Origin of the sequence: Massilia sp. CCM 8734 (assembly GCF_011682155.1) — a bacterium.
Lineage (GTDB): Bacteria > Pseudomonadota > Gammaproteobacteria > Burkholderiales > Burkholderiaceae_D > Telluria_A > Telluria_A rubra.
Genome location: NZ_WHJI01000017.1, coordinates 1 through 57,671, shown reverse-complemented (window position 1 = coordinate 57,671; position 57,671 = coordinate 1). Strand labels below are relative to the sequence as shown.

At 63.0% G+C, this 57,671-nt stretch carries 50 protein-coding genes, 3 tRNA genes, 1 pseudogene and 1 riboswitch (1 of these 55 running past the window's edge); of the genes and pseudogenes, 36 read left to right on the top strand and 18 right to left on the bottom strand.

Features of this window, described 5'->3' with window-relative positions:
* Positions 1-114, bottom strand: partial view of a lysophospholipid acyltransferase family protein gene (locus F2P46_RS17105; RefSeq protein ID WP_166891971.1) — the start only. 738 nt of this gene lie to the left of the window's left edge; the window shows 114 of its 852 coding nt (coding positions 1-114); it begins with the start codon at positions 112-114; its stop codon lies beyond the left edge, outside the window.
* Positions 115-302: 188 nt separating this feature from the next.
* On the opposite strand from F2P46_RS17105, the gene metK reads away from it, so the two are divergent.
* The 4 genes from metK (at position 303) to metF (ending at position 4,580) form a co-directional block, all read left to right on the top strand.
* Positions 303-1,469, top strand: a complete 1,167-nt coding sequence (gene metK, locus F2P46_RS17100; protein ID WP_166891968.1) for a methionine adenosyltransferase — start codon at positions 303-305, stop codon at positions 1,467-1,469.
* 320 nt (positions 1,470-1,789) lie between these two features.
* Positions 1,790-1,864, top strand: a riboswitch (S-adenosyl-L-homocysteine riboswitch).
* A gap of 26 nt (positions 1,865-1,890) precedes the next feature.
* Positions 1,891-3,315, top strand: a complete 1,425-nt coding sequence (gene ahcY, locus F2P46_RS17095; RefSeq protein WP_166891966.1) for an adenosylhomocysteinase — start codon at positions 1,891-1,893, stop codon at positions 3,313-3,315.
* A 91-nt stretch (positions 3,316-3,406) separates the two neighbouring features.
* Positions 3,407-3,760, top strand: coding sequence for a phage holin family protein (locus F2P46_RS17090; protein WP_166891962.1), 354 nt, complete (start codon positions 3,407-3,409; stop codon positions 3,758-3,760).
* Positions 3,747-4,580, top strand: a complete 834-nt coding sequence (gene metF / locus F2P46_RS17085; protein ID WP_166891959.1) for a methylenetetrahydrofolate reductase [NAD(P)H] — start codon at positions 3,747-3,749, stop codon at positions 4,578-4,580. The genes F2P46_RS17090 and metF overlap by 14 nt, the downstream gene beginning before the upstream one ends.
* 196 nt (positions 4,581-4,776) lie before the next feature.
* Here the strand turns inward: metF and F2P46_RS17080 are convergent, their stop codons facing one another.
* Positions 4,777-5,298: a 5-formyltetrahydrofolate cyclo-ligase gene (locus F2P46_RS17080; RefSeq protein ID WP_229509328.1), complete on the bottom strand. Its 522-nt coding sequence runs from the start codon at positions 5,296-5,298 to the stop codon at positions 4,777-4,779.
* A 114-nt stretch (positions 5,299-5,412) separates the two neighbouring features.
* Between F2P46_RS17080 and F2P46_RS17075 the strand changes: the two genes are divergently transcribed.
* The 6 genes from F2P46_RS17075 to F2P46_RS17050 all read left to right on the top strand — a co-directional run bounded on the left by F2P46_RS17075 (position 5,413) and on the right by F2P46_RS17050 (position 12,986).
* Positions 5,413-7,377 carry a lytic transglycosylase domain-containing protein gene (locus tag F2P46_RS17075; protein WP_229509327.1) on the top strand — a complete coding sequence of 655 codons (1,965 nt, stop codon included), beginning with the start codon at positions 5,413-5,415 and terminating at the stop codon, positions 7,375-7,377.
* 32 nt (positions 7,378-7,409) lie between these two features.
* Complete coding sequence (locus F2P46_RS17070; RefSeq protein WP_166891953.1) at positions 7,410-8,372, top strand: complex I NDUFA9 subunit family protein; 963 nt, start codon at positions 7,410-7,412, stop codon at positions 8,370-8,372.
* Between the two features lie 29 nt (positions 8,373-8,401).
* The gene (locus tag F2P46_RS17065; RefSeq protein ID WP_166891950.1) at positions 8,402-9,124 is read left to right on the top strand and encodes a glutathione S-transferase family protein; all 723 of its coding nucleotides are present in this window, start codon (positions 8,402-8,404) and stop codon (positions 9,122-9,124) included.
* A 28-nt stretch (positions 9,125-9,152) separates the two neighbouring features.
* The gene (locus tag F2P46_RS17060; protein ID WP_166891948.1) at positions 9,153-10,436 is read left to right on the top strand and encodes a multifunctional CCA addition/repair protein; all 1,284 of its coding nucleotides are present in this window, start codon (positions 9,153-9,155) and stop codon (positions 10,434-10,436) included.
* Between the two features lie 145 nt (positions 10,437-10,581).
* Positions 10,582-11,451 (top strand): cytochrome-c peroxidase, encoded by an 870-nt coding sequence (locus F2P46_RS17055; protein ID WP_368737924.1) that lies wholly within the window; start codon positions 10,582-10,584, stop codon positions 11,449-11,451.
* The gene (locus F2P46_RS17050) at positions 11,448-12,986 is read left to right on the top strand and encodes a DAHL domain-containing protein (RefSeq protein ID WP_368737923.1); all 1,539 of its coding nucleotides are present in this window, start codon (positions 11,448-11,450) and stop codon (positions 12,984-12,986) included. The genes F2P46_RS17055 and F2P46_RS17050 overlap by 4 nt, the downstream gene beginning before the upstream one ends.
* 42 nt (positions 12,987-13,028) lie before the next feature.
* Here F2P46_RS17050 and F2P46_RS17045 read toward each other — a convergent pair whose 3' ends face one another.
* Positions 13,029-13,529: a hypothetical protein gene (locus F2P46_RS17045; RefSeq protein ID WP_166891942.1), complete on the bottom strand. Its 501-nt coding sequence runs from the start codon at positions 13,527-13,529 to the stop codon at positions 13,029-13,031.
* Positions 13,530-13,775: 246 nt separating this feature from the next.
* On the opposite strand from F2P46_RS17045, the gene F2P46_RS17040 reads away from it, so the two are divergent.
* Positions 13,776-14,438 carry a GNAT family N-acetyltransferase gene (locus F2P46_RS17040; RefSeq protein WP_166891940.1) on the top strand — a complete coding sequence of 221 codons (663 nt, stop codon included), beginning with the start codon at positions 13,776-13,778 and terminating at the stop codon, positions 14,436-14,438.
* An 18-nt stretch (positions 14,439-14,456) separates the two neighbouring features.
* Here the strand turns inward: F2P46_RS17040 and F2P46_RS17035 are convergent, their stop codons facing one another.
* Positions 14,457-14,966, bottom strand: coding sequence for an Lrp/AsnC family transcriptional regulator (locus F2P46_RS17035; RefSeq protein ID WP_099873715.1), 510 nt, complete (start codon positions 14,964-14,966; stop codon positions 14,457-14,459).
* 125 nt (positions 14,967-15,091) lie between these two features.
* Between F2P46_RS17035 and hppD the strand changes: the two genes are divergently transcribed.
* The 3 genes from hppD to F2P46_RS17020 all read left to right on the top strand — a co-directional run bounded on the left by hppD (position 15,092) and on the right by F2P46_RS17020 (position 20,367).
* Entirely contained in the window at positions 15,092-16,213 is a 1,122-nt protein-coding gene (hppD, locus tag F2P46_RS17030) for a 4-hydroxyphenylpyruvate dioxygenase (protein WP_166891937.1), read from the top strand.
* A 68-nt stretch (positions 16,214-16,281) separates the two neighbouring features.
* Positions 16,282-19,854, top strand: coding sequence for an indolepyruvate ferredoxin oxidoreductase family protein (locus F2P46_RS17025; protein WP_166891934.1), 3,573 nt, complete (start codon positions 16,282-16,284; stop codon positions 19,852-19,854).
* 111 nt (positions 19,855-19,965) lie between these two features.
* Positions 19,966-20,367 carry a DUF3224 domain-containing protein gene (locus F2P46_RS17020; protein WP_166891932.1) on the top strand — a complete coding sequence of 134 codons (402 nt, stop codon included), beginning with the start codon at positions 19,966-19,968 and terminating at the stop codon, positions 20,365-20,367.
* Between the two features lie 176 nt (positions 20,368-20,543).
* On the opposite strand, the gene F2P46_RS17015 is transcribed toward F2P46_RS17020, so the two are convergent.
* Positions 20,544-20,939, bottom strand: coding sequence for an MAPEG family protein (locus F2P46_RS17015; RefSeq protein WP_166891930.1), 396 nt, complete (start codon positions 20,937-20,939; stop codon positions 20,544-20,546).
* A gap of 151 nt (positions 20,940-21,090) precedes the next feature.
* On the opposite strand from F2P46_RS17015, the gene F2P46_RS17010 reads away from it, so the two are divergent.
* Both F2P46_RS17010 and F2P46_RS17005 read left to right on the top strand, forming a co-directional pair.
* On the top strand, positions 21,091-24,951 hold the full coding sequence (locus tag F2P46_RS17010) for a M48 family metallopeptidase (protein WP_166891928.1): 3,861 nt from the start codon (positions 21,091-21,093) through the stop codon (positions 24,949-24,951).
* Between the two features lie 101 nt (positions 24,952-25,052).
* Positions 25,053-26,813: a M14 family metallopeptidase gene (locus F2P46_RS17005; protein WP_166891926.1), complete on the top strand. Its 1,761-nt coding sequence runs from the start codon at positions 25,053-25,055 to the stop codon at positions 26,811-26,813.
* Between the two features lie 113 nt (positions 26,814-26,926).
* On the opposite strand, the gene yjjJ is transcribed toward F2P46_RS17005, so the two are convergent.
* From yjjJ to F2P46_RS16960, 9 genes are all read right to left on the bottom strand, one after another.
* Positions 26,927-28,354 carry a type II toxin-antitoxin system HipA family toxin YjjJ gene (yjjJ, locus tag F2P46_RS17000; protein ID WP_166891924.1) on the bottom strand — a complete coding sequence of 476 codons (1,428 nt, stop codon included), beginning with the start codon at positions 28,352-28,354 and terminating at the stop codon, positions 26,927-26,929.
* A gap of 66 nt (positions 28,355-28,420) precedes the next feature.
* Positions 28,421-29,332, bottom strand: coding sequence for a tRNA 2-thiocytidine(32) synthetase TtcA (ttcA, locus tag F2P46_RS16995; RefSeq protein WP_166891922.1), 912 nt, complete (start codon positions 29,330-29,332; stop codon positions 28,421-28,423).
* Entirely contained in the window at positions 29,329-29,727 is a 399-nt protein-coding gene (locus F2P46_RS16990; protein WP_166891920.1) for a dihydroneopterin aldolase, read from the bottom strand. The genes ttcA and F2P46_RS16990 overlap by 4 nt, the downstream gene beginning before the upstream one ends.
* A 20-nt stretch (positions 29,728-29,747) precedes the next feature.
* The gene (locus tag F2P46_RS16985) at positions 29,748-30,527 is read right to left on the bottom strand and encodes an SDR family oxidoreductase (RefSeq protein ID WP_166891918.1); all 780 of its coding nucleotides are present in this window, start codon (positions 30,525-30,527) and stop codon (positions 29,748-29,750) included.
* A gap of 117 nt (positions 30,528-30,644) precedes the next feature.
* Positions 30,645-31,775, bottom strand: coding sequence for an ABC transporter ATP-binding protein (locus F2P46_RS16980; protein WP_166891915.1), 1,131 nt, complete (start codon positions 31,773-31,775; stop codon positions 30,645-30,647).
* Positions 31,776-31,808: 33 nt separating this feature from the next.
* Positions 31,809-32,675: a carbohydrate ABC transporter permease gene (locus F2P46_RS16975; protein WP_166891912.1), complete on the bottom strand. Its 867-nt coding sequence runs from the start codon at positions 32,673-32,675 to the stop codon at positions 31,809-31,811.
* Complete coding sequence (locus tag F2P46_RS16970) at positions 32,665-33,519, bottom strand: carbohydrate ABC transporter permease (protein WP_229509331.1); 855 nt, start codon at positions 33,517-33,519, stop codon at positions 32,665-32,667. Before F2P46_RS16970 ends, F2P46_RS16975 begins: the two co-directional genes overlap by 11 nt.
* 209 nt (positions 33,520-33,728) lie before the next feature.
* The gene (locus F2P46_RS16965; protein WP_166891906.1) at positions 33,729-34,982 is read right to left on the bottom strand and encodes an ABC transporter substrate-binding protein; all 1,254 of its coding nucleotides are present in this window, start codon (positions 34,980-34,982) and stop codon (positions 33,729-33,731) included.
* Between the two features lie 101 nt (positions 34,983-35,083).
* Positions 35,084-36,367 (bottom strand): carbohydrate porin, encoded by a 1,284-nt coding sequence (locus tag F2P46_RS16960; protein ID WP_166891904.1) that lies wholly within the window; start codon positions 36,365-36,367, stop codon positions 35,084-35,086.
* 460 nt (positions 36,368-36,827) lie between these two features.
* Here F2P46_RS16960 and F2P46_RS16955 point away from each other — a divergent pair, with 460 nt between their 5' ends.
* The 9 genes from F2P46_RS16955 (at position 36,828) to F2P46_RS16915 (ending at position 44,637) form a co-directional block, all read left to right on the top strand.
* Positions 36,828-38,207 carry an ABC transporter substrate-binding protein gene (locus tag F2P46_RS16955; protein ID WP_368737922.1) on the top strand — a complete coding sequence of 460 codons (1,380 nt, stop codon included), beginning with the start codon at positions 36,828-36,830 and terminating at the stop codon, positions 38,205-38,207.
* Positions 38,208-38,217: 10 nt separating this feature from the next.
* Positions 38,218-38,928: a response regulator gene (locus tag F2P46_RS16950; RefSeq protein ID WP_166891901.1), complete on the top strand. Its 711-nt coding sequence runs from the start codon at positions 38,218-38,220 to the stop codon at positions 38,926-38,928.
* Complete coding sequence (locus F2P46_RS16945; protein WP_166891898.1) at positions 38,921-40,393, top strand: ATP-binding protein; 1,473 nt, start codon at positions 38,921-38,923, stop codon at positions 40,391-40,393. The genes F2P46_RS16950 and F2P46_RS16945 overlap by 8 nt, the downstream gene beginning before the upstream one ends.
* Positions 40,394-40,433: 40 nt before the next feature.
* Positions 40,434-41,585, top strand: a complete 1,152-nt coding sequence (locus tag F2P46_RS16940; RefSeq protein WP_166891895.1) for an SAM-dependent methyltransferase — start codon at positions 40,434-40,436, stop codon at positions 41,583-41,585.
* A gap of 118 nt (positions 41,586-41,703) precedes the next feature.
* Entirely contained in the window at positions 41,704-42,687 is a 984-nt protein-coding gene (locus F2P46_RS16935; RefSeq protein WP_166891893.1) for a J domain-containing protein, read from the top strand.
* Positions 42,688-42,735: 48 nt separating this feature from the next.
* The gene (locus tag F2P46_RS16930; protein ID WP_166891890.1) at positions 42,736-43,128 is read left to right on the top strand and encodes a lysozyme inhibitor LprI family protein; all 393 of its coding nucleotides are present in this window, start codon (positions 42,736-42,738) and stop codon (positions 43,126-43,128) included.
* A 67-nt stretch (positions 43,129-43,195) separates the two neighbouring features.
* Positions 43,196-43,564 carry a hypothetical protein gene (locus F2P46_RS16925; protein WP_208296663.1) on the top strand — a complete coding sequence of 123 codons (369 nt, stop codon included), beginning with the start codon at positions 43,196-43,198 and terminating at the stop codon, positions 43,562-43,564.
* A gap of 58 nt (positions 43,565-43,622) precedes the next feature.
* Positions 43,623-44,075, top strand: coding sequence for a hypothetical protein (locus tag F2P46_RS16920; protein ID WP_166891887.1), 453 nt, complete (start codon positions 43,623-43,625; stop codon positions 44,073-44,075).
* A gap of 43 nt (positions 44,076-44,118) precedes the next feature.
* Positions 44,119-44,637: an HAD family hydrolase gene (locus tag F2P46_RS16915; RefSeq protein ID WP_166891884.1), complete on the top strand. Its 519-nt coding sequence runs from the start codon at positions 44,119-44,121 to the stop codon at positions 44,635-44,637.
* Here F2P46_RS16915 and F2P46_RS16910 read toward each other — a convergent pair.
* Positions 44,618-45,001: a lysozyme inhibitor LprI family protein gene (locus F2P46_RS16910; RefSeq protein WP_166891881.1), complete on the bottom strand. Its 384-nt coding sequence runs from the start codon at positions 44,999-45,001 to the stop codon at positions 44,618-44,620. The two genes, F2P46_RS16915 and F2P46_RS16910, sit on opposite strands and share 20 nt — an antisense overlap.
* Before the next feature lie 124 nt (positions 45,002-45,125).
* Here F2P46_RS16910 and F2P46_RS16905 point away from each other — a divergent pair, with 124 nt between their 5' ends.
* Both F2P46_RS16905 and F2P46_RS16900 read left to right on the top strand, forming a co-directional pair.
* Entirely contained in the window at positions 45,126-45,710 is a 585-nt protein-coding gene (locus F2P46_RS16905) for a hypothetical protein (protein WP_166891876.1), read from the top strand.
* Between the two features lie 20 nt (positions 45,711-45,730).
* A complete protein-coding gene (locus F2P46_RS16900; protein ID WP_166891874.1) occupies positions 45,731-46,315 on the top strand; it encodes a hypothetical protein in 585 nt (194 codons plus the stop codon).
* 19 nt (positions 46,316-46,334) lie between these two features.
* Here the strand turns inward: F2P46_RS16900 and F2P46_RS16895 are convergent.
* Positions 46,335-46,430, bottom strand: a pseudogene (locus F2P46_RS16895) (chemotaxis protein CheW); the annotation flags it as partial.
* Between the two features lie 312 nt (positions 46,431-46,742).
* Here F2P46_RS16895 and F2P46_RS16890 point away from each other — a divergent pair.
* Together F2P46_RS16890 and F2P46_RS16885 are read left to right on the top strand one after the other, a co-directional pair.
* Complete coding sequence (locus F2P46_RS16890; RefSeq protein ID WP_208296662.1) at positions 46,743-47,672, top strand: hypothetical protein; 930 nt, start codon at positions 46,743-46,745, stop codon at positions 47,670-47,672.
* Between the two features lie 19 nt (positions 47,673-47,691).
* Entirely contained in the window at positions 47,692-48,162 is a 471-nt protein-coding gene (locus F2P46_RS16885; protein ID WP_166891872.1) for a hypothetical protein, read from the top strand.
* A 1,927-nt stretch (positions 48,163-50,089) separates the two neighbouring features.
* Here the strand turns inward: F2P46_RS16885 and F2P46_RS38820 are convergent.
* Both F2P46_RS38820 and F2P46_RS16875 read right to left on the bottom strand, forming a co-directional pair.
* Entirely contained in the window at positions 50,090-50,833 is a 744-nt protein-coding gene (locus tag F2P46_RS38820; RefSeq protein WP_368737921.1) for an ATP-binding protein, read from the bottom strand.
* Positions 50,834-51,015: 182 nt separating this feature from the next.
* A complete protein-coding gene (locus tag F2P46_RS16875) occupies positions 51,016-51,522 on the bottom strand; it encodes a chemotaxis protein CheW (RefSeq protein WP_166891866.1) in 507 nt (168 codons plus the stop codon).
* Between the two features lie 280 nt (positions 51,523-51,802).
* Here F2P46_RS16875 and F2P46_RS16870 point away from each other — a divergent pair, with 280 nt between their 5' ends.
* From F2P46_RS16870 to F2P46_RS16840, 7 genes are all read left to right on the top strand, one after another.
* The gene (locus F2P46_RS16870) at positions 51,803-53,413 is read left to right on the top strand and encodes a DUF3369 domain-containing protein (protein WP_166891863.1); all 1,611 of its coding nucleotides are present in this window, start codon (positions 51,803-51,805) and stop codon (positions 53,411-53,413) included.
* Between the two features lie 163 nt (positions 53,414-53,576).
* Complete coding sequence (locus F2P46_RS16865; protein ID WP_166891860.1) at positions 53,577-55,217, top strand: response regulator; 1,641 nt, start codon at positions 53,577-53,579, stop codon at positions 55,215-55,217.
* 23 nt (positions 55,218-55,240) lie between these two features.
* Entirely contained in the window at positions 55,241-56,797 is a 1,557-nt protein-coding gene (locus tag F2P46_RS16860) for an HDOD domain-containing protein (RefSeq protein ID WP_166891857.1), read from the top strand.
* Positions 56,798-57,012: 215 nt separating this feature from the next.
* A tRNA-Tyr gene (locus F2P46_RS16855) sits at positions 57,013-57,097 on the top strand.
* 41 nt (positions 57,098-57,138) lie between these two features.
* A tRNA-Gly gene (locus F2P46_RS16850) sits at positions 57,139-57,212 on the top strand.
* A gap of 57 nt (positions 57,213-57,269) precedes the next feature.
* A tRNA-Thr gene (locus F2P46_RS16845) sits at positions 57,270-57,344 on the top strand.
* Positions 57,345-57,448: 104 nt separating this feature from the next.
* On the top strand, positions 57,449-57,671 hold a 223-nt coding region (locus F2P46_RS16840; RefSeq protein WP_229505690.1), incomplete at its 3' end, for a GTP-binding protein.

Below are 57,671 nucleotides of genomic sequence, written 5' to 3'. Positions count from 1 at the left end.
CAGCTTGCGGTAAGAAGGGGAGGCGAGATACACGAACCAGCCCAGCGCGGCGCCCATGACATGCAGGACCGGCAATGGCAACTTCGATAAGGTACGGAAAAGAGGAACTAACATGGTTTTTGACTGTGGTTCAACAAACGGCTAGTTGCTTAGCCAAAATTTCTCAAGGAGCGTAAAATACCACGTATGCAGGATCCGCCGAGTTAATAGACAACTTGCGAAGCGGAATATAAATGTCGCTAAAGCGTCGCAGGCAACCCGGTTACTGCGACTTTCATCTCACACAGTAACAGGAGCATTGCATGTCAAACGACTATCTCTTCACGTCCGAATCCGTGTCCGAAGGCCATCCAGACAAAGTTGCCGATCAGATTTCGGACGCCATCCTCGACGCCATCCTCGAGCAAGACCCGAAAGCGCGCGTTGCCGCCGAAACCCTATGCAACACCGGTTTGGTGGTGCTGGCCGGTGAAATCACCACCCACGCCAACGTCGATTATATTCAGGTCGCGCGCGAAACCATCAAGCGCATCGGCTACGACAACACCGACTACGGCATCGACTACCGCGGCTGCGCCGTGATGGTCTGCTACGACAAGCAGTCGCCCGACATCGCCCAGGGCGTCGACGAAGGCGCCGGGCTCGACCTGGACCAGGGCGCCGGCGACCAGGGCCTGATGTTCGGCTACGCCTGCGACGAAACGGCCGAGCTGATGCCGGCCGCCATTCATTACGCGCACCGCCTGGTCGAACGCCAGTCGCAGCTGCGCAAGGATGGCCGCCTGCCGTGGCTGCGTCCGGATGCCAAGTCGCAAGTGACCCTGCGCTACGTGGACGGGCGTCCGGTTGGCGTCGACACCGTGGTGCTGTCGACCCAGCACGCGCCGGAAGTCACGCACGCGCAGATCGAAGAAGCGGTGATTGAAGAAATCATCAAGAAAGTGTTGCCGGCCGAATGGCTGCACAACACGCGCTACCTGGTCAACCCGACCGGTCGCTTCGTCATTGGCGGCCCACAAGGCGATTGCGGCCTGACCGGTCGCAAGATCATCGTCGACACCTACGGTGGCGCGGCGCCGCACGGCGGCGGCGCGTTTTCGGGCAAGGACCCATCCAAAGTCGACCGTTCGGCGGCCTACGCGGCCCGTTACGTGGCCAAGAACGTGGTGGCGGCCGGGCTGGCGCGCCAGTGCCAGGTGCAGGTCAGCTACGCGATCGGCGTGGCCAAGCCGATCAATATTACTGTGTACACCGAAGGCACGGGCGTGATTTCCGACGAAAAAATTGCCGCCTTGGTGATGGAACACTTCGATTTGCGACCGAAAGGCATCGTCCAGATGCTCGACCTGCTGCGTCCGATTTACCAGAAGACAGCGGCCTACGGCCACTTCGGCCGCGAAGAGCCGGAATTCACGTGGGAGCGCACCGACAAAGTCGCCTTGCTGCGCGCCGAAGCCGGCCTGTCCTAAGCAACACTCTGCAAACCGCCAACAAACGCGGTTTGCCTCTAAACCGGGGTCAGAGCTTTAACTCGAAACATTTCTAGTTAAAGCTCTGACCCCGGTGTTCGTTTCGGGGCTGTTCTTGCTAAAAGCGCAAGAATCTGACGAAATGGGGGCCGCTATTTCGATTTACCCGAAATCCTGCGCCGGGGTCAGAGCTTTAACTAGAAATGTTTCGAGTTAAACCTCTGACCCCGGTTGTAGGTGCTCTGCACCCAGGCGTAGGCGCTTTTGCCGCACCCGAGAAATTTGGCTGGCGCAACTTGACGTTAGCGGCTACACTTCTTAGTTCCGAGGAGCGTTGCGACGAAATTGCTATTTCGCCAGGCTCGGAAATTCCACCGCAACTGCGCTCACGTTACTTTTTTCTAACTGAAAGGAGGGCGTGATGAACGCCGTACTCAAATCTTCGCAAGACTTCCATATCGCCGCCATTTCCCTGGCCGCCTGGGGCGACAAGGAAATCAAGATCGCTGAAACCGAAATGCCCGGCCTGATGGCTATCCGCGAGGAATTCGCCGCGGCCCAGCCACTCAAAGGCGCGCGCATCACCGGTTCGCTGCATATGACGATCCAAACCGCCGTGCTGATCCAGACCCTGGAAGCCCTCGGCGCCAAGGTCCGTTGGGCATCGTGCAATATCTATTCGACCCAGGACCACGCCGCCGCCGCCATCGCCGCCGCCGGCACCCCTGTGTTCGCCGTCAAGGGCGAAACCCTCGACGAATACTGGGAGTACACCCACCGCATCTTCGAATGGCCAAGCGACGCCGGCCAGCCGGTGTATTCGAACATGATCCTCGACGATGGCGGCGACGCCACCCTGCTGCTGCACCTGGGCACGCGCGCCGAAACCGATCCGTCGGTGCTGGCCAAGCCGGGGTCGGAAGAGGAAATCTGCCTGTTCAACTCGATCAAGACCCACCTGGCGAAAGATGCCACCTGGTACTCCAAGCGCCTGCCGCAAATCCTGGGCGTGACCGAGGAAACCACCACCGGCGTGCACCGCCTGTACCAGATGCACAAGGAAGGCAAGCTGGCCTTCCCGGCAATTAACGTCAACGATTCGGTCACCAAGTCGAAATTCGACAATCTGTACGGTTGCCGCGAGTCGCTGGTCGACGGCATCAAGCGCGCCACCGATGTGATGATCGCCGGCAAAGTAGCCGTCATCGCCGGCTACGGCGACGTCGGCAAGGGCTCGGCCCAGGCCATGCGCGCGCTGTCGGCGCAAGTGTGGGTCACCGAAATCGATCCGATCTGCGCCCTGCAGGCGGCGATGGAAGGCTACCGCGTCGTGACCATGGATTACGCCGCCGAACACGGCGACATCTTCGTTACCTGCACCGGCAACTATCACATCCTGACCGAACAGCACATGCTGGCCATGAAAGACCAGGCCATCGTCTGCAACATCGGTCACTTCGACAACGAGATCGATGTCGCTTCGCTGAAGAAATATGAGTGGGATAACATCAAGCCCCAGGTCGATCACGTGATCTTCCCGAGCGGCAAGCGCATCATCCTGCTGGCCGAAGGCCGCCTGGTCAACCTCGGTTGCGGTACCGGTCACCCGTCGTACGTGATGAGCTCCTCGTTCGCGAACCAGACCATCGCCCAGATCGAGCTGTTCGCCAATACCGACAAGTACCCGGTCGGCGTGTACGTGCTGCCGAAGCACCTGGACGAGAAAGTCGCGCGCCTGCAGCTCAAAAAGCTCAACGCGCAACTGACCGTGCTGACCGACGAGCAAGCCGCGTACATTACCGTCAGCAAAGAAGGCCCTTACAAGCCTGACCACTACCGTTATTAATCGGTAACGACGGCGCGCATCTGCAAAGAGCGCGCCGTTTTTTTGTTCTACACAATATCTTTTTCATATCAACCGGACTCCCGCTTCCCTTATGCGCTTACTTTTGACGTGGTTGATTAACGCAGTGGCGCTATGCGCGCTGCCATTCTTGATGAGTTCGGTTCAAGTCACGAACCTGGTGTCGGCCTTGATTGCCGCGCTGGTGCTCGGGCTGGTCAATACCCTGATTCGTCCGGTGCTGGTACTGCTGACCCTGCCCGTAACCCTGCTATCCATGGGGTTGTTTATCCTGGTGATCAACGCGCTGCTGTTTTGGGCAGTCGCCAACTTGATCGACGGATTCCAAGTGTCAGGTTTCTGGTCGGCCTTTATCGCCGCCATCCTGTACAGCATCATCTCGTGGGCGCTGTCTACCTTACTCCTCAAAAAAGATGGCAACTCCTGACTTCAGCATTGAATTCTATCCGCCCAAGACTCCCGACGGGGCGGATAAGCTGCGCGTGGCGCGCGCCAAACTGGCGCTGCTGCAACCTAAATATTTCTCGGTCACCTTCGGCGCCGGCGGCAGCACGCAGCAGGGCACGCTCGACACGGTCGTCGAGATCCTCGGCGAGGGCCACGACGCCGCTCCCCACTTGTCGTGCGTGGGCGCCACGCGCGAATCGATCCGTACGATCCTGAAACAGTTCCAGTCGCATGGGATCAAACGCGTGGTGGCCTTGCGCGGCGACTTGCCAAGCGGCTACGGCGGCGCGGGCGAGTTGCGCTATGCCAGCGATTTGATCGAGTTCATCCGCGCCGAGACGGGCGACTGGTTTCACATCGAAGTGGCGGCCTATCCGGAAGTGCATCCCCAGGCCAGGTCGCCGCAGGATGACTTGCAGAACTTCGCGCGCAAGGTGCAGGCCGGCGCGAATGCGGCCATCACCCAGTATTTTTACAACGCCGACGCGTACTTTGCGTTCATGGACCAGAGCCGCAAGCTGGGGATCGATATTCCCGTCGTGGCGGGGATCATGCCGATTACCAATTACACGCAGTTGATGCGGTTTTCGGATATGTGCGGAGCGGAAATTCCGCGCTGGGTGCGCTTGAAGCTGGCCAGTTTCGGGGATGACACGGCATCGATCAAGGCGTTCGGGCTCGATGTGGTGACGCAGCTGTGCGAGAGATTGCTCGCTGGCGGCGCGCCGGGGCTGCATTTTTACAGCATGAACCAGGCGGTGGCGACGACCGCGTTGTGGGAGCGCTTGAAGGCTGCTTGATGCATCGATGCTCGATTTATTGATGAGAGTGTGATGATCGTTCGCTACGCTCAAAACCGTCGTCCCCGCGAAGGTGGGGACCCAGGTTCGTGCTGAAGCCGCAGACGGCGCGACGAACTTGGATCCCCGCCTTCGCGGGGATGACGTTTTCTGGTCTAACGGCGAAGGTAACGTCTGCCGGCGGAAGGCTACTAAATTACCCCTCGGTAATGACCCAATCGAGCGCCACATCATGGCGCTCCCCGGCAAACGCCACCTGATCCTGCGCATATGCAATCCCCACCGTGACCGGCCTCGGCGCCTCCTCCAGCGTGCGGTCGTAATACCCCCCGCCATACCCCAGCCGGTACCGCTTCGCCGTAAACCCCAGGCAAGGCACCAGCAGCACCCCCGGCCGGTCCACCATCCTTTGCTCAGCCGGCACCGCCACCCCCATCCGGTCGCTGACCATCGCCTCCCCAGGCACCCACTCCACGAACGCCAGCGCGCAATCGGGCGCCACCACCAGCGGCAGCGCCAGCGGCACGCCCGCCCTTGCCAGCTCAAGATACAGCGGCTGCAAATCGGGTTCGCCCCGCAGCGGCCAGTACACCCCCAGCACCGGGTCCGCTTCGCGCGCACCCCACCACGCCAGCACGCGTGCCCCGATCAGCGCGTCGCGCCGCGCCTTTTCCAGGGGATCGAGCGCGCGCCGGGCCGCTTTTAGGGTGGCGCGCAAACTTGCCTTGTCGGCACTATGTGCATTTGCATCATTTGCGTGCGCCGATGCTGGCTGCGCGGCATGCCCGCATGGTATTCTAGGTTCGCCGGTCATGTGTTAAATGAAGTATCAATGGAGAGTTGCATTCAGATGTTCCTGCCGAAATTGTTTGCCTTCGCGATTGCCGCCGGAGCCTGCCTGATTCCAGCGTACGCCCAGGCGAGCGCGCCCCCGTACGACCCGCGTGCCGACGACGATACCTTCCTGCTGCTGCGCGAAGCCGCGCGCCAGGACGATGCCGCCAAGGCCAATGCCTACGCCTCGCGCCTGCAGAACTATGCGGTGCCGTCGTATGTCGATTATTATCGGCTCAAAACCCGGATGCGGGTGGCGTCCGCCGATGAATTCCGCGATTTCCTCAAGCGCTACCAGGGCCTGGCCATCGCCGACCGCCTGCGCAACGACTGGCTGCTGGAACTGGGCCGCGCGCGCGACTGGGCCAATTTCGACCAGCAGTATCCCCTGTTCGTGCTCAACGATGACACCCAGGTCAAGTGCTACGCCCTCATGGCGCGCGTGGCGCGCGGCGAAAAAGTGGCCGACGACGCCCGTGCGCTGCTGGCCAATCCGCCCGGCTATGGCGATGCCTGCGGCTCCCTGATTTCCACCCTGGCCCAATCGGGCCAGTTCGATGCCAACGACCTGCTGGCCCAGCTGCGCCTGGCCGGCGAAACCCGCGCCACCGGCCCGGCCAAACGCATCGCCGCGCTGCTCGGGGTATCCGAACTGCACGCCTCGCAGGCGGTCGACCTGCCGGCGCTGGCCATGGCGCGCGGCATCGGCGAGACCCGCGCCGACCACGAAGTCTATCTGGTGGCGGTGGCCCGCATGGCGCGCACCAGCCAGAACCTGGCCGTGGTCGCCCTGAACAAGAACGCCCCGCGCCTGTCGCCCCAGGAACAAGCCATCGGCTGGGCCGGCATCGCGCACGCCGCCTCGCTCACGCTCGCCCCCGAAGCCTACGATTACTGGCGCAAGAGCGCCGGCGCGCCGCTCACGGCCGAACAGATTCAGTGGAAAACCCGCATCGCCCTGCGCCGCGGCGACTGGAAAACCGTCAAGGCCACCATCGAAGCGATGCCGGCCCCGCTGCGCGCCCAACCCGGTTGGACCTACTGGCTGGGCCGCGCGCTGCAGGCCGAACACGGCGCGCACGAAGCGGCCGTGGCCCTGTACCAGCGCATCGCCGACCAGAACAGCTTCTATGGCCAGTTGGCGCTGGAAGAACTGGGCCAGCTCATTTCGATCCCGCCGCCGGGCCCGGCCCTCACGCCCGAGGAAATGGCGCCCATGGCCAGCAACCCCGGCCTGCGCCGCGCGCTCAAGTTCTTCAGCCTGCGCCTGCGCCCCGAAGGCACGCGCGAGTGGAACTGGGAACTGCGCAAGTTCAGCGAACGCGAACTGCTGGCCGCGGCCGAATTCGCACGCCAGAACCAGATCCTCGACCGCATGGTCAATACCTCGGACCGCACCCGCACCCAGTTCGACTACACCCAGCGCTTCCCGGCGCCGCACAACGACATCCTGCACCCGACCGCGCAGCAACTGGGCCTGGACCGGGCCTGGGTGTATGGCCTGATCCGCCAGGAATCGCGCTTCATCATGGATGCGCAGTCGAGCGTCGGCGCGTCCGGCCTGATGCAGGTCATGCCCGCCACCGGCGCCTACGTGGCGCGCAAGATCGGCCTGGGCGACTACGTCAAGAACAAGCTGACCGACGTGCGCACCAACATCCTGCTCGGTGCGAACTACATGAGCATGGTGCTCGAAAACGCCGACGGTTCGCAGACCCTGGCCACGGCCGCCTACAACGCCGGCCCGGGACGCATGCGCAACTGGCGCGGCAAGCTCTCCGAGCCGATGGAAGGGGCCATCTTCGCCGAGTCGATCCCGTATATGGAAACCCGGATCTATGTGAAGAATGTGATGTCCAACGCGACCAACTACGCCGCGCTGTTCGAGAACAAGCCGCAGTCGCTCAAGGCGCGCCTTGGCAAAATCACGCCGCGCAGCGCCCAGGGCAACGACTTGCCCTGATGCGCCTGCGGGCACATTTCGGAGCGTGCACGATGAAAGACATGACTGTAGTGGTGTTTGGCGGCTCCGGCTTCATCGGCAGCCATCTGGTGGCGCGCCTGTCGCAGGAGGGCGCACGGGTCATCGTGCCGACCCGGCGCGCCGAACGCGCCAGGCACCTGATCTTTTTGCCGCGCGTCGATGTCGTCGGCGCCAACGTCGCTGACGACGCCACCGTGCGCCGCCTGCTGGCCGGCGCCGACGCCGCCATCAACCTGGTGGGTGTGCTGCATTCGCGCCGCGGCCAGCCGTACGGGCCCCACTTCAAGCGCGTCCATGTCGAGCTGCCGCGCCGCATCGTGGCCGCCTGCGCCGCCACGGGCGTGACGCGCTACCTGCACATGAGCGCCCTGGGCGCGGCCGCCGACGGCCCGTCCATGTACCAGCGCTCCAAGGCCGACGGTGAAGTGGCCGCGCGCGCCGAGCCCTCGGTGGCGGCCACGATTTTCCGGCCATCGGTGGTGTTCGGTCCCGGCGACAGTTTTCTCAATACCTTTGCGCGCATGCAGAAGTGGCTGCCGTTCATTCCGCTGGCCGGCGCCGCCACCGATTTCCAGCCGATCTACGTGGGCGACGTGGCCGACGCGTTCGTGCACGCGCTGGGCGACCTGAAAACGCGCCACCAGGTGTATTCGCTGGGCGGGCCGCAGATGTATTCGCTGGCCGAACTGGTGCGCTTGGCGGGCCGCTATGCCGGCCATCCGCGCCCGGTGTTCGGCATTCCCGAGCCGCTGGCGCGCCTGCAGGCGGCGCTGTTCGAGCTGCTGCCGGGCGAGCCGCTGATCAGCCGCGACAACCTCGACTCGATGCGGGTCGATAACGTCGTCGATCCGGCCATCCAGGCCACCACCGCCGCCGCCCTCGGCCTGCAACTGCGCGCGCTCGAAGCGGTGGCGCCGCACTACCTGGCGCCGCACGAGCGCTTTGACGACTACCGCGCCCGCGCCGGGCGCTGATTTCTCACTTTTCTCCGGAAAACGACACAATGCAAACCACCGAACTCGATCCGACCCTGTCGCACACGCTGGACGAGGCCAAAAAGGCCGGCCTGACGCTCATCATCGGCAACAAGAATTATTCGTCCTGGTCGATGCGGCCGTGGGTGGCGGCCACCGCGTTCGGCATCCCGTTCAACGAAGTGCGGGTGCTGCTCGACCAGCCAGATACGTCGGCGCGCATCGCCGAGTATTCGGGCGCCGGCCGGGTGCCGGTGCTGATCGCCGGCGAAATGACCATCTGGGACAGCCTGTCGATCTGCGAGTACCTGGCCGAGCAGTTCCCGGAAAAGCATCTGTGGCCGCGCGACGTGGCGGCGCGCGCCATGGCGCGTTCGGTCACGGCCGAAATGCACAGCGGCTTCGCCGATTTGCGCCACGCCATGTCGATGAATATCCGCATGAGCCTTCCCGGGCGCGGACGCACCCCGGGCGCGCAGGGCGACATCGGCCGCATCAGCGAGATCTGGGAAGAGTGCCTGTCGCGCTTCGGCCACCACCAGTTCTTGTTCGGCGACTTTTCGATCGCCGACGCCTTTTTCGCGCCGGTGGTGATGCGCTTTAAGATCTACGGCGTGGCGCTGGCGCCCGCCCTGCAAGCCTATTGCGAGCGGGTCCAGGCCCACCCGGCGGTGGCGCGCTGGGTGCGCGAAGCGCTGGCCGAAACCGAAACCGCAGCCCATCACGACGAAGAAATCCGCGGCAAGCCATAATAGCGGTTTAGGCAATATTGACTTGAGCATGAAAACATACATCGTTGGCGGCGCGGTGCGCGACGGCCTGCTGGGCCTGCCGGTGCAGGACCGCGACTGGATCGTGGTCGGCGCCACACCCGAAGACATGCTGGCCGCCGGCTTTCGCCCGGTCGGCAAGGACTTTCCGGTCTTCCTGCATCCCACCACGCAGGAAGAATACGCGCTCGCCCGCACCGAGCGCAAGACCGCGCCCGGCTACCGCGGCTTCGTGTTCCACACCTCGCCCGACGTCACGCTCGAAGAAGACCTGGTGCGGCGCGACCTGACCATCAATGCGATCGCGCGCGCCGACGACGGCACCGTCACCGACCCGTTCGGCGGCCGGCGCGACCTGGAAGCGAAAATTTTCCGTCATGTGTCCGACGCCTTTGCCGAAGACCCGGTGCGCATCCTGCGCCTGGCGCGCTTCGCGGCGCGTTTTCCCGACTTTACGGTGGCGCCCGAGACCATGGCGCTGATGCGCAGCATGGTGGCGGCCGGCGAAGTCGACGCCCTGGTGGCCGAGCGCGTGTGGCAGGAAGTGGCGCGCGCGCTGATGGAACAAACCCCGTCGCGCATGCTCGCCGTGCTGCGCGAGTGCGGCGCCCTGGCGCGCATCATGCCGGAACTGGACGCCCTGTGGGGCGTGCCGCAACCGCCGCTGCACCACCCCGAAATCGACACCGGCGCGCACATGATGCTGGTGATCGATTACGCGGCCGAACGCGGTTTCGACTTGCCGGTGCGCTTCGCGGCCCTGATGCACGACCTGGGCAAGGGCGCCACGCCCTCCGAGCACTGGCCGCGCCACCACGGCCACGAGCAGCTTGGCCTGGCGCTGATCGACGCCGTCTGCGCGCGCCTGAAGGTGCCGGGAGAGTGCCGCGACCTGGCCGTGATGACCGCGCGCGAGCACGGCAACGTCAGCCGCGCGCAAGAACTGCGCGCCAACACCCTGGTCACCCTGTTCGAGCGCTGCGACGCGTTCCGCAAACCGGCCCGCTTCGGGCAGATGCTGCTGGCCGCCGAGAGCGACTCGCGCGGGCGCGGCGGCGCGGGTGACGATTTCCGCACCCGGCCCTATCCGCAAGGGCCGTACCTGCTGCGCGCCCTGGACGCGGCGCGTGGCGTCAACGCCGGCGAAGTGGCGCTGCGCTGCGGCGAGAACAAGCAGCAAATCGCCCACGCCGTGCACAGCGCGCGCGTTTCGGCCGTCAAGGCGGCGCTGCGCCTGGGCGACGACCCTGCTCAGGCGGACGACAGGGAAGAGCCGAATCCTGCTATTCTTTGATCCGATATTGGCATTGACACGGAGAAACGGGATGCTGTCCACCTTGCGCCGGTCCCTGCGTCGGACTCTTGGCGCGCTCGCCTGCTGCGTTGCAGGGGTTGCCGCGGCCCAGGCGCTTGTCAATGAGCCAATCCGGCCGCTGCCCGTGAAGGCGGTGGGCGACCCTGCGCGCATCGCCCTGGGCGAGCGCTTGTTCCAGGACCCGCGTTTTTCGCGCGAGAGCACCCACAGCTGCGCCAGCTGCCACCAGTTGCGGCGCGGCGGCGCCGACGGCAAGGCCATTTCCCCTGGTGCGGACGGCAAACCGGCGCGCTTTAACACGCCCACCGTCTATAACAGCAGTTTCAACTTCCGCCAGACCTGGACCGGGCGCTACAGCGGCGTCGAGCAGTTGCTCGACCACGTCATCGGCAAGCCGGCGGTATTTGCCGACAACTGGGACGTGGTGGCCGCGCGCCTGACCCGCGACGAGGCGCTGGCGGCCCAGTTCAAGGATGTCTACGGCGACGCCCTGCGCCCGGCCTACGTGCGCGATGCGCTCGACCAGTATCTGCGCTCGCTGGTGACGCCCTCGCGCTTCGACCGCTACCTGCGCGGCGAGGCCGGCGCCATCACGGTCGAGGAAGAACGCGGCTACCTGCGCTTCAAGAGCTTCGGTTGCGCGGCCTGCCACCAGGGCATCAACCTGGGTGGCAACCTGTTCCAGAAACTGGGCGCCATGCGCGAGATGCCGGGACAGGAAACGAGCGGCGCGGACCTGGGCCGCTACCGCGAGACCGGCCGCAATATCGACCGCAAGGTGTTCCGCGTGCCTGGGCTGCGCAATGTGGCGCTGACGGCGCCGTACTTCCACGACGGCTCGGTCGCCACCCTGGAGGAGGCGGTGGAACTGATGTTCAAGTACCAGCTCGGGCGCACCGCCTCGCAGCAGGACAAGGAACTGATCGTGCGCTTTTTGCACACCCTGAGCGGCGAGAAGCTGGTGCCGGCCGCCTCGCCGGGAGCGGCGCCGTGAGCGGGGTGCTCCGTTCCTGGCGCCGCGTCGCCTCGCTGCTGTTGCTGATCGCGCTGATGGTGGTGCTGGGCGTGCTGTTCAACCGCACCCAGGCCGTCGACCTCGAAGCGCAGAACCGGGTCATGCTCAACCTGCGCGAGCTGGAAAAGCTCGACTCGGAGTGGAACGTCAACATCCTGCGCTCGCACATTGGCTTGAACAGCAACTACGATCCGCTCTCGACCCCGCTGCCGCGCATGCGCGAGCTGCAGCTGCGCCTGGCCGCCGCCTTGCCGATGACCGGCAACCCGAGGGCCGGCGACGCGCTCGAAGAAGTCAAGCGCGCGCTGGTGAAGAAGGAAGAACTGGTCGAGCAGTTCAAGACTCAGAACGCGATCCTGCGCAATTCGCTGATCTTTTTCCCGCCCGCGATCACCGACCTGAAGACCGAATTGAATGGTATCGAAGGGGCGATCGTGCCAGGCCGCGTGGTGCTGGCGCTCGATACCGCCTTGAACAGCCTGCTGAGCGACATCCTGCGCTACAACCTGGCGCCGTCGCCGGCGCTGGCGGCGCAGATCGAACGCACGATCGCCTCGATGCAGCCCTTGCGCGGCGATTTTTCGGACAGCGTGAGCGACACCATCGATGAACTGGGACGCCACGCGCACGCCATCCTGCGTTACCGCCAGCTGGAAAACGAACTCGAAATGCATATCGCGAACAGCCGCACGGCCGAGGCGATGGAAAAGCTGGGCGGCCTGTTCGACACCTCGTTCGACCAGGTGCTGATCGAAAAACAGCGCTACCGGACCTATTTGTTCGCCTATTCGGGCTTGCTGTTGCTGCTGCTGATGTACGTGGCGCGACGCCTGCTGCGCAGCTACAGCATCATCGGCGAGGTCAATCGCAGTTTGCAGGCGGCCAACGAGACGCTCGAACATCGCGTGGCCGAGCGCACCGCCGAGCTGGAAGCGCAGTCGGAGCGCTTGAAGCAACTGGCGCAGCACGACAGCCTGACCGGTTTGATCAACTACGGCGAGCTGACCCGCCTGCTGGCGCACGCGCTGGTGCGGGCCGGGCGGCGCGGCGACGTGGTGGTGGGCATGTTCATCGACCTCGATGGCTTCAAGGCGGTCAATGACACCTACGGGCATGCCACCGGCGACCTGGTGCTGTGCGAAGTGGCCAGGCGGGTGCAGGACAAGCTGCGCAAGGAAGACGCGCTGGCGCGCCTGGGCGGGGACGAATTCGTGATCTTGCTGGAAGAGGTCAGCGGGCGCGATGGCGCGCTGCGGGTGGCCCAGCAGACGCTCGACGCGATCCGCTCGATCACCGAGGCGGGCGGCTTCCCGGTGCGTATTTCGGCCAGTATCGGCGTGGCCAGCGCCAAGGGCAGGGAAGGCTTCATGCGCGGCGCGCCGGCGCTGCTGGCCGACGCCGACCAGGCCATGTACGTGGCCAAGCAGGGCGGCAAGAACGGCATTTCGTTCAGCCCGCAGGCGCAGTGGAGCGAGGCGCCGCTGGCGCCGGTCGACTTCACCAGCGCGGTGTGAACGGCAGGCGCGGACCGGCCATCACGGACCGGCCATCAGGCATCAGGAGATGCCCAGCTGCTCCAGGCGATAGCGCATTTCGGCGGCGATGCCTTCATTGGGCGACGAGGCAAATGCGCGGATCAGGGCGATGGACTCGGGCGTGCCAATGTCGGCCAGCGCGTGGCTGAACCATTTGGCGATGACTTCATCGTCCGAACACGTGTATTGGAGTGTGTCGAAGCCGCTTTCAAGCATGGTGCGTATGCAAGGAATGCTCGATGGATGGCCGAGATTCTGGATCTTCCTGGTGATTTCCTGATGATGGTAGTGCCCCGGCATCATCAGCAAATTGTTCAGAATGTCCGCTTTGACATGCGCATCCGCAATGCAGTCAATCATGCCGTCAAGTGACATCCAGTTGTCGTCATCGCTTGCAATGTCGGCCTGCATTTCGCCGAGAAGGTAGTTTTTCAGGCTATCGGCGTCGATTCCCGCCAGTTTATGCCGCTCCGACAGGTTGGCGCGGATAGTATCGAGCAGCGTGCGTTGCGATTTGTCCATTGCGATGCGAAAGCCTGTCTGGTTAGAGGTGGAATCATATCAACTTGATAGCCTTTCCATGAGCAATTGTCTCAAATTAGCCAGCCTGGACATGTTCCAACGCGTTGCGCGTAGAATCGCTTGTAGTCATGCCTCATGCATGCATTCGCGACGCCAAAAATGGCGGCGTGCAAGCAGGGGCTCCCGTGCATGCGCTACAATGGGCAAATTGGTGCGCTGCACAATAGACGTCACGGAGTCCGGCTCATGTTCACAAACCCCTTCAGCAGCTGGCTCGGCAACCGCAAGAGCAGCAAAACCCGGCGCAAGGTGCTGGTCAAGCAGCTCCACGAACGCGACCGCCGCCGCGTGCTCAAGCATTTCCTCGCGCTCGACGATAGTGACCGCTTGCTGCGCTTCGGCACCAGGCTGCCGGACGAACTGGTCGAAACCTACGTCGGCAAGATCGACTTTTCGCACGACACCGTGTACGGCGTCTACAACCCGGTATTCAAGCTGGTCGCGGTCGGCCACCTGGCGTTCGCGCCCAAGCAAGCCTCGACCCACGCCCTCTCCAGCACCACCAAGGACATCGTGGCCGAATTCGGGGTCTCGGTGTCGGCCTCCGCGCGCGGCCTGGGGATCGGCTCCAAACTGTTCGAACGCGCCGCCATCCGCTGCCGCAACCTCGATGTCGACACCTTGTATATGCACTGCCTCTCGTCCAACCAGACCATGATGCACATCGCCAAAAAGGCCGGCATGGAGATCCAGCGCGATTACGGTGAAGCCGACGCCTACCTGCGCCTGTTGCCGCCCGACCCGGCCAGCATGCTGCGCGAAGCCATCGACGAGCAGTTCGCCACCATCGACTACACCCTCAAGGCCAACACCCGCGCCGCCGTCAAGTTCTTCGTGCCTAAAAAGTAGTCGTTCACAGAGAAGCGCTTACACCAGCGGCAGCGCGGTCGTATCCTTGATCCGCTGCAGCGCGAAGCTCGACTTGACGTCGGCCACCGCCGGGTGGCTGAGCAAGGTCTGCATCATGAAGCGCGAAAAGTGGTCCATGTCTTCCACGTGCACGCGCAGCAGGTAATCCATCTCCCCCGTCATCGCATAGCAGGCCACCACTTCCGGCCAGTGCTCGACCGACAGCGCAAAATCGGCGTGCGGCGAGCTGGTGGCGCGGCGCGCCCCGGCCGCGTTGCTGGACGCCTCGCTGTGCTTTTCCAGGCGCACGTTCACATACGCCAGCAAACCGAGCCCGATCTGGGCCGGATCGAGCAGCGCCACATACTGGCGGATCACGCCCGCCTCTTCGAGCCGCTTGATGCGGCGCAGGCAGGGAGAGGGCGACAGGCTGACCCGGTCGGCCACGTCCTGGTTCGACAGGCGTCCGTCCGCCTGCAAGATCGCCAGAATCTTCCGATCTGTTTTATCGAGCACAATTTTTGGCATATTTCCTCCGAAAGCCGCATTTCAACGCAATATTATTGCTCAAATTGCTGGCCGTGGGGCAGTGTTTGAAATTTAATGCCTGTGTCGCGGGACTATACTGTGCCCTATTAAAATAGGAGACTGTCATGCAATTTACGCCTTGGGAAAACCCGATGGGGACCGATGGATTCGAATTTGTCGAGTACGCGGCGCCGGATCCGAAAGCGCTCGGCGCGCTGTTCGAGCAGATGGGCTTCACCGCCATCGCACGCCACCGCCACAAGGACGTGACCTTGTATCGCCAGGGCGAGATTAACTTCATCATCAACGCCGAAAAAGACTCGTTCGCCCAACGTTTTGCGCGCACCCACGGCCCGTCGGTCTGCGCCATCGCGATCCGCGTCGACGACGCCGCCATGGCCTACCGCCGCGCGCTCGAACTGGGCGCCTGGGGTTTCGACAACAAGACCGGCCCGATGGAACTGAACATCCCCGCCATCAAGGGCGTGGGCGATTCGCTCCTGTATTTCGTCGACCGCTGGCGCGGCAAGGGCGCCAACGCCGGTTCGGCGCCCGGCACCATCGGCGACATCAGCATCTATGACGTCGACTTCGTCGCCATCCCGGGCGCCGTGGCCAACCCGGTCGGCAACGGCCTGACCTACATCGATCACCTGACCCACAACGTGCACCGCGGCCGCATGAAGGAATGGGCCGAGTTCTACGAGAACCTGTTCAACTTCCGCGAAGTGCGCTACTTCGACATCGAAGGCAAGCTGACCGGCCTCAAATCGAAGGCGATGACATCCCCGTGCGGCAAAATCCGCATTCCGATCAACGAATCGTCGGACGACAAGTCGCAGATCGCCGAATACCTCGACGCCTACCACGGCGAAGGCATCCAGCACATTGCACTGGGCACCGACGATATCTATCACTCGATCCAGGGCATGCGCGACACCGGCATCGTGTTCCAGGATACGATCGAAACCTACTATGAGCTGATCAACCGCCGCCTGCCGGGCCATGGCGAAAACCTCGACGAACTGCGCCGCCTGCGCATCCTCGTCGATGGCCACAGCAGCGAGACCGAACGCGAACTGCTGCTGCAGATTTTCACGCAGACCGTGATCGGCCCGATCTTCTTCGAAATCATCCAGCGCAAGGGCGACCAGGGTTTCGGCGAAGGCAATTTCCGCGCACTGTTCGAGTCGATTGAACTCGACCAGATCAAGCGCGGCGTGCTGCAAGATACGACCGTGGCGTAAGCAGGGTACAAGCGCACCGCCAAGACGGTGCGCGCAGCAATGCACAAGAACATACGGAGACAAAGACAATGAACGCACCACTAGACCGGGCTCACCTCGATGCCGAGCCGTCGCACGAGATTTCGCTCGACGACAAATGGACGCTGGAGCGCGGCCGCGCCTTCATGACCGGCACCCAGGCGCTGATCCGCCTGCCGATGATGCAGCGCGAACGCGACCTCAAGGCCGGGCTGAACACCGCCGGCTACATCACCGGCTACCGCGGCTCGCCGGTCACCTCGGTCGACATGACCGCGGTCAAGGCCAAGAAGCACCTCGACGCCCACCACGTCAAGTTCCATCCGGGGATGAACGAAGACCTGGCCGCCACCGCCGTCTGGGGCACCCAGCAAACGAACCTGTTCAAGGACGCCAAGTACGACGGCGTGTTCTCGATGTGGTACGGCAAAGGCCCCGGCGTGGACCGCTGCGGCGACGTCTTCAAGCACGCCAACAACGCCGGCTCTGCCCGCCATGGCGGCGTGCTGGTGCTGGCCGGCGACGACCACGCGGCCAAGTCCTCGTCCACCGCGCACCAGTCCGACCATATTTTGAACGCCTGCGGCATTCCGGTGCTGTACCCGGCGTCGGTGCAGGAATACATCGACTACGGCCTGCACGCCTGGGCCATGAGCCGTTACACCGGCTTGTGGGTATCGATGAAGTGCGTCACCGATATCATCGAATCGGGCGCCGTGGTCGACTTCGACCCGGACCGCGTGCAGATCACGCTGCCGACCGACTTCGTGCTGCCGGAAGGCGGCCTGAATATCCGCTGGCCCGACACCGTGCTCGATATGGAAGTGCGGATGAACAGCTTCAAATGGTACGCGGCCCTGGCTTACGCGCGCGTCAACAAGCTCAATAAGATCATCTGGGACAGCCCGAAACCGAAGATCGGCATCATCACCGCCGGTAAATCGTATCTGGACACGCGCCAGGCGCTGGCCGACCTGGGCATCGACGAGCAGGCCGCCGCCGACATCGGCATCCGCCTGTATAAAATCGGCATGACCTGGCCGCTCGAAGCGGAAGGCGTGCACGAATTCGCCAAGGGCCTCGACGAAATCCTGGTGGTCGAGGAAAAGCGCCAGATTTTGGAGTACGCGCTCAAGGAAGAACTGTACAACCTGCCGGACGGCCAGCGTCCGCGCGTGGTCGGCAAATTCGACGACACCGGCGAATGGTCGAACAAGGGCGGCACCGGCCACGGCGACTGGCTGCTGCCGGCCACCTATGAGCTCAACCCGGCCCAGATCGCGCGCGCGATCGCCAGCCGCATCTCGCACTACTGCGCCGGCCATCCGGCCCTGCAGCGCGTGAAAGAGCGCATCGCCTACCTGGAAGCGAAAGAGCTGGTACTGAAAAACGTCAGCACCAAGCCCAATCCCGACACCGACCGCACCCCGTACTTCTGCTCCGGCTGCCCGCACAATTCGTCGACCAAGGTGCCGGAAGGCTCGCGCGCGCTGGCCGGCATCGGCTGCCACTACATGGTGCTGTGGATGGACCGCGAAACCTCGACCTTCACCCACATGGGCGCCGAAGGCGTGACCTGGGTCGGCCAGGCGCCGTTCACCAACGAGAAGCACGTCTTCACCAACCTCGGTGACGGCACTTACTTCCACTCGGGGATCCTGGCGATCCGCGCGGCGGTGTCGGCCAAGGTCAACATCACCTACAAGATCCTGTTCAACGACGCCGTTGCCATGACCGGCGGCCAGGAATTCGACGGCCCGCTCGATCCGGGCATGATCAGCCGCCAGATCGCGGCCGAAGGCGTCGGTCCGATCATCGTCGTCACCGACGAACCCGAAAAATACCCGCTTGATTACAAGTGGGCCGAAGGCGTGACCGTGCGCCACCGCAGCGAATTGATGGACGTGCAGCGCGAACTGCGCGAAAAACCAGGCGTGTCGGCCATGATCTACGACCAGACCTGTGCATCCGAAAAACGGCGTCGCCGGAAACGCAACGAGTATCCGGATCCAGCCAAGCGCGCCGTCATCAACGAGGCAGTGTGCGAAGGCTGCGGCGACTGCTCGGTGCAGTCGAACTGCCTGTCGGTCGAACCGCTGGAAACGGAACTGGGGCGCAAGCGCCAGATCAACCAGTCGTCGTGCAACAAGGACTTCTCGTGCGTGACCGGTTTCTGCCCGAGTTTTGTCACGGTCGAAGGCGGATCGCTTAAGAAACCGAAGAAAGCCGCCACCGGCGACGCGTCCCCGCCGCAGCTGCCGACGCCTGTGCTCAAGAGCACGGCCGCGCCGTACGGCATCCTCATTACCGGGATCGGCGGCACCGGCGTGGTCACCGTCGGCCAGATCCTGGCGATGGCGGCCCACGTCGAAGGCAAGGGCGCCATTGTGCTCGACATGAGCGGACTGGCCCAGAAGGGCGGCCCGGTGATGTCGCACGTGCGCCTGGCCGACAAGCAGGCCGACCTGCATTCGACCCGCGTGGGCACCGGCAGCGCCGACCTGGTGATCGGCTGCGACCTGATCGTCACGGCCAGCCGCGACGCCCTCTCGCGCATGGGCGAAGGCCGCACCTACGCTGCGATCAATTCGACCGGTTCGTCCACGGCGGCTTTTGTGAAGAATCCCGACTGGCAGTTCCCGGGTGCGTCCTCGCAAGCCGAAATCGTCAAGGCCTGCGGCGCCGAGCGCGTCGACTTTGTCGACGCCGGCCAGATCGCCACCGCGCTGATGGGCGACTCGATCGCCACCAATATGTTCATGCTCGGCTACGCGTGGCAAAAAGGCCAGGTGCCCTTGACCGAAGCGTCGATCCTGAAGGCGATTGAACTGAACAACGTATCGGTGGGCTTTAACAAGAGCGCCTTTACGTGGGGCCGCACGGCGGCGCACGATTTGCAGTCGCTGGTGAAGATGACCACGCCGGCCAAGGTGATTGAGTTCAAGCGCACGCAAAGCCTGGACGAGATCATCAACAAGCGCATCGATCTGCTGACCGCTTACCAGGACGTCGCCTACGCCAACCAGTACAAGGCGTTCGTGGACCAGGTGCGCGCCGAGGAAGCGAAGCTGGGCAAGGGCACGCGCCTGACCGAAGCGGTCGCGCGCTACTTCTACAAGCTGATGGCGTACAAGGACGAGTATGAAGTCGCGCGCCTGTACACCAACGGCGCCTTCCAGGAGAAGATCGCGGGCATGTTCGAGGGCGACATCAAGCTCAAGTTCCACCTGGCGCCGCCGCTGTTCGCCAAGCACGACTCCAAGGGCCAGTTGATCAAGCAGGAATTCGGTCCGTGGATGATGAAGGCGTTCGGCCTGATGGCGAAGATGAAGGGCCTGCGTGGCGGCGCGCTCGACATCTTCGGCTACACGGCCGAGCGCAAGATGGAACGCGCGCTGATCGCCGAGTACCGCACGACGGTCGGTTCGCTGCTGCCGAAGCTCAAGGCCGAGACCCTGTCGCAAGCGGTGGCCATTGCCAGCATCCCTGAAGATATTCGCGGATATGGGCATGTGAAGGAACGTCACCTGAAGGCGGCCAAGGAGAAGGAAGCCGCGCTGCTGGCGGCTTTCGGCAAGCCAGCCTCGCCGGACGGGGTGATCCAGATCCATCGGGTCGCGTAAGACCGGGTCGCGTAGACCGCGCAGTGTCAGATGAATGGCCCGCTCTCAAGCGGGCCATTTTTTCGTCTCGGGTTATGATATAGGCATCGCAATCGACCGGGGCAGACCACCATGTTCATTACCGCCAAGGGCACTTTCGAGATCACCATGCAGGCGCCGCCATCGGGGGAGGGCGCCGGGCGCGTCTCGCTCGGGCGTATGCTGATCGATAAATACTACAGCGGCGACTTGATCGGCATCGGCCAGGGCGAGATGCTCTCGGCCGGCAATCCGGCAGGCGGGTCGGCGGGCTACGTGGCCATCGAACACGTGACCGGCACCCTCGACGGCATGAGCGGCAGCTTCGCCTTGCAGCACGCGGGCACCATGCACCAGGGCGCCAGCCACCTGTCGATCAGCATCGTGCCGGGGTCGGGAACGGAAGGACTGACCGGCATCCAGGGCAAGTTCAAGCTCGATATCGTCGACAGCAAGCATTACTATGAACTTGAGTACACGATGGACTTGGGATGACAAAGGTGAGCGGCGCATCGGCTACGCAATCGCGTAGCGATAGCGTCCTAACCGTCGCCCCCGCGCAGACGGGGGCCCAAGTTTGTGGTTTAGTCACCGGCTGCGGAATAGACTTGGGCCCCCGCCTGCGCGGGGGCGACGGCGCGTAGTGTGGCGGTATCAGACCGCGCCGGTTCCTACGGCAGCAAGATCGCCGCCAGCACCATCCCAAGTCCCACCAGCGACACCGACCACACAATCGAACGCACCACCGGAATACCCGCCGCGTACAGCGGCACGTACACCACGCGCGCGATCAGGTAAAGCCACGCCCCCCACAAGGTCAGGTCGCCTTCGCGCCCGCCCACATGCGCGATCAGCACGGCGGCCGCGAACAGCGGCAGGGTCTCGAACAGATTGGCCTGCGCCCGCTGCAAGCGCGCCGTCACCACGCCCGGCGGCGGCGCCGGCGTGTCGCGCGCGCTCATGTTGTACTTCACCCCGCTCTCCTTGTTGCGGAAGGCCCCGGTCGCCATGATCTGCACCAGCGCCAGCACCAGGGTCCAGCCCAGGATCATCAGTTCGGTCGTCATCGCTTTTTCCCTTGAACGCCAGCGGTCGCCGGCAATATGGTCAGATTAACAAAGAAAACGCCAAGCCTCTGCACGCTTGGCGTTGCTTTTTGTGCATATATATTGCAACCAGAGAATTTTCACCACGGCTTGTGCCTTAAAATTGCATGTTGTGCAGCATCCTCAGTGCCTGGAGAACCCCATTAACGCCCCGATCAACGCCATCCCGCCCGACTTGGCCGCGCGCCTGACCGCGCCCAGCGCCGCCTACAAGAACAGCGTGCGCCTTGCGGTGGCCTGCCTGCTGCTGTTCGTCGCCATGTACTGCGGGCTGGCCGGCTGGTTCGTGTACACCGCCTGGCAAGTGTTCGTCGACGGCGCCGGCAGCGACCTCGGCAGCTTTTCCTACTTCATGGCCGCCTGCTCGCTGTTCATCGGCGCGTTGATGATCAAGGCGATGTTCTCGGTACGCCATGCCGGCTACGAGGGCCTGCTCGAAGTGACCGAACAGGACCAGCCACGCCTGTTCGCCTATCTGTTCGAGCTGGCCGACGCCGCCCGCGCGCCGCGTCCGCACAAGGTATTCCTGTCGGCCCGGGTGAACGCCGCCGTGTTCTACGACCTGTCGCTGTACAAGCTGTTTTTCCCGTCGCGGAAAAATCTCGAGATCGGCCTGCCGCTGGTCAACGCGCTCTCGCGCGGCGAATTGCGCGCCGTGCTGGCCCACGAATTCGGCCATTTCGCGCAGCGTTCGATGGCGGTCGGCAGCTGGGTCTATGTGGCCCAGCAGATCGCCAGCCACATGGTCACGCAGCGCGACAAACTCGATGCCTTCCTGGAGGGGGTCTGCAGGATCGATGCCCGCCTGGTCTTTCTGGTCGGCCCGCTGCAGCTGATCATCTGGTCGATCCGCTCGCTGGTCGAATCGGTGTTCCGCCTGGTGGTGGCGATGCAGCGCGCCCTTTCGCGCGAGATGGAAATGCAGGCCGACCTGGTGGCCGTGTCGCTGACTGGCAGCGACGCCCTGATCCACGCGCTGCACCGCACCCGCGGGGCCGACGACGCGTGGACGCGCGCGCTCGCCTTCCTCGCCAGCGAACATGCGCAGGGGCGCGCCACGCGCGACGTGTTCTCGCTCCAGACCGAGATGCTGCGGCTGATGAGCGGCATTCTCAACGACCCCACCTACGCCGACGTCCCGCCCTTGCCCGGGCAAGGCCGCGACCAGCACCGCATTTTCAAGGCCGGCCTGGCCCAGCGCCCCAAGATGTGGCTGACCCACCCGCTCAATCACGAACGCGAAGACAACGCCAAGCGCATTTACGTGGCCGCGCCGCCCGATCCGGTCAGCGCCTGGTCGGTCTTCGACCACACCGCCTCGCTGCGCACGGCGGTGACCACCTCTCTGCGCGGCGAGGGCGACAGCGTCGCGGTCGACCTGGACCAGTCGCTGCGGGCGCTGGCGCAGCCTTTCGAGCGCGAGCAGTTCGACGCACGCTATCGCGGCATCTATTTTGGCCGCGCGCTGACCCGTCATGCGCCTGATCTGAGCGTACTGCGCGCGGGCCACTACCAGGCCAGGCAGGAGCTGCTGGAGACGCTGTACCCGGCCGCGCTGGCGGCCGATATCGAACTGCTGCGCACCCTGGAAAACGAACGCGCCCAGCTCGAGGCCCTGATCGCCGGCACCTTGACCGCGGCCGGCAGCGTGCTGCACGTGCGCGGCGAAAAATTCGGCATGGCGCAGCTGCCGGCCGCGCTGGCGCGGGTGCGGGAAGACAGCGCCAGGATCGCCGCGCGCTTGCACCAGCACGACTGGCTGTGCCGCAGCTGGCACCAGAACATGGGGCACCAGCTCGGGCGCGGCTGGGATGCTTATCTGGACGGCCTGCTGGCGCTGGTGCACTACGCCGAACACCGCCTGGCCGCCCTGCGCGACGCGCAAGGGATGCTCGAGAACGCGGTGGCGATCATCACCGCAGTGCGCCGCGTGAATGCCGACGGCATCACGCGCGTGGTCGGCGAGGCCAATGAACTGTATAACGTGATGGCCCAGCTTTACCGCGAAGCCGGCTCGGTGCACCTGTCGCCCCGCCTCATCGAGCAGCTTGGCATGGCGTCCGGCTGGCGCGCGGCGCTGGGCCAGTTCCCCATGGAGTTTGCTTACGAAGGCAATATCAACGCATGGATGCGCGAGGCCGCGCCGCTGGTCACGTCCCTGTCCGGCCGGCTCGATGCCTTGCGCGGCGCCGCCCTCGACGAGTTGCTGGCCACCGAAGCGAAGATCGCGCGCTGCTCGCGCATCGGCGAAGGGATGCGTAGCGCCCCGGAGTGCTCGCGCGTGCCGTCGTCGTATCCGGTGCTGCTGGCCGGCGGCGAACGCCAGCGCCAGCAACAGCTCGGCTGGTGGGCGCGTTTCCAGCTGGCCGACGGCCGGGCGCCGGCCGCCGCGCGCCTGCTGGTGGCGGGGACCATTGTCATTGCCGCGCTCAGCGCCGGCAAGTTTGGCGCCGGCGGCGTGTCGGTGTTCGCCAGCGATCCGGTGATCATGGTCTACAACGGCCTTGGCATGCCGGTGCGGGTGAACATCGACGGCAGGCAGCAGAACGTGGCCGCCCACGCGCATATGGCGTTCAGCGTGCCGGTGCTGGGCAAGCACCATGTGGAGGCGCGCAGCGAAGACGCTCGCCTGATCGAAGCGTTCGACGCGGTTTCAAAACCGCGCGCGCATCCGGTCTACAACGTGGCCTCGGCCGCGCCGCTAGTGGAGTGGACGGTCGCCTACGGCCCGGTCGACCCGGTGCCGCAAAAGATGCTTGGCACGCCGCGCTGGATCGAGAGCAAGGCCAATCTGTTGTTCGAGCAACCGCCCATGGGCATCTCCGGCAGGGAGGGCGGCTACCGCAGCGTGTTGAACGGCATGGGCGACGCCACGCCGCAAGTGCAGTTGTCGGCGCTGGCGGATGCGGCGCAGGCCATGAGCCTGGCCCTGGTGCATGCGCGCTGGGACAGCACCGCCACGGCGGACGCCGAAACCTGGCTTGGCATGGCCGGACAGCTCCCGCAGTTCGCCGCCGTGCTCCAGGAGCGGCTGCGCGCGGCGCCGCGCGACGTGATGCTGCGCCGCGTCGAGATGGACCGCACCAGCGCCGCGCGCAAGCCGGCGCTGTGCGGGGAACTCGCCGCCCAGGCGGCGGCGCGGCCCGAGGACGGTGACCTGGCCTACCTCGCGTTGCGCTGCCGTGGCGACGACGCCGGTGTCGCGACCCGGATGGCCGAGGCGCGCGCGCACTGGCCGGACAACCTGTGGCTGGCGCGCTGGATCGCCTACGACAAGATGCAGGCCGGCGATTACGCCGCTGCGGTGCCGGCGCTCGAGCAACTGGTGCGCGGCACGCCCGCCATGGCCGACGATGCCGGCATGAGCCTGGCGCGGGTGCGGCGCATGCTGGCGCCGGATTCGTCTCTCGAGGGCCTCGGCGCGCTGGCGGCGAAGTCGCGCCACTTGAAGCGCCTGCTGACGATCGCAGAGGCCCCGACGCCGCAAGGGCGGATCAACATCTACCAGTCGCTGGCGATTGGGGACCTCGACGACGCCACCCGGGAGGCGGGAGCGGAACCGGGGCGCGCCGCGCACGTGCTGCGGCTGGCGGGGGCCTCGGACGGCGCCAATGCCGCCATGATCAAGCGTGCCATGGCGCTGCCGTTCGCGCAAGGCCAGGACAGCGCCACCATCTGGACCGGGCTGGCGCTGGCGACCCGCCATGGCTACGACGCGGCGCCCTGGCGCGGCGCGACGCGCGTTGCCTCCGGCGCGGACCAGGAGCGCATGCTGGCCTTCTTCGACCGTATCGCCGCAGGCAAGGATCCGCTCGCGGCCGACCGCCTGCTCGACACGGCCGACCCCGAGATGCGCCTGCACGCCTGGAGTGCCGCGCTGGTGCTGCTGGGCCAGAAGGCGCCGGCCGAGTGGCGCAAGGCGGTCACGCGCATGCTGTTTGCCTCCGAGCGGCCGTATTTCGCGGAGACCTAAGCACAGCAGCTTGCCGATACCGGGGTGCGCAAAGCCGACTATAATTTCCGGTTCGCGCGCACCGTGCGCCCTGTATTGACAACTTTGCCGGAGCTTTACCGATGATCCGTTCTGCGCTGCTGCTTGCCCTGCTGTCCGCCATTCCCTTCGCCCACGCCGCTCCCGACCTGACCACCGTCGCCGAGCGCTCGCAGTTCCAGAAAACCGGCCGCTACGACGAAGTCATCGCCCTGTGCGCCGCGTTCCAGAAAGCGTATCCGAAGCATGTCAAGTGCATCGAATTCGGACGCACGCCGGAAGGGCGGCCGATGCAGGCGCTGGTGGTCACGCGCACCGGCGCCATGAGCCCGCAGGCGGCGGCGGCGCGCGCGCTGCCGGTGGTGCTGGTCCAGGGCGGCATCCACGCCGGCGAGATCGACGGCAAGGACGCCGGCTTCCTGGCGCTGCGCGAAGTGCTCGAAGGGCGCGCCGCGCTTGGCGCGCTCGACAAGCAGGTGCTGCTGTTCGTCCCGGTCTTCAACGTCGACGGGCATGAGCGCTTCAAGGCGTGGAACCGGCCGAACCAGCGCGGCCCGGCCGAAATGGGCTGGCGCACCACGGCCCAGAACTTCAACCTGAACCGCGACTATGCCAAGGCCGACTCGATCGAGATGCAATCGATGCTGGCGCTGGTGAACGCGTGGGACCCGCTGGTCTACGTCGACCTGCACGTGACCAACGGCGCCAAGTTCGAACACGACATCTCGATCCAGGTCGAACCGGTGCATTCGGCCGATGTGGACTTCCGCCAGGCCGGGCTGGCGCTGCGCAGCGGCGTGCTGGCCGATATCACCAAGCTCGGTTCGATGCCGCAGCCGTTCTACATGTCGTTCGCCGAAGAAGACAATCCGGCGTCGGGTTTTGCCGATGGCGTGTCGGACCCGCGTTTTTCGACCGGCTATTTCGCCTTGCGCAACCGGCTCGGCGTGCTGGTCGAGACCCATGCGTGGAAGGATTATCCGACCCGCGTGCGCATCACCCGCAACTCGGTGGTGTCTGTGCTCGAGCAGGTGGCGCAGCACGGCAAGGCATGGCAAACGGTGGCGCGCGAAGCCGATGCGCGCGCGGCGCGCCTGGGCGGCACCGAGCTGCCCCTGACCTACAAGCCGACCGACAAAAAGCGCATGATCGACTTCCGGGGTTACGCCTACACGCGCACCCAATCGGACGTCTCGGGCGCCCTGATGACGCGTTACGACGAAACCCGTCCGCAGATATGGACCGTGCCGCTGCGTGACGAAGTGCTGCCGGACGTGATGGTGAGCGCGCCCAAGGCCGGCTACATCGTGCCGGCCGCGCATGCGGCCATGGTGGCGCGCAAACTGGGCCAGCACGGCATCAGCTACCGCACCTTGGGCGCGCAGCAGGCCAGGGCCGAGGTCGAGACCTTCCGCGCCGAGAAAGTGACGTACGCACCCGGCTCGCTCGAATCGCACCAGCGCGTGACCTTGCAGGGGGCGTGGAAGGCGGAGCCGCGCGCGATCGGGAAGGGCGCGCTGTTCGTGCCAGTGGCGCAGGCCAAGGCGCGCCTGGTGATCGCTTTGTTCGAGCCGGCCGGCCCGGATTCGCTGCTGCAGTGGGGGATGTTCAACACCGCGTTCGAGCGCAAGGAATACATGGAGGATTATGTGGCCGAAGATGTCGCGCGCGAGATGATGGCGGCCGATCCGGCGCTGGCGGCGGCGTTCAAGGCGAAGGTGGACAGCGATCCGGCCTTCGCCAAGGATGCGGATGCGCGCCTGGCATTCTTCGCCAAGCGGCATTCTTCGTATGACGAGCGCCTGAATCTGTATCCGGTGATGCGCACGGCGGTGGCGCCGTAAAAGATTTCGTACGCTGAAAACGGCGTAAAATTTGATTTGAAGTTCTTTGGTGTCGAAAAGCACTTGTTTGCACTTGGTGCCTAAAAGCACTTTTTCCGAAAGGGCGCATATTTCTATGCGCCCTTTTCCGTCTGGGGGCTCGCGTGTGTCGCGGTGCCGGGAGCAAGGTGGTGTAGCGCGTTCATATGCAGGCGAGCGACGTCCATCTTGAACTCCCGCGAAATGCGGGGATCAACCATGACATCCTCCCAAAATGCGAGCGCCATGCGGCAGCAAGCGTCAAAGTGGTGTAAATCGAGGCGGGCGGTCAGATGCGGTACCCATTCCTGCTCGATGACTTCACCGTGCGCAGTGGGCCTGTACAGCATTGGAAGCATGTCATAGGCCTCGACCAGGCGGCGCTTGCCGTCCGCTGTCCACGTCAGCGCGATGTTCCCGTGATGCCGGTCCGTATTGCCGATCAGCGCGCCGTACAGATCGAGGATCGCCACTGTTGCGACATCGTCCTCCGTGAGCTTGCCCATGCGTTCCATTTCGTGCGCGACTGCGGTCCAGCGTTGATCGAGCATGCCCAACTCGCCGTCGAATGCTTCAAACGTCGCCATTGGCCGGCGTCCTTCGAGTCCCACCCTGTCGACGCGCACCACTTCCAGAAATACCCGGTCCCCGCTCTCAAGAATCGACGTGGTCGCGGCAGCGATGCCGTTGCGCGCGAGGACTGCCAGCGCCAGATGTTCGCACACCAGTAAATCGCCCCAGCGACGCCCACCCGGCGTGCTGGTGGGTGGCGAGAACTTCACCATCACATGTTCGATCAGGTCACCCGCGCTGCGTTCGACCATCGCGGTAAATTTGGGCTGTTCCCCTCCTGCTGAGGAACCCGGCGGCTCGCCCTGCATCACCTGTCGGGCCATCACCGGATACAGTTCGGCGCGTCTGGCCCGCGGGATGAGCGACTCGCACCGCCTGCTTCGGTCGAGCACATACCGCCCGTACGATTCATTGCCGAGAATGAGGTTGCCAGCCGCGTTTTCGCTGCGCCGCGCCAGGTACTGGAGCACATGCTCATCGGTCCACGTGCGGATATCGTCCGGCAGCCCGAGGTCGCGATGTCTGCGCGGCTCGAAGCGCCCCAGAAAACCGTGCGGCCGCAAGTCGCTGAGAAACCAGGGGATGCCTTGGTACAGTCGGTAGGCTCTCGCGTTTGCATGAGCGAGCACGTAAAATCCGCCCTCGAGCGGAGCCAGGTTGCCGGTGACAGTCACCGTTGCGTCGTCCGATACGCAAAACAGGGGTAACGGGGCCCTGGCCCCTGGCACCTGGCGTTGCAAAGCGTATTGGCGCGTCTTGCCTGCACCCAGCACGACGCCATCGGGAATGCTTTGCCACAGGCGCGACAAAGTCGACTGACTGATGACCAGCGCATCCATGATCGCGGATGCCTTGGCCGGCCCGCGCGACAATAGCAGTCTCAACTTCTCAATATGTTCATTTCTGACCATCTCACCGGCGCTCAGTGAATAGATTCGTGAATAGATCATACCCCTCACACCTGCGGACGTAAAAAAGCCCGCATCAGCGGGCTTTTCGGTCAAAAACCGCCAGCCTCACATCGGCTGCAACGGAATCGTCCCCATCACCGGCGTCGAACACGGTTCCTCGTCAAACGCGATATCGCCCAGCGGGCTGGCCACGCCATCGGCCTTGATATCCTTGAACCCGAACAGATCCTGGTCCATCAGGTGCGATGGCACGACTGTGGACAGCGACGAGAAAATGCTCTCGACCCGGCCCGGATGTTTTTTCTCCCATTCGCGCATCAAATTCTTGATCTGCTTGCGCTGCAAATTCTCTTGCGAGCCGCACAGGTCGCACGGGATGATCGGGAACTGCTTGACCTCGGCGTAGCGCTCCGAATCGGCCTCCTTCACGTACGCCATCGGGCGGATCACCATGTGCTTGCCGTCGTCGGACACTAATTTTGCAGGCATGCCCTTGAGTTTCCCGCCGAAGAACATATTCAGGAAGAAGGTCTCGAGGATGTCGTCGCGGTGGTGGCCCAGCGCGATCTTGTTGCACCCGAGTTCATCGGCCACCCGGTACAGGATCCCGCGCCGCAGCCGCGAGCACAGCGAGCAGGTGGTTTTCCCTTCCGGGATCAGGCGCTTGACGATGCTGTAGGTGTCCTGGTTCTCGATGTGGAAGGGCACGCCCAATTTGGTCAGGTACGCCGGCAGGATATCGGCCGGGAAGTTCGGCTGCTTCTGGTCCAGGTTGACGGCGATGATCTCGAAGTGGATCGGCGCGCGCTCGCGCAGGGTCAACAGGATATCGAGCAGCGCGTAGCTGTCCTTGCCGCCCGACAGGCACACCATCACCTTGTCGCCGTCTTCGATCATATTGAAGTCGCCGATGGCCTGGCCGACCAGGCGGCACAGGCGCTTGTGCAGCTTGTGGTTTTCGTGGGCCAGCTTGTCACCGCTGAGCTCGCTGCGCTCGATCACGTCCGCTTCGCTCATGCTTCTTCCTTGATCTGGAATACTTCGACGCCCACGCCTTCGCAGTCCGGATACACATCCGGCTTCATGGTCGACACCCGCACCGCGCGCACGTTCGGGTGCGCCAGCATCGAGCGTACCACGTCGTCGCACAGGGTCTCTTGCAGATGCACGTGGCCTTGCGCCATGCGGCGCGCAATGGTTTCGCGCATGAAGTCGTAGTCGACCACTTCCTGTAACTGGTCGTCCCTGGGCGTGGACAGCGCCAGCGGGATGTACAGGTCGACGTTGATCAGGACGCGCTGCTCGCCCTTCTTTTCGAAGTCGTGCACGCCGATGTTGATCATCACTTCGTAATTGCGCAGGAACAGGCGGCGGCAGGCGCTCAGCTTGGGGTGGGTCAGGGCGGACAGCATAGGGAGTCTTTCAGGTTGTTTTATTTGGTAAGGAACATCACGTCGCGCGCCAGCGGCACCAGGTGCTGGCCGCCGTCGACCACCAGGGTGGTGCCGGTAATCGCACGCGCGCCGGCCAGGTAGCACACGGCCGCCACGATGTCGTCGGGCGTGCTCGATTGCCCGAGCGGCGTATTGCGGTGGGCTTGTTCGAAGCTCGCCTCGGTCTGCTCGCCCGACACCATGGTGATCCCGGGCGCCACGCCGACCACGCGCACCGTGGGCGCGAGCGCTTGCGCGAGCAGGCTGGTGGCGGTGTGCAGGGCGGCTTTGGACAGGGTGTACGACAAAAAATCGGGATTGAGGTTGTACAGCTTCTGGTCGAGCAGGTTGATCACGACCGCCTGCTCGCCGCTTGGCGTGGCCGCGTGCAGGGCCTGGGCCAGCAGGATGGGCGCGGCCACGTTGGCCTGCATGTGCTGGGCCAGCAGCGCCGGCGAAAAGTCGGCCGCGCTGTCGAAATCGAATTGCGAGGCGTTGTTGACGACGCAGCCGACCGGCCCCAGTGCGGCGGCCGCGCGGCCCACCAGGGCGCGCACGCCGGCTTCGTCGGCCAGGTCGCATTGCAGCAGGGCGGCGCGGCGGCCCAGCGCTTCGATCGCGTCGGCCACCGCGCGCGCGTCGACTTGCGAAGCGCGGTAGTGCAGCGCTACGTCCCAGCCGGCGCGCGCCAGGCCGAGCGCGATGGCGCGGCCGATGCGGCGTCCGGCGCCGGTCACGAGGGCGACCGGGGGACGTTCGGTGGGTGCGGGTTGTTGCATAAATGAGCAGAAACTTATTGGCTGAAAATCGACAGAAAAACACGCGGATCGGACGCCGTGCCGGCGCGAGTCGCTATTATCGCCTAAAGTTCGCTCAAGCCTCTTAAAAGGAAGCCTTTATGCCCCCATCCGTTGTTCCGTCACCGGATCGAACAGGATCGCCCTGGACAGGTCGAAGGCCAGGTTGATGCGTTCGCCCGGCATGGCGTGCGCGCGCGGGTGGGTGCGGCAGGTGGCGCGCACGCCGCCAACCCAGGTGAAGACCAGCGTATCGGGACCGGTCGGCTCGGTCATTTCGACCAGGCAGGTCACTTCGGTCGGTTCGTACCCTTCGTGCGCATGCGACTGGCGCGCGCTCAGGGCGTCGGTGACGTGCTCCGGGCGGATTCCGAGGATGACTTCACGCCCGTGCAAGGCGCCGTATTCCGTGCCGCCGGCCGGCAGCGGCAGCAGGGCGATGTCGCCATCGACGTCGAGCGTGAAGGCGGTGCCGCCGCCGTGCTGCACCAGTTTGCCTTTCAAGAAATTCATCGACGGCGAACCGATAAAGCCGGCCACGTACAGATTGTCCGGGCGGTCGTAGATTTCTTGCGGGCTGCCGTACTGCTGCACCACGCCGTCGCGCATGACGGCGATCTTGTCGCCCAGGGTCATCGCTTCGATCTGGTCGTGGGTAACGTAGACAATCGTCGTGCCCAGACGCTGGTGCATCAGTTTGATCTCGGCGCGCATCTCCACGCGCAGCTTGGCGTCCAGGTTCGAGAGCGGTTCGTCGAACAAAAACAGCGACGGGTCGCGCGCAATCGCCCGGCCCATGGCCACGCGCTGGCGCTGGCCGCCCGACAGCAAGGCCGGCTTGCGGTCGAGCAGATGGGTCATCTGCAAGGTTTCGGCCACCCTCGCCACGATCTTTTCCTGTTCCGCCTTGGGCACCTTGCGGATGCCCAGGCCGAACGAGATGTTCTCGCGTACCGTCATGGTCGGGTACAGCGCGTACGACTGGAACACCATGGCGATGTCGCGCGACTTCGGCGGCACGTCGTTGACGACCCGGTCGCCGATCAGGATTTCGCCTTCGGACACCGTCTCCAGGCCGGCGATCATGTTCAGCAAGGTCGACTTGCCGCAGCCGGAGCCGCCGACCAGGATCAGGAATTGTCCATCCTCGATCTCGAGGTTGATGCCTTTTAAGATTTCAGCGCCGTTCGGGTACACCTTGCGCACATTGCGGATCGATAAACTGGCCATCGTTGTGTTTCTCCTGCCTTGAATGAGTTGAAATCAGCCCTTGACCGCGCCGGCGGTCAGCCCGCGCACGAAGTATTTACCGGCCACCAGGTACAGTCCCAGGGTCGGCAAAGCGGCGATGATGGCCGCAGCCATGTTGACGTTGTATTCGGTTACCCCGGTCGATGTGTTGACCAGGTTATTCAGTGCCACCGTGACCGGCTGCGCATCGGCGCCGCCGAACACCACGCCGAACAGGAAGTCGTTCCAGATCTGGGTGAACTGCCAGATGAAGCACACCATGAAGATCGGCAGCGACAGCGGGAAGATCACGCGGCGGTAGATGGTAAAGAAGCCGGCGCCGTCGATGCGCGCCGCGTTCACCAGTTCTTCCGGCACCGTGACGTAGTAGTTACGGAAGAACAGCGTGGTAAACGCCACCCCGTAGATGATGTGGACGATGATCAGGCCGGTCGTGGTGTTGGCCAGCCCGAACATGCCGAGCAGGCGCGCCATCGGCAGAATCACCACCTGGAACGGGATGAAGCAGCCGACCATGAGGGCGGTGAACACCACGTTCGAACCGCGAAAGCGCCAGTGCGCCAGCACGTAGCCGTTGATCGACCCGATCAGGCTCGAAATGAGCACCGCCGGAATGGTCATGCTGACCGAGTTCCAGAAGTAGGGCGCCAGGCCTTCGCAGCGCACGCCGGTGCAGGCGCCGCTCCAGGCGCGCGACCAGGCTTCGGTGGTCGGCTGCAGCGGCAAGTCGAGGATGGTGCCGGTGCGGATCTGTTCGAGCGACTTGAACGAGGTGGTCAGCATCACGTACAGGGGCGCCAGGTAGTACAGCGCCACCAGCGCGAGCAGCACGTAAATGAAGATGCGTCCGGGGGTGAGGCGGGGTTGTTCAGCGACCATGGCGCGCTCCTTTGGTTTCGAGGTACATGAGCGGCACCAGCACTGCCAGCACGGTGGCGAGCATCATCATGGCCGACGCCGCGCCCAGGCCCAGCTGGCCGCGCGTGAACGAGAACTGGTACATGAAAATGGCCGGCACGTCGGACGAGGTGCCCGGCCCGCCCGCAGTCAGCGCCATGACCAGGTCAAAACTCTTGATGGCGATGTGCGAGAGCACCAGCAGCACGCTGAAGAACACCGGCCGCAGCGCGGGAATGACGATGCGCAGGTAGATCGTGGGCAGGCTGGCGCCATCGACCATGGCGGCCTTGATGATGGCGTCGTCCACCCCGCGCAGGCCGGCCAGGAACAGCGCCATCACGAAGCCCGACGACTGCCACACGCCGGCGATGACGACCGTGTAGATCGCCATGTCGGAGTCGACCAGCCAGTCGACCCTGGCGTTGACGAAGCCCCAGTCGTGCAGCATTTTTTCCAGCCCGAGGCCGGGGTTGAGAATCCATTTCCAGGCCGCGCCGGTCACGATGAACGACAGCGCCATCGGATACAGGTAGATGGCGCGCAGGGCGCCTTCGGCGCGGATGCGCTGGTCGAGCAAGATGGCGATGGTCAGGCCGATCGCCAGGCATAGCAGGATGAACAGGCCGCCGAAGATGCCCAGGTTGGCGGCGGCGGTCCACCAGCGGTCCAGGCCGAACAATGTGGTGTACTGGCCGAAGCCGGCGTACTCGAAGCGCGGCATCATGCGCGATTCGGTCAGCGACAAAAATGCGGTGAGCACGATGAAGCCGTACACGAACACCAGCGACATCAGGATGGTGGGCGCGAGCATCAGGCGCGCCATCCAGGCGTCGATGCGGGCGGCCCAGCGCGAGGGAACCGCGGGGGCGCGCGTGCGCGCCTGCGGCCCCGGACTGGAAGTCAGGGAGGAAGCGGACATGAATTAGATCTCCAAAAGACGGGTGCAGGCCGGCGTCGTGCCTGCGTCAATGCAGATGCCGGCCTGGCAGGTACGCGCGCGGCCGTGGACCGCGCGGGGGTACTACGAGAGGCTTATTGCGTTTTTGCCGCTTTGGCCAGTGCCTGCACCGCTGCCTGCGGGGTCATGGTCGAGTTCATGAACTTGGCGATCACGTCCTGGATCGCGCCGGCCTTGGCCGAATCGAGCGCCATGCCGTGGGCCAGGCTTGGCAGCAGGGCGTTGCCCTTGTTGCTGGTAGCCATGTCATCCATCGACTTGGTGGCGCAGCTGTCGAACTTGGTGCGGGCGATGTTGGCGCGCGCCGGGATCGAACCCTTGTTCAGGTTGAAGACTTCCTGGAATTCCGGGCTCATCACGGCCGACGCCAGGGTCAGCTGGGCTTTCTGCTCTTCCGGATTCTTGACCGTGAACATGGCCAGCGAATCGATGTTGAAAGTGAACGATTTCTCGGTGCCAGGCGCTGCCACGCACAGGAAATCCTTGCCCGCGACCTTGCCGGCGGCGGTAAATTCGCCCTTGGCCCAGTCGCCCATGAATTGCATGCCGGCCTTGCCGTTGATGACCATGGCGGTGGCCAGGTTCCAGTCGCGTCCGGCGGCATCCTTGTCGATGTAGGTCTTGATCTTGGCCAGGGTTTCGAAGGACTTGATCATGGTCGGGCCGGTCAGGCTGGCCTGGTCGAGCTTGACCAGCGACTTGTTGTAGAAGTCGGCGCCGCCGACGCCCAGGACCACCGTTTCAAAGATGGTCGTGTCCTGCCACGGCTGGCCGCCGTGGGCGACTGCTACCAGGCCGGCTTTCTTGATCTTGTCGGCGGCGGCGAAGAATTCGTCGAAGTTGGTCGGGGTCTTGGCGCCGGCCTTGGCCAGTACCGCTGGGTTGATCCAGAGCCAGTTGACGCGGTGCACGTTGACCGGCGCGGCGACGTAGTGGCCCTTGTATTTCATCACGTTGGAGATGACCGGTGGCAGCAGGCTGTCCCATTTGCCGGCGGTGGCGGCGCTGTCGATATTGGCCAGCACGCCTTCATTGCCCCATTCCTGGATGGCGGGGCCCTTGATCTGGGCTGCGGTTGGCGGGCTGTTGGCGATCACGCGCGCTTTCAGCGCGGTGGTGGCGTTTTCGCCGGCGCCGCCAGCGACCGCGAAGTCTTTCCAGACGACGCCTTTGGCTTCCATCATTTTCTTCAGTTCGGCGATCGACTTGGCTTCGCCACCGGAGGTCCAGTAGTGCAGCACTTCGACTTGCGGCGCCGCTTGTGCCACGCCAGCGAGGGTGACCAGGCCGGCCGCGGCCAGGAAGAATTTGATTTGTTTGATTTTCATCTGGTTCGTCTCCAACGATTTTTTGATTTGACTGCGAGTTTGATTGCGTTGGCAAGAGGGCGCGGCGTTCACCGCGCACCCTTGCTACCTCATTGCTGCTGTTACCACCACGCTTCCAGGTGCACGCCGTACGAGGTGCCGCTGGTTTTGTCGCCATACACCGGGCCGCCATTGTTGAAGGCGTTCACGGCGCCCTTGGCGGCGTCGTTCCATTTGCCGTAGCTGACAAAGGCGCGCAGTTCGGGACGCGCATAGTAGTCGCGGCCCAGGGTGATGGTCGGGGCGATGGTCAGCTTGGTCAGGCGCTGGGCCGACGGATTGGCCTTGTCTTTCAGGCGCGTTACACCCAGTTCGGCTTGCATCTTGAAGTTTTCGGCCAGGGCGTACACAGGGCGCGCGCCGACGGTGGTCCAGGTGCTGCTGCCGCCCAGGTCCGACTTGTCGCGCTGGTACAGGGCCACGAATTCCATGCTGAAGTCGCGGGTTGGCTGGATCACGATATCGTCGAACACGCGCACGCGCGTCACGTCCGAACCGAGCAGGGTGCTGCCCGACGGGCCGATACGCGCGCAGCAAGGACCGTTGATGCCGGTGCCGGGACCGACGCCGTATTGCACGCCGAAGGTATTGCCGCCGCCCAGGAACTTGGCCTGGCGGTGGAACAGCGAGACCTGGTAGCCGTCGTGGGTCTTGACGTTGTTGTTGTCGTTCTGGGCATGGATCAGGCTGACCGCGACGTCCAGGGTGCCGTCGGTATTGACCGGCAAGCCTTCATAGACGATGTTCTGGCGCAGCGCGGAATTGGTGCTGCGCAGGGTGCGCACGCCGCTCAAAGGATCGGTGGAGTAGACGTTGTCGTCGTTATCCTTGAACACGGCGTAGCTGATCTTGCCCGGGCCGAGCGGGTAGCCGTCGACGCCGCCGCCGGTGCCGTTCATGTTGATGTACTGCATGTCCAGCATGTGGATGTCGGGACGGTAGTAGTGACGCTTACCGGCCCAGATAATGCCGCCATTCATGAATGGCAGGTTTTTCGCTTCGACATAGGCTTTCGAGACGGCCATTTTGGCGTCGCCGAAGTCCGAGCTGTTCTTGTAGGCGTCGACCCAGAAAGTACCGACAAAGGTGGCGCCGTTGGCCGACTTGGCCAGGGCGTGGGTGTAGCCGAATTCGGTGAAGCTGTCGCACTCATTGCCGAGGCGATAAGACATGGTCATGCCGCCCAGGCCATAGCAGCTTTGCGAGCCGCCTTCGCTGGCCGAACCCACACCGGCGCGCAGGTAACCATGGAATCCCTCGGTCTCATGGTCGCCCGCGATGGCGCCGCTGCTGGCGAAGGCGAGCAGCAATGCGGTGGCTAATGTGCTTTTGGTAATACGTTTCATTTAGTCTCCTTATTAGTATGTAAAGTAGCGTGGCGAGGTGGCGCTACCTTGTTCAGCACGCTTGTGGCACTGTTTCGTCGACATCAAGGCCACCGTTCTGCGTGTTCAAGCGACAACGTGGGCGACAGTAGCATCGTGTCGCCCGCTTCGGCCACTTCTTGCATATGGTTATGAGTAATATTACAAGTGACTGATTTGTATGATAAAACTTTATTTGAGGCGGCTGAGCTTGCAACATAAACTTACAATGGCCGGCAGTGCGCAAGAGCGCGCTGTCACTGTGCCGTGGAGGGGTCATCGGAGGCTGGACTGGCACATGCCGCTTGCAACAAAACGAAACAATTCGCAAAAGAACTTTGCATAGTGCTGTAGTAAAATTACATTTTGCGTGTGGAATTTTCGTTATACACTGTCCCGCAAACAGGAGAGCGTGATAGAGGCGCAAGCGACAACGGACAACGTGCCCCAGCAGACAAGCGCCCGCAAGGACCGGCGCGGCAAGCGCCTGATGGCGCTGTTGGCGCTGGCCGTGCCTGTACTGGCCGTGCCCCTACTTGCCGTGCCTTTACTGGCCGTGCCGTCACTGGCCGCGGCTTTACCGGCCGTGGCGTCACTGGCGGTGGCCGGTCCCAAGGCGCCGAACAATGCCGATCACGGCGAATCGCTGCAAGTGCTGCACTGGTGGCAGTCGGCCAGCGAGCGGCGCGCGGTCGACCTGCTGGCCGAGCGCCTGGGCCAGCAAAACGTGCTGTGGCGCGACGCCATGGTGCCGGGCGGCTCGGGCATCGGCGCCGGGATCGTGTTGCGCAGCCGGGTGCTGGCCAAGGATGCGCCCGAAGTCGCGCAGCTCAACGGCATCGTGATCCGCGACTGGGCCCGCCTCGGTTTGCTGGCCGACCTCGACCAGGTGGCCGCGCGCGGCGACTGGGATCGCCAATTGTTGCCCGGTGTTGCGGCCCTGATCCGGCCCGGCCCGCATGTGGTGGCGGCCCCGCTCGGCATTCACCGTATCAATATCCTGTTTCACAACCGCGCCCTGTTCGCCCGCCACGGCCTGGCCGCGCCCGTCACCTGGGCCGAGTTCGAACGGGCCGCCGAGGTGCTCGCGCGCGCCGGCGTGACGCCGCTGGCGCAAAGCAGCGAGCCGTGGCAGGTCGCCACCCTGTTCGAAACGCTGGTGCTGGCCGAAGGCGGGGCGGTGTATTTCCGCCAGCTGTTCCAGCAGCGCGAGCCAGCCGCCTTCACCGATCCGCGCCTGGGACGCGCCCTGGCCCGCCTGCGCGGCCTGAAGAAATGGATGGGCGCGCCCATCCGCGAGCTGACCTGGGCCGAGGAAGCGCGCAAGCTGGCCGACGGCAGCGCCGGCATGCTGGTCATGGGCGACTGGGCCAAGGGCGAGCTGAACGCCATGGGATTGAACAGCGAGCGCGATTTCGGCTGCGGCGCGGTGCCGGGCACGGCCGCCTTTCACCTGTATAACATCGACATGCTCAGCATGCTGGCCGAACGCCCGGCCCAGCGCGCCGCCCAGGAAACCCTGGCGGCCATGGTCATGCAGCCGGCCATGCAGCGCGACTACAGCCGGGTCAAGGGCTCGGTGCCGGTCTTGCGCGCCCCCGACCTGGGCGCCATGGATGCCTGCGCGCGCGCTTCCTGGACCCTGTTCGCCACCTCGGCGGCCGGGCAGGCGCCGAGCATGGTGCACCGCATGGCCACCGACGAAACTGCACGCGACGCCCTGGTGGCCGAGCTGCACCGCTTTTTTCTTAACGAAAGGGTCAGCGTGGCCGATACCCAACGCCGTTTAGGCGTCATCGGCCGCCGCCCGCAAGACAGGTAACAGACTTACAATGCGAAACATCCTTATCGTCGACGATGACCAGAAGATCAGGACACTGCTCAAGACCTACCTGGAAAAGAATCAGTACTCGGTCACCCTGGCCCACAACGGCGCGTCCTTCTTTACCGAATTTAACCGCAGCGTGGACACCCTGTCGCTGGTGATTCTCGACGTCATGCTGCCCGACACCGACGGCTTCGCCCTGTGCCAGGCGATTCGGCGGCGCTCGAACGTGCCGATCATCATGCTCACCGCCAGTTCCGACGAAGCCGACCGCGTGGTCGGGCTCGAACTCGGGGCCGACGACTATATTTCCAAGCCGCACAGCCCGCGTGAATTGCTGGCGCGCATCAAGGCGATCCACCGCCGCACCGGCATGGAAGCGGCCGCGCCGCCGCGCTACCACCGCTTCGGCGGCTTTACCATCGACAACGTCGAGCGCAGCGCGGTCGACCACAACGGCACGTTGGTGCCGCTGTCGGGGCTGGACTTTCAGTTGCTCAAGTATTTCATCGACCACGCCGGCGAAATCCTCGACCGCAGCGTGCTGTGCGAAGCCACGCGCGGGCGCGACGCCGGGCCGTTCGACCGCTTCCTGGATGTCCAGATCAGCCGCCTGCGCCTGCGCTTCAACGATTGCGGCAAGCAACCCTGGCTGATCAAGACCGTGCGCGGGGCCGGCTACGTGTTCGCCGCCAGCGTTTCGAGCAGCCATGAATAAGCGCCCCCGCGGCTGGGAACGCTGCCTGCCGCAATCCTTGCTCGGACGGCTGACCTTGCTGATGGTGGCCGGCGTCATGCTGACCCAGCTGGCCGGCAACTACATCTGGGCCAGCCAGCGCCGCGCCGAGTCGCAGGTCGAAGTGGCCAACGCCGCCCAGCAGCTCGGCCACAGCGCCGCCAGCGCGGTGCGTTTTTTCGTCAGCCTGCCGCCGAATTACCGCCCGCTGATCATCCAGCAATTCGGCGAGATGGGCGGCACGCGCTTTTTCGTGAACCTGAACCGCGCGCCGGTGGCAGCCGAAGGCATCGGCCCGCAGCCGCTGGCCGACATCGCGCTGGCCAATGTGCAATCGACCCTGCACGCCGACCTGCCCAACCACCGCAATGTGCGCGTGGCCTTCGTGTGGCCCGAACAGCTGGTGGTGGGCGACGACGGCACGCGCCTGTCGGCCCTGCCCGAAAACCGGGTGCGCCAGATCATGCTGGCCAAGCCGGCCCCGGTGCTGCTGATGCAGGTCGAAATGGAACCGGGCCACTGGCTGTACCTGGCCACCCTGATGCCAAGTCCGTATTTTCTCGAGAGCGGTAAACTCTTCACGCGCGATCATTTGCTGCTGCACGCGCTGTCTTTGCTGGCGGTGGTGATGCTGTCGATCCCCGTGGTGCGCTGGACCACGCGCCCGCTCGCGGCCTTGTCCGAGGCGGCCACCGCCTTCGGCAACGGCGAGCGCATGCCGGCCTTGCCGGAAACCGGCAGCCGCGAATTCGTCAATACCGCGCGCGCGTTCGGCGCCATGCGCGAGCGCATCGGCCGCTATATCGACGACCGCGAGCGCCTGTTCGTGTCCATCTCGCATGACCTGCGCACGCCCATCATGCGCCTGAAACTGCGCGCCGAACTGCTCGACGACGACACCCTGCGCGCCGAATTCCACGAAGATATCGATGAACTGGAAATGATGGTCAAGGGCGCGCTGCAGTGCGTCAAGGACAGCGACATCCACGAAACCCCGACCGAAATCCGGCTCGACACCTTTTTGGCGCGCATGGTGCGCGGCGCCCAGCTGGCCGGGCACGAAGTCTCGTTCGACCCGGTCGGGCTGTCGGTGACGGCCAAGCCGCTCGCGCTCAAGCGCGCCATCGGCAACCTGCTGGAAAACGCGCTGCATTACGGCGAGCGGGCCCAGATCGCGGTGCGCGCGGTCGGCTCGAGCATCCGCATCGCCGTGCGCGACCACGGCCCCGGCGTGCCGGAAGACGCGCTGGCGCAGTTGTTCGAACCGTATGTGCGGCTCGAACACGGGCGCAAACAAAACAGCAGTGGCATGGGGCTGGGACTGGGCATCGCGCGCGGCATCGCCCAGGCCCACGGCGGCCAGCTGCTGCTGCAAAACGCCGAAGGCGGCGGCTTTTGCGCCACCCTGGTGCTGCCCAACGGGTCCACCTCGGTGGACGCCGACTGACGCAATTGTTGATCGGGGCCGTTGTCGCTACAATGCCCGCATGACCCTACCTGTCCCCGATAGCGACGCGCTGGCTGCGTCCCACGCCCTGCAAAACCTGATCGCCGCCGAGATCGCGCGCCACGACGGCGCGCTTTCCTTCACCCGCTTCATGGAGATGGCCCTGTACGCGCCCGGCCTGGGTTACTACACCGGCGGCGCCTCCAAGCTCGGCGCGGCCGGCGACTTTGTCACCGCGCCCGAAATCAGTTCCCTGTTCGGGGCCGCGCTGGCGCGGGTGGCCGCGCCCATCATGGCGCAGAGCGCGCCGGCCATTCTGGAATTCGGCGCCGGCACCGGCAAGCTGGCGCGCGACGTGCTCACCGCGCTGGCGGCCGATGGGGTGCACGTGGACAGCTACGCCATCATGGAACTGTCGGGCGAACTGCGCGCGCGCCAGCAGGAAGCGTTACAAGACTTTCCGCAGGTGCGCTGGCTCGATGATTTTCCGGCCTCGTTCGACGGCGTGGTGCTGGCCAACGAAGTGCTCGACGCCATGCCGGTGGCGCTGGTGCGCAAGGATGCCGACGGCTGGCGCGAGCTGATGGTGACGGTGGAAGAGGGCGAATTCGCGTACCTCCCGCGCGCGCCAGGGGACGAACTGGCGGCCCACATCGCGCGCCAGATTCCCGACGCCGACCTGCTGCCTGACGCTTACCTGACCGAAGTGCATCCGGTCGCCTGCGGCTTCATGGCTTCGCTGGCGCGCATGTTCGGCAAGGGCAAGGGCGCCGCCATCCTGCTCGACTATGGTTTTCCGGCGCACGAATACTATCTCGACCAGCGGATCGGCGGCACCCTGATGTGCCACTACCGCCACCATGCCCATCCGGAGCCGTTCTACCTGCCCGGTTTGCAGGACATTACCGCCCACGTCGATTTTACCGCCATGGCGCTGGCCGCCCAGGATGCCGGGCTCGAGGTGCTGGCCTACATGAACCAGGCCTCCTTCCTGCTCGGCGCCGGCATTGGCGAACTGCTGCTGCAGCGGCACGACCCGTCCGACCTGCTGGGCTATCTGCCGCAGTCCGGCGCCCTGCAAAAACTCGTTTCCCCGGCGGAAATGGGCGAATTGTTCAAGGTGCTGGTGGTCGGCAACGGCGTAGCCCTGCCGGACGTGCTGGTGCGGGCTGACCGCAGCCATCGTCTGTAGACTATCTGGCAACTTGCGCTAAAGCTACAATATGGACTTCGTGTTACGCCGGGCGGGCTTGCCGGCGTGACGACATCGGCTATCATGGACGACCGCCCGCTACTCCGACCCGACGACAATGGCCAAGATTCACACACATTATGACAACCTGAAGGTAGCGCGGCTGGCGCCGCAGGAAGTCATTCGTGCCGCCTACAAGGCCTTGAGCCAGAAGTACCATCCCGACAAGAACCCCGGCGACGACAAGGCCGCGCGCATCATGGCGATCCTCAACAGCGCCTACGGCACCTTGTCGGACCCGGTGCGGCGCAAGGAGCACGACGAGTGGATCGCGGCCGAGGAATGGGAAATCGAATGGCTTGAAAGCACGCGCGAGGACGGGCGCGAGAAGTCGCGTGCCGAGGCGGCGCCCGGGTGGGATGGGGCGCCGGTCGAGGTGCTGGCGCCGTACCGGGCCGTGCGCGACCCGCGCTGGTGGTTCGCTCTGATGCTGTGTTTCGGCCTCGGTTGCGCGGCCGGCGCGTTTTTCCTCGGCCAGGAGCGGGTGATGCCGGAGGCGCTGGCGTCGGCCATGGGTACGCAGCGGGCGGCGGCGCCGGCTTCCGCTTCGGCGCCGGCGCTGGTCGGGGCGCCGCCTGACGCGCGCACCGACAGCTGGGCCGTGGCCAAGCCGCAGGTGGCCGACGCCGGCGCCCGTCCGCCCGACATCCGCGCGCTGGGCGTGACCGAGCTGGTGGTGCCGGCGCGGGTGGCCGACTGCGAAACCGAACTGCATTCGCTGATCGCGCCCAACGGCGAGCCGTGGCCGGTGCAGTCGGGCTATGTGGACGGTTTCCCGGTTGGCAACCAGGGAGTGGAGACGCAGATCCGCATCGACAACACGCGCAACGGCTCGCCGGTGCTGGTCAAGGTGTTCGACCTGGACCGGCGTTCGAACGTGCGCCATGTGTACGTGCTGGCGCGCGACAGCTTCCTGGTCGAGCGCCTGGCGGCGGGCAAGTACGAGGTGCGCTACCAGAATGTGGACGTGGGCGGCAGCCAGGCCGAATGCGTGGGGCGGCGCAAGCAGGCCGCGGCTGCGCGCTCGTCAGAACCGGGTTAAGCCGGTCTTTTCATCCCGGGTGCGCCCGGACTTACCTGGATTTTCCTCATGACCGTATTGCGTACGATTTTTCTGCTGGCGCTGGCCGCCGGCGCCATGCCCGCCATCGCCCAGGATGGCGCGGACAGCAAGCAATACCGGCGCTGCATCGGCAAGGCAGTCAGCAACCCCGCCATCATGGAATGCATCGCTGTGCAATACGATACGGAGGACAAGCGCCTCAATGTCGCGTATCGGTCGCTGATGGCGCGCCAGCAGGGCGAGCGCAAGAAGCAGCTTCAGGAAGCCCAGCGGCTATGGCTGAAATACGTCGAGGCGAACTGCATGTTTTATCACGATCCCGACGGCGGCACGGCGGCGGTCTTGTTTGCCGAAGAGTGTTCGATGAGCGCCCGCGCCGCACGCGCGACCGAGCTCGAGGGGCTGGACCCGAGTCGTTGACCCGCGTCGCCATGGCTCTGGCCGATTCTCGTTTTGATACACAGCAATCCGCTCCCAGCGCACGGCCATGAAGCAGATCACCGAAGCGCGCCATCTGATCGACCAGGCCTGGCAGCGCCTGGAACACTGGGAGCGCAACATGGATGCCGCCCTGGCGCTGCTGGAGCAGGCGCGCGCCAGCCATCCGCGCGATGCCCAGGTGCTGACCTGCCTGGGGGCGGTGCTGTGCGACCGCGCGCTGTATCGCGAGGCCGAAAGCGTGCTGCGCGAGGCGCTGGCGCTGGGATCGCTCGATCGCCACACCACCTTCAACCTGGCGGTAGCGGTGGCCAACACCGGTACTCGCGGGCAGGCGCTGGCCTTGTTTCGCGCCGCCGCGAAGTTGCAGCCTTCGGCCGTCACATGGACCGCGTATTTCGATCCGCATGGAACCTGAGTCCGGCATGTTGCGAGCCTCGACCCGTACGTTAGCGACAACGCGTAGGATGCAAACGATGAAAAACCAACGAGATGACCGGCATCGGCGCCTGATTTTACTGAGCTGCATAGCGGCGCTACTGGGCGCCGCGATACTTCTTGAATGGAACGTCATTAGGTCGTTCCTGAAGCTTCGCGACATGCGCGTGCCTTATGCCGCATTTTTCCTGGCGCTGGTTTCCCTGGCGCTTGCGGTGCGCGCATCGCGAGCTGCCTGGCCACTGTGGAAAGCTTTTATAGGCGGGGCAGTGGTCGGCCAGCTGGCAGGAACGGTGTCGCTTTCACTCGCCAATTTGTTCATCCGAAATGGCATAGAGCGAAATCTTCAAGCTTTGCAGCGCGATCCCATCGGCTTGTTTTTGATGGATGGGGTTGTCGCGCTTGTACTGGGCGGGTGGCTGATTGCCGGCATCGCCTTTGTTGTTTATGAGATATTGTCACGACGATACCTTCATTCTGAAGGGCCGTGAAGAAGCGCCAGCTTGCGCCACGACGGGACCACCTTTGATTCGCATGGAACCTGAACCACGCCGCCTGCTCATTTTCGACCTCGACGAAACGCTGGTGCACGCCAGCGAGCTTGCGCTCGCCCATCCGTGCGACTTTGACGTGGGAACGTACCTGGTCTACCAGCGCCCGTTCGTGCGCGAACTGATCGAATTTGCCGCCGCGCGCTTCGACCTGGCGGTGTGGTCGTCGTCGAGCGCGGCTTACGTGGCGGCGGTGGTGGAGCACCTGTTCGCCGGCGTGCCGCTGCGCTTCGCCTGGTCGGTGGAGCGCTGCGTGCAGCGGGTCGATGCGCGCAGCAACAGCTATGTGTACATCAAGGATTTGCGCAAGGCGCAGAAGTTCGGCTATACGCTCGGGCGCATGAACATCATCGACGACAGTGCCGAGAAAATTGCCCGGCAGCCGCACTGCCATCTGCCTGTGGCGCCGTTCCTGGGGGCGTCCGACGATGTGGCGCTGCTGGAAATGCGGCAGGCGCTCCATGTGCTGCTGGGACACGATCTTAGTGTGACGGATCGTTGATCATGTCGTTCAAGTCCTTGTTGCGCTGCTTGGTCATCTGGTACAGGCACGACGAGTAGACCATCGGCTGCATGCTGCCCCCTTGGTACCTGTCGGCCTCATAAGTGCATTGCAGGTCGCGAAATTTAATCCAGGCCAGTTGCACGTTCTTAATCTGGGCTTTTTCCTTCGCATCCACTTTGCCCATCAGCTCCTTGTAATTCTTGTTCAGCAGAGCGTCTTCGCGCTCGGCATCTTTGCCGGAACACCTGTTCAGGTCGTACTGCGTTATCGGGTTCTTGCAGTCATCGGCCGCCGCTGCCGGATTGATCATGGCGACGGCGGTGAACAGGCCTGCGCACAGGGCGCGCATTGGAAATGTCATGGTTTTTTTTGAAAAATTAACTGAAAAGAAATCGTATCACGTCGGCCATCGAACCGCCCGTCGGGCAGGCAGGGTAGGATGTGCGGCTTTGTGTCCAGCCGCGACACCTCGACGAAAAACTTGTATGGAACTCGATACTGCATTAAAGAACTTTGCCGACGCCTTCGCAGCGGGACCGGAGAATAGCGGCGTCGTTCAGTGGCGCACGCCCGAGCCGATCGCCGAACCGATGCCGCTTGGCCCCATCGTCAAGGCGTACTACGCGCGCATGCGGCTGGGTGGCAGGCCGATGGTGGGCGGGGCGCTGATCCTGGACCTGATCGACCTCGACGACCTGGAAACCATCCAGCACGAGTGGGGATGGATGCGCGACAAAAGCGGCCAGGAGGTGGTCGATCCGAGCTGGAACAAGGACCGGATCATCATCGCTTACCGCCATGGCGATGCGGTCTCGGTCGATGGCGGCACCGCTGGCGGTGTTGTGCATGGCCACATCGGTGCATACAGCTGCAAGATCGCCGACGACCTGGCCAGCTTCTTCCAGGCCATGGCCGAGGCGATGGTCGTTGAGGCGACCACCTACGACTACGACGTCTGCGACGACGATTGCGGCAAGCTGCCGGCTTTTCTGGACGACATGCGCGCCATCGCCCGCCGTGTGCTCGGCCCTGCCGGCGAAGCGGGCTTCATGGAATTCTTTTTTGGTTAACCGTCACGGAGACAGTTTGCATGACACTTGATACTGCATTAAAAAATTTTGCGGCGGCATTCGCAGCGGGACCCGACAATTTCGGCACCGTGCAGTGGCGATCGCCCCAGCCGATCGCTGAACCGATGCCGCTCGGTCCCATCGTCAAGGCCTACTACGAGTGCATGCAGTTCGATGACAGGCCGATCATCGCCGGCGCACTGCAATTGCAGCTGTGGGACCTTGATATGCTCGAGACCATCCAGCATGAGTGGGGCTGGGTGCGCGACAAGAGCGGCCAGGACGTGGTCGATCCGCGCTGGAAGCAGGACCGGATCGTCATCGCTTACCGCAATGGCGACGCGCTGTCGGTGGACGGCGGCACCCCCGGCGGCGTGGTGCATGGCCATATCCGTTCCTACACCTGCAAGATCGCCGACGACCTGGTCAGCTTCTTCGAGGCCATGGCCGAGGCGATGCTGGTCGAAGCGAACACCTACGACTACGAGGTCTACGACGACGATTTCAACCCGCTACCGGGTTTTCTCGACGACATGCGCGCCATTGCCCGCCGCGTGCTCGGGCCGGAGGGCGAAACGGGTTTCATGAAATTTTTTTTCGGCTGAGCGGACCGCAGCTTGCGCCTCAGCTCGCCAGCGACTCGATCAGCCCCATGTCGGCCGACGACATCAGCTTGTCGATGTCGACCAGGATGAGCATGCGCGCGTAGATTGTGTTCACCGCGCAGGCCGCCGCCTTCGCCGCAGGACCGGAGAATCTGGATTCGGTTCAGTCACACGCGCCTGCAGTTGGACGGGCGCCCCATGCCAGCATAAACGATGTAAACACCTAAATTTCACACGGTCTATTTTGTGAACTAATGTATCTCAAGGATTTGACAGTTTGCCCAGTGGCTTGATTTGCTGGATTAACACTTGCTCTGACAGCTGCAATTAGGGCATATTCGTTAGTTATTATTCCGTAATTCTGCGATTCGGCGGCAACCGTGTTTGCTGTAGTGCAGTTGGTTGCCCAAAATAAGAACAGGACAGCATGATGCTTCAAACAAGTTTGGGCCCATTCAATGGCAATACATGGGAAGATCTCTGCCAACTGGTCTTTAAGAAGAAGTACGCGAACATAGGTTACCAGCAAATGGTTGCGTCGCCTGGAGACTTTGGTATAGAGGGATTTACGCTGCGTGAGGGGATGGGTTTTCAATGCTACTGCCCTGATAGTCACTATGATGCGACCGAACTTTATAATAAACAGCGTGACAAAATAACGAAGGACGTTGTTAAGCTAAAAACCTATGTCAAAGAGATTGGTCAGCGCATCGGCGATGTGAAGATTAAGGATTGGCATTTTGTAACCCCTGTAGTGGATAGAAATGCCTTGCTCGCTCATGCGCGAAGTAAAGAGGTCGAGGTGAGAAAGTGGAATGTCCCTGTACTGGCATCTGATTTTACGATACATTTACGCGATGCCGAATTTTATTTGACCGAGATTAATGAAATTAGATCGCTGAACGGCGAAGCCCTTAGTTTTGATACCTCGTCACCGACACTGCGTACTCTTGATGGTCCTCCAGAAGAGTATGAAGCGAACCTTCGGAGAAAGACTAAAATTAGGCTTCAACCTAAATCAAACCATCCACAAGTTGAAAAGCTTTTTTCAACCCTGTATGGTCAAGCCTATTCAGCATTTCTTGAGCACGGCCCACTACTACGCAGGATTGAAACCACTGCACCGGCGATCTATTTTAAGTTGCTACGGTTGGTCAGCGAGTATGAAGCTAATGTATTAGAGCTCGGGATGACTTGGAGTGGGACCGCTGACGAACTTGTAGTTATGGTTCGCGCAGGCTTATCAGAACGGATTTCTGCTCAGTTGGGTCCTCAGATTGATGTCACCGAAGCCGAGCGGATTTCGCGTCACGTCGTAGCACGCTGGTTAGCCGTTTGCGAACTTGATTTTATCTGAAATACTTCGAGGACATGTCATGGCAACTGATGATTTAATCGGATCGGCGAATGCGCAACTAAAGTTTACTCGCCGACCAAGCCCTATATTACCCGAGCATCGACTCATCTACAAAATTACGCAGATACTTCTTATGCTGTATTACTCGCGCGCGGGCAAATCTAGTCTGCTACGCTTGCATTTACTGAATTGGGCTAGCAAAACCCAACAGCGAATGCAGCATCTACGAATAGCAGTGCAGAAGCGTTCGTTGTCTTTACCGACTTGGGGCTTTGATCCAGCCGTTCCAATTGCTCTTCGGTACGCCCAAGCTGAAGGTTTAATTATGCAGACCTCAACTGGATACCAACTTGAAGAATTTGGTAGAAAATTTATCAAAAATGTTCTCGAAGACCCATCCATTTTCCAAGTTGAGCGAGAGGGGTTAATGGAGATTGGAAAGGGAATTACGGAAGGAATGGTCAACAGCGTCGCTAGGGACTGGGTGTAAAATGAAAATAAATGCGATCAAACTAAGAATTATTGCCGCTCAAGGAGAGTTTGGCTTCTTGATTCCATTCGGACGCGGGCTTACAATAATTCGCGGGAATAATTCTTCCGGCAAAAGCACCGTTTTTCTGAGCCTACTCTATGGCATGGGTATGGAGGAAATTGCCGGAGGAAAAAATGAGTTAGTACTACCTTACGCGGTGAAAAAATACTTTACTTACGGAGGCAGAGATATAGAGGTTATTGCGTCTGAAGTCTACGTCGAAGTCGAAAATGAAGCCGGGCAAGCAGTTACCTTCCGTCGTTCAATAAAGGACCACCAGAAAAGTTCAAAGCTCATTGAGATTCTCGACGGCGCAGTGCTTACTAAATCGCAAACGCCTACTCATATTCGCCCGACCTACCTCCATGACAGCGGCGGCGCGCAGAAGGCTGAAGGTTTTCATAATTTCCTGGAGCAGTTTCTAGGATACAAACTTCCATCGGTGCCCACCACATCTGGCGGCGAGACTAGGCTATATCTACAAGCTATCTTTGCAGCCTTGGCGGTGGAGCAAAAGCGCGGCTGGACCGATTACATAGCCAATATCCCGTTCTTCGGTATTAGAGATGCTCGGACGCGCGTTGTTGAATTTTTACTTGGACTAGACGTGTTCGAGACCAACGCGAAACGCAATCGTTTAAATTCTGAATCCGTCGAAATTGGCATACTTTGGGATAAGGGCTATCAACGGCTCCATACCCTTGTGAATGAGATTGGTGTGGTAATACAAGGAGTGCCAACGAAGGTGACGTCGCTATTCAACGCCTCCCTCGTTCAAATAAACAAACGTATCGGTCATGAAACGGTTCCCCTGCCTTCCTATATTGGCACTCAGCGTGAGGAGTACGCTCGCCTAAACCTCAAAGCGACCGTACACAAGAAATCTCCGTCGCATGAGGTGCAGGAAGAACTTGATAGCACGACAAAAGAACTCCAACGGCTTACGAATTTGTATGAGACTGCATCGGCAACTGAGGCATTGCAGCAGGCCTCGGTTAATGAGTACGAACAACTGTTCAAAGAAGCCGAGGAAGACTTAACGCGAAACAGAACAGTAAGAAAATTGCGCACTCTAGGTGCAACAACCTACAGCATCGAAGTCGCCAGTGATCGCTGCCCCACTTGCCATCAACACGTCGAAGACTCCATATTAGCGGAACTGATTGATAGCCCTCAGATGGATTTAGAAACAAATATTTCCTATCTGGAGAAGCAGGCTCGCATGCTAGACCGACAGATTGCGGGTGGCAGGCAGGCGATAGCCGAAACGGCGGGCCTCCTAAGGGAGCTCTCGAAGAGAACAACAGATGCACGTGTAAAGCTCAATGCTTTGCGATCCGACCTCGTCTCGGATGCCACAGTGTCTCGCGCCATAATGCGTCAGCAAATTCAAATCGAAATCGAGATCGAAAGACTGCAGAGAGCAGAGTCCGAAATTTCGGAAATTGTCGCGATGCTCGCCTCGATTGCGGTTCGTCTGCGCAACAATCAATCAGCACGGGCGGGGCTGCCTAAGGAATACTATTCCGATGAGGACTTGCGCAAGATACGGGTGTTTGAAAAACAATTCCGTGCAAACGCAAGCTCATTCGAATACAAGAGTGCTCGCATCGATGACATTCGTATCAACGACGACACCCTAATTCCTTATTTGGCCAACATGGAATTGAGGGAGATAGGCATCGAGCCAGCGAGGCTTAAAGCGTTGAAGGCGCAAACTCAAACCGGTACAGACATAAAGGCCGACTCGAGTGCGAGTGACTTTGTTCGCCTTATTTTGAGCTACCTTCTCGCGCTTCATCAAGCATCTTCGCTACCAAACGGTGGGGGGCGTCACCCTGGTCTGATTTTATTGGATGAACCTGGTCAGCACTCTATGGCACAGTCAAGCCAGCGCGCGCTTTTGCAAATACTTACAGCTAACCCCGGTCTGCAGGGAATTGTCGCAGCATCTTTTGACGAGTCTCCAGAGGTCTTCCGTGAGGTTACTGAGGGAGTCGAATTTACGCTCATTGAACTCGGAGAGAAATCTATTTGCCCGCTGTAGTCCAGTTGAGCCCTTCAGCAGCTCGTGTAATCCAGTGAGATATGAATGCGGTTCGGCGATCACCAGTTGCGACAAATATGCACCTAATGACCGAGAAATCCGACTTCGATCAGATGCGACCTTGCCGCCGTCTTTGAACAGCAATGTGCGTTGAAAGCAATGCTCGATATTTGAGCTTATGCTGACCTTCGCCTTCGCTTGAGCAACTCGGCGCTTCACATGCTCGTCGCCGGTCTCGATGCGCAGGTCGATCGCGCCGCCGTCCGGGGTGTACTTGGCGGCGTTATTGAGCAGGTTGCCGACGATCTGCACCAGCCGCTTGGCGTCGCCCAGCACCGTGGTGCCGTGCGGCTGCAGGTCGATGGAAAGCGTGTGGGCCTTGCCCCAGATCAGCGGGCCGCTTTGCTCGACGGCGTCGGCGACGATGTCGCGCAGGTCGAGCGGCGCTGTTTCGAGCTTGACCACGCCGCCGGTCACGCGCGAGACATCCAGCAGGTCGTCGACCAGATGCCGCATGTGGCCGACCTGGCGGCTGATGATTTCGCTGGTCTTGCGCACCCGCGCCTCGTCGAATTTACCCATTCAGTTTTTCCTTGACCGGACGAGCGGATTTTACTTGAGCGCTTTGCATACGCCCGTTGCCCGCGTCTCTCGATGAGAGACGCCTGATCACCCGCCGCGTGCTCGGCCCGCAGGGCGAGGAGGGCTTCATGACATTCTTTTTCGGCTGAACGCAGCGGCCTGCGCGCTGCCGCTCCCACGCCTCAGCTCGCCAGCGACTCGATCAGCCCCATGTCGGCCGACGACATCAGCTTGTCGATATCGACCAGAATGAGCATGCGCGCGTCGATGGTGCCCAGCCCGATCAAATAGTCGGACCCGAAGGCGGTGCCCATTTCCGGCGCCGGCTTGACTTGCTCGGGGGTGAGGGTGGTGACGTCGCTGACGCTGTCGACCACCATGCCCATCACGCGCCCGGCGATATTGAGGATGATGACCACGGTGAACTGGTCGTACACCGGCGTGCCCAGGTTGAACTTGATGCGCATGTCGACCACGGGAATGATAATCCCACGCAGGTTGATCACGCCCTTGATGAATTCCGGCGCGTTGGCAATCCGCGTCACCGCCTCATAGCCGCGGATTTCCTGTACCTTGAGGATGTCGATGCCGTATTCTTCCGAGCCGAGCGTGAACGCCAGGAACTCGTGGCCCGCGATATCCTTGCCGGATGGCCCGCCACCGGCTACAGTCGAAGAAGGAACTTGCATAAGTGATCCTTGTCAAAGCGGCGCCGCGGCGGACGCCTGTGCTTTCCAAGAGTAGCAGATGCGGCGCCAAATGACGAGCGGTGCTGTTGCCAGCTCGCAAAATATGAATGCGCTCGTGCTCGACTTCGACAAAACATTGTTTATAATTTGATTGGTAAAAAGCTGGCAGTGCCGATGTTACAGTTGCACTGTTTGCTTAAAGTTACGGTCGGGCAGGAAGCAGCTGTTTTGATTCGCATCGCGTACGCCGCCCCGCAGACGGGGCCTTCATGGAGCCTGTATGACCGACCCTTCAGATGCATCGGACGCCTCGGACGCCTTGGACGATAACTGGCTGCTCGACGAAGACGACGAGTCCGGCGGCGACGCCAACACCGCCCCGATCGACCAGCGCCTGTGGCGCGTGCTGATCGTCGACGATGATGTCGATGTGCACGCGGTCACCCGGCTGGCGCTGCGCAATGTGGCGTTCAAGGGGCGCGAGCTCGAACTGTTTTCCGCCTACAGCGGGGCCGAGGGCTTCCGCATCCTGCGCGACACGCCCGACATCGCCCTGGTCTTGCTCGACGTGGTCATGGAAACCGATGACGCCGGCCTGATCCTGGCGCGCCGCATCCGCGAGGAACTGAACAACCAGATCGTGCGCGTGGTGTTGCGCACCGGCCAGCCGGGCCAGGCGCCCGAGCAGCGCGTGATCATCGAATACGACATCAACGACTACAAGGCCAAGACCGAGCTGACCACGCAGAAGCTGTTTACCACCGTCATCTCGGCCCTGCGCGCCTACGAGAGCCTGATGATGCTCGAACGCAGCCGCATCGGTCTCGGCAAGATCCTGGCCGGCGCCACCAACCTGTACCAGATCCATTCCCTGCGCGAATTCGCCTCGGGCGTGCTGAACCAGGTCAGCGCGATCCTCGACGTGGGCGCCGACGGCGTGCTGTGCGTGATGTCGGCCGTCACCGGCGGGCCGACCGTGGTGGCCGCCACCGGCCACTACACGGCGCTGGCCGACAGCGAGGCGCTGCCGGCCGACCATCCCTTGATGCCGGCGATCGTTAAGGCCTTCCGCGAAAAGCAGAGCCAGTTCGAGCATCCGGCCAACGTGCTCTACATCCACACCCAGGAAGAGCGCCAGCTGTGCATTTCGGTCACGCCGCCGTGGCCGCTGGCGCCGATCCAGCGCGACCTGCTGGAAGTGTTTTGCCAGCGCATCGCGGCCGCCTTCGACAATCTGTACATGTTCGGCCAGCTGCGCCGCGCCCAGGAAGCGACCGTGGTGGCCCTGGCCGACCTGGCCGAGTTCCGCGACCATGGCACCGGCGGCCATGTGCGGCGGGTCCAGGACTTGTCGTCACGCATCGCGCAGCGCATGAAGCAGCGCGGCGTGGACGATCCGGGCCTGAGCCCGCAATTGCTTGAAATGATCGGCCTGGCCAGCATCCTGCACGATGTGGGCAAGGTGTCCACGCCCGACCAGGTGCTGCTCAAACCGGCCGCGCACACGCCCGAGGAGCGGCGCGTGATGCAAACCCACGCCCAGATCGGCCGTTCGATCCTGGAGCGCGCCGCCAGCATGGTCGACGGCGTGAGCTACCTGACCTACGGCGCCCAGATCGCCGGCGCCCATCACGAGCATTTCGACGGTGGCGGCTATCCCGAGGGCCTTAGCGGGCGCGACATTCCACTGTCGGCGCGCATCGTGGCCGTGGTCGACGTGTTCGATGCGCTGCTGCACCGGCGCCCGTACAAGGAACCGTGGCCGCATCCGGACGTGGTGAGCTACATCGGCGAGCGCAGCGGGACCCAGTTCGATCCCGAGGTGGTGGCCGCCCTGCTCGAGATCATCGAAACCAGCCCGCCCATGCTGGTCGACATCGAGGACGATTGATCCGACCCCGTAGCGGGGCTGGTGTCGTATTCCTGCATCGGCTTCGCCGTTCCGCACGGCGGAATTCAACTATTTCGTTCCCCTGCCGTAATATAGAAAAACCAGTGTGCCGACTTTCTTAGCGGACCCATGGGCCGCCACAAGCTGATCGGAAAAACAAGAGATGAACGAACTCGAGGGACTGACCGCGTTGATTGTGGAGCCGCATGCGGGCATGCGCGCCAGCATCCACAACATGTTGACCCTGTGCGGCCTGAGCAAGATCGATCATGCCGCCAGTTCCAACGCCGCCATCAAGCACCTGGGCCTGAAATCGTTCGACGTGGTGCTGTGCGAATACGACCTCGACGGCGGCCAGGATGGCCAGCAGTTGCTGGAAGACTTGCGCCACCATCAGCTGATGTCCATGACGACCATGTTCATCATGGTCACCGCCGAAGGCAATTACAGCAAGGTGGTCAGCGCGGCCGAACTGGCGCCCACCGATTACATCCTCAAGCCGTTCACGGCCGACTTGCTGCTCGAACGCATCGGGCGCGCGCTCGACAAGCGCAATGTGTTCATGCCTGTGTATCAATTGATGGAGGAGGGCAACCAGCGCGAAGCGATCGACGCCTGCGTCGACGGCATGCGCCTGCACCCGCGCTACGCGGTCGATTTCCTGCGCCTGCGCGCCGAGCTGCACCTGTTCCTGGGCGAACCGGAGCTGGCCGAACCGATCTACCAGCAACTGTTCGACGCCAAGGCCATCGCCTGGGCCAGGCTGGGCCTGGCCAAGACCCTGTTCCTGCGCGAGCGCTTCGACGAGGCCAGGGACATCCTGACCTCGCTGGTCGAGAGCAACAAGAAATTCGTCGACGCCTACGACTGGCTGGCGCGCACGCACGCGGCCATCGGCGAGCTGGACAAGTCGCAGGCGGTCCTCTCCGACGCGGTGGCGGTCTCGCCACACGCTGTGCGGCGCCTGCGCAAGCTCGGGGAAGTGGCGCTCGAAACGGGCGACACCGACACCGCCGAAAAAGTGCTCAAGCAAGTGGTGAGCAAGGCCAAGTATTCGACCTTCCGTGATCCGGAAGACCACCTCAAGCTGGTGCAGACCCTGGTGAAGAAGGGCGACCCGGTGCAGGCGGCGGCCGTGATCCGCGACCTCGACAAGTCGATGGGCGGGCAAAAGAACACGGCCGTGTGCAGTGCCATTTCATCGGCTATGGTGCATGAGTACACCGGCAACGATGTGCGCCTGGAAGAGTCGCTCAGCGCCGCGCTGACGGCGTGCCGCCTGACCAGCGGGCTCTCGCCCGAGGTCAAGATGGAGCTGGCGCGCAACTGTTTGCAAAACAATATGGAAGACGGCGCGGCCGAGGTCATGAGCGAGGTGATGCGCAACGCCGCCAACGGCGCCGTCATGGCCAAGGCGATGGCGGTGTTCGAGCAGGCCGGGCGCACCGACCTGGCCCTGTCGGTGGCGCACGACAGCCGCCAGGCCGTGGTCGACCTGGTGGCGGCCGGCGCGGCCAAGGCCAACGAGGGCGACTACCGCGGCTCGGTCGAGCTGATGTTAGAGGCGGTCGGCAAGCTGCCCGACAACCCGCAAGTGGTCTTCAATGCCGCCGTCGCCGTGCTCAAGTGCCTGGAAAATGTCGGCTGGGACGCCTTGCTGGCCCAGGATGCGCTGGGGCTGATCGACAATGTGCGCCGGCTCGACCCGGTCAACCCCAAATTGGCGGCCCTGGCCGGCCTGCATCAGCAGATCCTGACCAAATACGACAAAGGTGTGCGCAGGAAAGCCGGCGCGCCCGCTTGATTGTCGCCTCACTTCGATTGCCCATGTCCAGCGTTTCTCCTCCTCCGGCTTCACCCGCTTATTCCGACGGCGACACGCGCCGCGTGCGCGCCTCCCTGATCCACAAGGTCTGCGGCGACGAAGACATGTTCGCCCTGGGCGCCTCGGTGGCGCGGGTGGTCGAGATGGCCTCGTCCGAGGACGAGGGCACGCACGACCTGGCCTATTACGTGCTGTCGGACGTGGCCCTGACCCAGCGCATCCTGCGCTTGTCCAACACGCCGACCTACCGCACCAAGTCCGGCACCACCGTCACCACGATTTCGCGTGCCATCTCGCTGCTCGGCTTCGATAATGTGCGCACTACCGCGCTGGCCATGCTGCTGGTGGACGCCTTGTCCAACAGCGCGCACGCCACCAGCGTGCGCATCGAGCTCGAAGCGGCCCTGTGCGCCAGCCTGGTGGGCCGCGAAATGGCGCGCCACAGCTTTTACCAGGGCGCCGAGGAAGCCTCGATCGGGGCCTTGTTCAAGAACCTCGGCCCGCTGCTGGTGGCTTCGCACGAGCACGACCGCTATCGCGAGATCAACGCCCTGGTCAAGGGCGGCACCCACAGCGTGGGCCAGGCCTCGCAGATGATCCTGGGATCGAGTTACGACGCGCTGTCGCAGGCGGTGATGGCGGAGTGGAAGATTCCGGACGTCATCGTCCGCTCGCTCAGTCCCTTGCAGGCGGGCGCGCAGAAGGTGGCGATCAACCGCGGCGAGTGGATGCGCCAGGTGGCGTCGTTCTCGATGGAAGTGTCGCGCCTGCTGGGGCGTTCGGCCAGTCCGGCTGAGAGCAAGGAGTTCCAGGCCTTGCAGCTGCGCTATGGGGTGGCGCTGAACCTGACCGCCGAGCAGATGAAGGACTTGTTCGAGACGGTCCAGAGCGAGATGACGGCGCTGCTGCGCAGCATGAACATGGAGCCGCAGCCGCGCGACGAGGAAACGGCGGACGCCAGCGGCTTGCCGAATGTGCTGCTGCTGGCGACCATGGATGCGGGCGAGGGCGGGGAGGGCAAGGCCCATCCGAGCGGCAAGCCGCACAATGCGCGCGAGTTGCTGCTGGCCGGGGTGCAGGATGTGACGCAACTGCGCGCCGGCGGCGAAGCCAAGGTCAACGATGTCATCCTGGCGGTGCTGGAGACGGTGTACAGGAGCATGGGATTCCGTTTTGCCACGGTGTGCCTGAAAGACGCGCGCAGCGGGCAGTACCGGGCGCGGGTGGCGTTCGGGGAGGATCATGCGCGCTTGCAGGCGGGGTTTGCCTTTCCGATGGGCGCGGCGCGCGATTTGTTCCATCTGGCCATGGAGAATGATGCCGATTTGATGATCGCGGACGCCGCCAGTCCCAAGATCCGCGATTTGCTGCCGGCCTGGCACCGCGCCCTGCTGCCGGACGCCAGGAGCTTCATCGTGCTGCCGCTGGTGGTGAGCAAGGTGCAGGTGGGCTTGTTCTACGCCGACCGCGCCGTGGTGGCGCCGGAGGGCGTGCCGCCGGACGAGACGTCGCTGATCAAGGCCCTGAAAGGGCAGGTGCTGCTGGCGCTGGCGCCCTGAGCTAGAGGTAGCCCCGTCATTCCCGCCTGCGCGGGAATGACGCGGCCCTCCCCTCCAAAAAAAGATTTCACCTTTTTTCGCCAAGCCCTTGCACATTCCGATATCTTCCCGTTACAATCACGCCCCGAAGCAAGAGGTCAGTGAGATAGCAGAAAGCACCCTGCAAATATAATTGACAGAAGATTGATCTTGCTTCATACTCTGCGGTTCCTCGCGGAGGGGTGGCCGAGTGGTTAAAGGCGACAGACTGTAAATCTGTTCTCTATGAGTACGCTGGTTCGAATCCAGCCCCCTCCACCAAGTTGTTGCAGAAGATGTTGTAGTCGGTGAAGTAGTAACTCGCGGGTGTAGCTCAATGGTAGAGCAGAAGCCTTCCAAGCTTACGACGAGGGTTCGATTCCCTTCACCCGCTCCAGTGCTTCATGCAATGCGCGATCGGTGGCAGCAAGATCGCAAATCGTAGTACCTAATCGCCCTTTTAGCTCAGTGGTAGAGCACTCCCTTGGTAAGGGAGAGGCCACGTGTTCAATCCACGTAAAGGGCACCAGAATTCAGTGCTTTATGGCACTTGCGGCACTCGCAACATTCGCAGTATTCAATAGTTAGTCAGGCGCGTGCCTGGTCACACTCAAAAATCGTTAGGAGTCTAAAATGGCAAAAGGTAAATTCGAACGGACCAAGCCGCACGTCAACGTCGGTACCATCGGACACGTTGATCACGGCAAGACCACCCTGACGGCAGCGATCGCAACCGTTCTGTCGAAGAAATTCGGCGGCGAAGCAAAAGCATACGACCAGATCGATGCAGCACCGGAAGAAAAAGCACGCGGCATCACCATCAACACCGCGCACGTCGAGTACGAAACGGCTAACC

Coding starts and splice junctions, on each gene's coding strand:
- metK (WP_166891968.1), top strand. CDS start 303: ATGTCAAACGACTATCTCTTCACGTCCGAATCCGTGTCCGAAGGCCAT.
- ahcY (WP_166891966.1), top strand. CDS start 1,891: ATGAACGCCGTACTCAAATCTTCGCAAGACTTCCATATCGCCGCCATT.
- F2P46_RS17090 (WP_166891962.1), top strand. CDS start 3,407: ATGCGCTTACTTTTGACGTGGTTGATTAACGCAGTGGCGCTATGCGCG.
- metF (WP_166891959.1), top strand. CDS start 3,747: ATGGCAACTCCTGACTTCAGCATTGAATTCTATCCGCCCAAGACTCCC.
- F2P46_RS17075 (WP_229509327.1), top strand. CDS start 5,413: ATGGAGAGTTGCATTCAGATGTTCCTGCCGAAATTGTTTGCCTTCGCG.
- F2P46_RS17070 (WP_166891953.1), top strand. CDS start 7,410: ATGAAAGACATGACTGTAGTGGTGTTTGGCGGCTCCGGCTTCATCGGC.
- F2P46_RS17065 (WP_166891950.1), top strand. CDS start 8,402: ATGCAAACCACCGAACTCGATCCGACCCTGTCGCACACGCTGGACGAG.
- F2P46_RS17060 (WP_166891948.1), top strand. CDS start 9,153: ATGAAAACATACATCGTTGGCGGCGCGGTGCGCGACGGCCTGCTGGGC.
- F2P46_RS17045 (WP_166891942.1), bottom strand. CDS start 13,529: ATGGACAAATCGCAACGCACGCTGCTCGATACTATCCGCGCCAACCTG.
- F2P46_RS17040 (WP_166891940.1), top strand. CDS start 13,776: ATGTTCACAAACCCCTTCAGCAGCTGGCTCGGCAACCGCAAGAGCAGC.
- F2P46_RS17035 (WP_099873715.1), bottom strand. CDS start 14,966: ATGCCAAAAATTGTGCTCGATAAAACAGATCGGAAGATTCTGGCGATC.
- hppD (WP_166891937.1), top strand. CDS start 15,092: ATGCAATTTACGCCTTGGGAAAACCCGATGGGGACCGATGGATTCGAA.
- F2P46_RS17025 (WP_166891934.1), top strand. CDS start 16,282: ATGAACGCACCACTAGACCGGGCTCACCTCGATGCCGAGCCGTCGCAC.
- F2P46_RS17020 (WP_166891932.1), top strand. CDS start 19,966: ATGTTCATTACCGCCAAGGGCACTTTCGAGATCACCATGCAGGCGCCG.
- F2P46_RS17015 (WP_166891930.1), bottom strand. CDS start 20,939: ATGACGACCGAACTGATGATCCTGGGCTGGACCCTGGTGCTGGCGCTG.
- F2P46_RS17005 (WP_166891926.1), top strand. CDS start 25,053: ATGATCCGTTCTGCGCTGCTGCTTGCCCTGCTGTCCGCCATTCCCTTC.
- yjjJ (WP_166891924.1), bottom strand. CDS start 28,354: ATGATCTATTCACGAATCTATTCACTGAGCGCCGGTGAGATGGTCAGA.
- ttcA (WP_166891922.1), bottom strand. CDS start 29,332: ATGAGCGAAGCGGACGTGATCGAGCGCAGCGAGCTCAGCGGTGACAAG.
- F2P46_RS16990 (WP_166891920.1), bottom strand. CDS start 29,727: ATGCTGTCCGCCCTGACCCACCCCAAGCTGAGCGCCTGCCGCCGCCTG.
- F2P46_RS16985 (WP_166891918.1), bottom strand. CDS start 30,527: ATGCAACAACCCGCACCCACCGAACGTCCCCCGGTCGCCCTCGTGACC.
- F2P46_RS16980 (WP_166891915.1), bottom strand. CDS start 31,775: ATGGCCAGTTTATCGATCCGCAATGTGCGCAAGGTGTACCCGAACGGC.
- F2P46_RS16975 (WP_166891912.1), bottom strand. CDS start 32,675: ATGGTCGCTGAACAACCCCGCCTCACCCCCGGACGCATCTTCATTTAC.
- F2P46_RS16970 (WP_229509331.1), bottom strand. CDS start 33,519: ATGGCGCGCCTGATGCTCGCGCCCACCATCCTGATGTCGCTGGTGTTC.
- F2P46_RS16965 (WP_166891906.1), bottom strand. CDS start 34,982: ATGAAAATCAAACAAATCAAATTCTTCCTGGCCGCGGCCGGCCTGGTC.
- F2P46_RS16960 (WP_166891904.1), bottom strand. CDS start 36,367: ATGAAACGTATTACCAAAAGCACATTAGCCACCGCATTGCTGCTCGCC.
- F2P46_RS16950 (WP_166891901.1), top strand. CDS start 38,218: ATGCGAAACATCCTTATCGTCGACGATGACCAGAAGATCAGGACACTG.
- F2P46_RS16945 (WP_166891898.1), top strand. CDS start 38,921: ATGAATAAGCGCCCCCGCGGCTGGGAACGCTGCCTGCCGCAATCCTTG.
- F2P46_RS16940 (WP_166891895.1), top strand. CDS start 40,434: ATGACCCTACCTGTCCCCGATAGCGACGCGCTGGCTGCGTCCCACGCC.
- F2P46_RS16935 (WP_166891893.1), top strand. CDS start 41,704: ATGGCCAAGATTCACACACATTATGACAACCTGAAGGTAGCGCGGCTG.
- F2P46_RS16930 (WP_166891890.1), top strand. CDS start 42,736: ATGACCGTATTGCGTACGATTTTTCTGCTGGCGCTGGCCGCCGGCGCC.
- F2P46_RS16925 (WP_208296663.1), top strand. CDS start 43,196: ATGAAGCAGATCACCGAAGCGCGCCATCTGATCGACCAGGCCTGGCAG.
- F2P46_RS16920 (WP_166891887.1), top strand. CDS start 43,623: ATGAAAAACCAACGAGATGACCGGCATCGGCGCCTGATTTTACTGAGC.
- F2P46_RS16915 (WP_166891884.1), top strand. CDS start 44,119: ATGGAACCTGAACCACGCCGCCTGCTCATTTTCGACCTCGACGAAACG.
- F2P46_RS16910 (WP_166891881.1), bottom strand. CDS start 45,001: ATGACATTTCCAATGCGCGCCCTGTGCGCAGGCCTGTTCACCGCCGTC.
- F2P46_RS16905 (WP_166891876.1), top strand. CDS start 45,126: ATGGAACTCGATACTGCATTAAAGAACTTTGCCGACGCCTTCGCAGCG.
- F2P46_RS16900 (WP_166891874.1), top strand. CDS start 45,731: ATGACACTTGATACTGCATTAAAAAATTTTGCGGCGGCATTCGCAGCG.
- F2P46_RS16890 (WP_208296662.1), top strand. CDS start 46,743: ATGATGCTTCAAACAAGTTTGGGCCCATTCAATGGCAATACATGGGAA.
- F2P46_RS16885 (WP_166891872.1), top strand. CDS start 47,692: ATGGCAACTGATGATTTAATCGGATCGGCGAATGCGCAACTAAAGTTT.
- F2P46_RS38820 (WP_368737921.1), bottom strand. CDS start 50,833: ATGGGTAAATTCGACGAGGCGCGGGTGCGCAAGACCAGCGAAATCATC.
- F2P46_RS16875 (WP_166891866.1), bottom strand. CDS start 51,522: ATGCAAGTTCCTTCTTCGACTGTAGCCGGTGGCGGGCCATCCGGCAAG.
- F2P46_RS16870 (WP_166891863.1), top strand. CDS start 51,803: ATGACCGACCCTTCAGATGCATCGGACGCCTCGGACGCCTTGGACGAT.
- F2P46_RS16865 (WP_166891860.1), top strand. CDS start 53,577: ATGAACGAACTCGAGGGACTGACCGCGTTGATTGTGGAGCCGCATGCG.
- F2P46_RS16860 (WP_166891857.1), top strand. CDS start 55,241: ATGTCCAGCGTTTCTCCTCCTCCGGCTTCACCCGCTTATTCCGACGGC.